This is a genomic window from Jiangella asiatica, assembly GCF_004349065.1.
Taxonomy (GTDB): domain Bacteria; phylum Actinomycetota; class Actinomycetes; order Jiangellales; family Jiangellaceae; genus Jiangella; species Jiangella asiatica.
The window spans coordinates 57672-114306 of sequence record NZ_SMKZ01000007.1; the positions used below are offsets into that span (position 1 = coordinate 57672).

The window sequence follows — 56635 nt, forward strand, 5'->3', positions numbered from 1 at the left end:
CCTCCACATGCTGTGGACGACGGTGTGGACAAAGAAAACCGGGGGTGGCCAGCCGGGTGCCGCCAGTTTGGAGTGCACTGTGGCAGACGAGGCGGGCAACGACTTCGCGACCGCATGGGCGAAAGCACTGACCGATCTCGAGTCCATCGAGATCGGGCCTCAGCAGCGTGCCTTTCTCTCCCAGGCCAGGCCGGTGACCCTGGTCGAGGGCACGGCTGTCATCGCCGTACCCAGCGACTTCGCGCGCGCCCAGATCGAGCAGCGGCTGCGCACGCACATCGTCGACGCGCTGTCCGCCGCGGTGGGCCGGCCGGTCGGGCTGGCGGTCAGCGTCAGCCCGCCTCCCGAGCCGGGCCCGGGCGACGTGCCACCGCCGCCGCCGTCGCCCGCCACCTCGGCCGGCGACTACGCCGAGCCCGCCACGTCGTCGACGGTGGACACCGAGGAGATCCCGCGCATCACCGCGGCGTCCGAGGCATCGTTCGTCCCGCAGCGCAATTCCGCCGACACCGCGGCGCCGCGACGACCCGATGTCGAACCACATCTCAATCCCCGCTATACGTTCGACACCTTCGTCATCGGTTCGAGCAACCGGTTCGCGCACGCCGCCACGGTCGCCGTCGCCGAGGCGCCCGGCAAGGCCTACAACCCGCTGCACGTCTACGGGGAGTCTGGTCTGGGCAAGACCCATCTCCTGCACGCCATCGGGCACTACACGCGGACGATGTACCCCGGCACCCGGGTGCGGTACGTGAGCTCGGAGGAGTTCACCAACGACTTCATCAACTCCATCCGCGACGACAAGGCGTCGGCCTTCCAGCGCCGCTACCGCGACGTCGACGTCCTGCTCATCGACGACATCCAGTTCCTCGAGGGCAAGATCCAGACGCAGGAGGAGTTCTTCCACACGTTTAACACGCTCCACAACGCGAACAAGCAGATCGTCATCACGTCCGATCGACCGCCCAAGCAGCTGTCGGCGCTGGAGGATCGACTGCGCAACCGATTCGAGTGGGGCCTGACCTGCGACGTGCAGCCGCCCGACCTCGAGACGCGCATCGCGATCCTGTCCAAGAAGGCCACTCAGGACCACCTCAACGTCTCCCCGGACGTGCTGGAGTACATCGCGAGCCGGATCGCCACGAACATCCGTGAGCTGGAGGGCGCGCTCATCCGTGTCACGGCGTTCGCGAGCCTCAACCGCCAGCCGGTCGACCTCTCCCTGGCCGAGATCGTGCTGCGCGATCTCGTGCCCACCGACTCCGGGCCCGAGATCACCGCGGCGACGATCATGGCCCAGACGTCCGCATACTTCGGCCTGACCATCGAGGACCTGCAGGGCACCAGCCGCAGCCGCGTGCTCGTCACGGCCCGCCAGATCGCCATGTACCTGTGTCGTGAGCTCACCGAGCTGTCGCTGCCGAAGATCGGCCAGCACTTCGGCGGCCGTGACCACACCACTGTCATGCATGCCGAGCGGAAGATCCGCACGCTCATGGCGGAGCGGCGCAGCGTCTTCAACCAGGTGACCGAGCTGACCAACCGCATCAAGCAGCAGGCTCGGCAGTCATGACTCACACGACGCACGGCGTGATCGACTTCTCACAGGGTGTGGACAACTCTGTGGACATCTGGGGTCGCGCGGTGGACCGGACTGCGGAAACCACCACGGCCCGGTGGACAACCACCGGCCATCCACGGTGGCATCAGCCTGCACCCACAAGCTCCGTGGACGACGATAGTGCCTCCGAGCTGCGACGTTCATGGTTTTCCACACTTTCCACCAACGCTATTCACCCGACCAGTCCAGACATGGGTTCCGGAGCACCGCACAAGCTTGGCGGCCGGCTTTCTGTGGATGGCGGGCCGAGAGCGCGTCGATTGACGCCTCTGGACCCACCTGTCGGCGCCGCGTGGAAGGATGACGTCGAACCACAACGGCCCGGGCGGACGCCCGAGGGGAGGACGGTGGACCGGTGAAGTTCCGGCTCGATCGCGATGTATTGGCTGATGCCGTCGCATGGACGGCTCGCACCCTGCCCAACCGGCCCACCGTGCCGGTGCTGGCGGGTCTGCGCATCGACGCGTCCGACTCCCAGGTGACGTTCTCGTCGTTCGACTACGAGGTCTCCGGCAGGGTGTCGGTCGACGCCGACATCGCCGACGGTGGCACGGTCCTGGTGTCCGGCCGGTTGCTGGCCGACATCGCCCGGTCACTGCCCGCCAAGCCAGTCGACCTCAACGCCGACGGTGCCAAGGTCACCATCACCTGTGGCAGCGCCCGCTTCACCTTGCAGACGCTGCCGGTCGAGGAGTATCCCGACCTGCCGTCCATGCCCGAGGCATCCGGCACCGTCGACGGCGCGGTCCTCGCCGAGGCGGTGAGCCAGGTGGCCGTCGCCGCCGGCCGCGACGACATGCTGCCCACGCTCACCGGCATCCGGATCGAGATCGAGGGCGAGACCGTCACGCTCGGGGCCACCGACCGGTATCGGCTGGCCGTGCGCGAGTTCACCTGGAACCCCGGCCGTCCCGACACCTCCGTGGTGGCACTGGTGCCGGCGCGCACGCTCGTCGACGCGGCGAAGACGCTCGCGCCGGCCGGCGAGGTCACGCTCGCGCTGGGCACCGGCTCGCAGGACAGCCTCCTCGGCCTGGCCGCCGGGGGCCGCAACACCACCAGCCGGCTGATCGACGGCGAATGGGTTCCCAACTACCGCCGGCTGTTCCCGGCCGACACCGCTACGGTCGCGCGGGTCGAGATCTCGTCGCTGGTCGAGTCGGTCAAGCGGGTCGCCTTGGTGGCTGAGCGCAACACGCCGGTGCGGCTGGCCTTCGACGACGGTCAGGTGGTTCTCGAGGCCGGCAGCGGCGAGGACGCCCAGGCGTCGGAGGCACTGCCCGCCGACGTGCAGGGCCCGGCCATCGCCACCGGCTTCAACCCCACCTATCTCCTCGACGGCTTGCAGGCGCTGGGCACCCAGTTCGTGCATCTGTCCTTCACCGACACCCCGCTGAAGCCGGTGGTCATCCAGGGCGTGCCCAGCCTCGAAGCGGATCCCGACGGCGGCTACCGCTATCTGGCGATGCCCATCAGGCTCTCCGGCTGACGCCCCTCAAGCGGTGGGAGGGTGGGCCGACGGGCGCCCGCCGCGGTCCACGCGCGAGGATGGAGACATCCACGCGCGACGTAGCTCGCCCACCGACACGGGAGGAACTCTGGTGGCCACAGAAGGGAACGTCATGGAGCTGGGCCTGGTGGGCCTGGGCCGCATGGGTGGCAACATGCGCGAGCGCGTCCGTCGCGCCGGCCACAGCGTCGTCGGCTACGACCGCAACCCCGACGTCAGCGACGCCGCCAGCCTGAAGGAGCTGGTGGAGCGCCTGGCCGCGCCGCGCGCGGTGTGGGTCATGGTGCCCGCCGGCGACGCGACCCGTGGCACCGTCGAAGAGCTGGCCGACCTCCTCGACGAGGGCGATCTCGTCGTCGACGGCGGCAACTCCCGCTTCACCGACGACGTCCGCAACGCGGAGGTCCTCGCCGCGCAGGGTGTCGGGTACCTCGACTGCGGCGTCTCCGGCGGCATCTGGGGCCTCGACGTCGGTTACGGGCTCATGGTCGGCGGCGACGCGGCGAACGTGCAGCGGATGCTCCCGATCTTCGACGCACTGCGCCCGGAAGGACCACGGGACGAGGGCTTCGTGCACGCCGGCGGCGTCGGTGCCGGGCACTACGCGAAGATGGTCCACAACGGCATCGAGTACGGGCTCATGCAGGCCTACGGCGAGGGCTACGAGCTGATGGCCCGGTCCGGCATCGTCGAGGACGTCCATGGCACCATGAAGGCCTGGTCACGGGGCACGGTCGTGCGCTCCTGGCTGCTCGACCTGCTGGTCCGGGCGCTGGAGAACGACCCCAAGCTCGCCGAGATCGAAGGCTTCGTCGAGGACTCCGGCGAGGGACGGTGGACGGTCGAGGAGGCCATCCGCAACTCCGTGCCCATGCCGGCCATCACCGCGGCGCTGTTCGCCCGGTTCGAGTCGCGGCAGGACGACTCTCCCGCCATGAAGGCGGTCGCCGCTCTGCGCAACCAGTTCGGTGGCCACGCGGTGAAATCGGCCGGGCCAACGTCCGGTGCCGGCGACGTACGCACCTGACCGGCGCGAGGCATCGCGAGCATGCACGTCGCGCACCTGTCACTGGTCGACTTCCGGTCCTATGCCGGGATGGAGCTGCCGCTCGATCCCGGCGTGACAGCGTTCATCGGGCCCAACGGGCAGGGCAAGACCAATCTGGTCGAGGCGGTCAACTACCTGGCGACGCTGGGCAGCCACCGGGTCGCGCAGGACGCACCGCTGGTCCGTATCGGCGCCGAGCGCGCGGTGGTGCGCGGCAGCATCGTCGACTCCGCCTCGTCCGAGGGGCGCAGCACGCTGCTGGAGGTCGAGATCACCCCCGGGAAGGCCAACCGCGCCCGAATCAACCGATCGCCGGTGCCGCGGGCGCGCGAGATCCTCGGCGTGCTGAACACCGTTCTGTTCGCGCCCGAGGACTTGGCGCTGGTCAAGGGCGATCCCGCGGAGCGTCGGCGCTTCCTCGACGAGCTCCTGGTCTCCCGGACGCCGCGATTCGCCGGCGTCCGCTCCGACTACGAGCGCGTGCTCAAACAGCGCAACGCCCTGCTCAAGTCCGCCGGCGCGGCCGTGCGGGCGGCCCGTGGCGGATCCGGCGGACCCGACCTGCGCACGCTCGACGTGTGGGACACTCACCTCGCCCAGCACGGTGCGGAGCTGCTGGCCGCCCGGCTCGAGCTGGTCGAGGCGCTGCGGCCGCTGGTGGCCAAGGCGTACGACGCGGTCGCGGGTGGTGACGGCGGCGAAGGTGGACGCGAAACGCAGCTGGCGTACAAGTGCTCGCTGGGCCAGCAGGCCGAACTGGTGCCCGATCGCGAGCGGCTGGCGGCGGCCCTGCTCGGCGCCGTCGGCGAGCGGCGACGCGACGAGCTGGACCGCGGCATCTCACTGGTCGGCCCGCACCGCGACGACCTCGTGCTCAACCTGGGCCCGATGCCGGCGAAGGGCTACGCGAGCCACGGCGAGTCGTGGTCGTTCGCGCTCGCGCTGCGGCTCGCGTCTTACGAGCTGTTGCGTTCCACGGGAAGTGACCCTGTACTGGTGCTGGACGACGTCTTCGCCGAGCTCGACTCCGGTCGCCGTGACCGGCTGGCCGAGCTGACCGCAGGCGCAGAGCAAGTGCTGGTCACGGCAGCCGTACCAGGTGACGTGCCGGCCGGGCTCAGCGGCGTGCGCGTCGACGTCCTGGGCGGAGAGGTACGACGCGTCGGGTGACCGGCCGGGGAGGTGACCGCGACCGATGACGACGAACGACGGCGGCCCGCCCGACGGGTTGCCTCCAGGCTCTGAGGGCGCGCCGGCCGCCGACGACACCGCCGGCGGCGACGGTTTCACGTGGAACCCCGACGGCGACGAGCTCGCGAAGGCGCTGGTGGCCAGGGCCAAGGCGGCAGGTCGTCCGGGTGGCGCGGCTCGCACGCAGCGGGCACCCCGCAAACCTGGCGGTCGCGACGGCTGGCGTTCGCGGCGGGCGCCGGGTTCGGGTTGGAGCGGTCCGGGCACCGACGACCGCGACCCGCAGTCGGTCAGCGCCGCCCTCGACCGCCTCGTCGGCGAGCACGGCTGGTCCGAGGACCTCGCGGTGCACGGCGCCGTCGCCCGCTGGGACGACGTCGTCGGGCCCGAGGTCGCCGCCCACGTCCAGCCGGAGCACTACGACGGCGGCGTGCTGACGGTGCGTGCGGACTCCACCGCATGGGCCACACAGGTCCGCCTCTTCGCGGCCGAGCTGGTCCGCAAGCTCAACCATGAGATCGGCGACGGCACGGTCACCCGGGTCGAGGTCCTGGGTCCGCAGGGGCCGAGCTGGCGCAAAGGGCCGCGCAGCGTGCCCGGCCGCGGGCCACGCGACACCTACGGCTGATCGGTCCCCGGTGCGTTTACGAGAGGCGCCACCACCCTCGATCCGCTCCGCGGCGCCAGATGGCCCTCAGCGTCCCCGAGCCTCCCGGTGCGGGTATGGGGACACACGACTGTCGATCCATGCGGCTGCGAGCGCCATTCCGGGCCGCAGAACGCGCATTCTGGGGTCGGCTCAGGGTAGACTGGACCAGTCCATCCAGGCCGCTCGGTCTCCTGGGGCGCTCAGCGGCCTGCAGGGTGCGGCGCGGCCTGACCCTTGGCAGGAGGTCCCCCGCTCGTGACGGACACTACGTCCTACGACGCCAGCGCCATCACCGTACTCGAAGGTCTCGAGGCCGTACGCAAACGGCCCGGCATGTACATCGGCTCCACCGGCGAGCGAGGTCTGCATCACCTGGTCTACGAGGTCGTCGACAACTCCGTCGACGAAGCCCTGGCCGGTGTGTGCGACCTGATCGAGGTCGTGCTGCTACCGGGCGGCGGCGTCCGTGTCGTCGACAACGGCCGCGGCATCCCGGTCGACCTGCACCCGGTCGAGAAGAAGCCCGCGGTCGAGGTCGTGATGACCGTGCTGCACGCCGGTGGCAAGTTCGGCGGCGGAGGGTACAAGGTCTCCGGTGGTCTGCACGGCGTCGGTGTCTCGGTGGTCAACGCGCTGTCTACCAAGATCGACCTCGAGATCCACCGTGACGGCTACCGGTGGACGCAGTCCTACTCGCTCGGTGTTCCCGACGCCCCGCTCCAGCGGCACGAGACATCCGACCGTACCGGTACCTCGACGACGTTCTGGGCCAGCCAAGACATCTTCGAGACCACCGAGTACGACTTCGAGACGCTCTCCACCCGGTTGCGTGAGATGGCCTTCCTCAACAAAGGGCTGACCATCGTGCTGCGTGACGAAAGGCCGCAGGCGGTCGATCCCGGTGCTGGCGAGGACGTCGCGACCGACGAGCCGGTCGGCCCGCGCGAGGTCCTGTACCGCTACGACAACGGCCTGGTCGACTACGTCAACCACCTCAACAGCGCGAAGACGTCGATCCACCCCACCGTCATCTCGTTCGAGGCCGAGTCCATCAACGGTGAGAGCCAGGCCATGAGCCTGGAGATGGCGCTGCAGTGGAACGACCAGTTCACCGAGTCGGTGCACACGTTCGCCAACACCATCAACACCCACGAGGGCGGCACCCACGAGGAAGGCTTCCGGGCGGCGCTGACGTCGCTGGTCAACCGGTTCGCTCGCGACTGGGGCGTGCTCAAGGAGAAGGACGCCAACCTCACCGGCGACGACGTTCGCGAGGGCCTGACCGCGATCATCAGCATCAAGATCGCGGAGCCGCAGTTCGAGGGCCAGACGAAGACGAAGCTGGGCAACACCGAGGCCAAGGGATTCGTCCAACGCATCGTCAACGAGCAGCTCGGCGCCTGGTTCGAGCAGAACCCCACCGAGGGCAAGCAGATCGCGCGCAAGGCGCAGAGCGCGGCCATCGCCCGGGTCGCGGCGCGCAAGGCACGCGACGCCGCGCGCAGCCGCAAGGGCCTGATGGGCGGTGGCGGCCTGCCGGGCAAGCTCGCCGACTGCCAGTCGACCGACCCGGAGGAGTGCGAGCTCTTCATCGTCGAAGGCGACTCCGCCGGTGGCCCGGCCAAGCAGGGCCGGGATCCGAAGGTGCAGGCCATCCTCCCGATCCGGGGCAAGATCCTGAACGTCGAGAAGGCCCGCATCGACAAGATCCTGCAGAACCAGGAGGTCCAGGCGATCATCAGCGCGATGGGCACTGGCGTGCACGAGGAGTTCGACCTCAACCGGCTGCGCTATCACAAGATCGTGCTGATGGCCGACGCCGATGTCGACGGCAAACACATCCAGACCCTTCTGCTCACGCTGCTGTTCCGGTTCATGAAACCGGTCGTCGAACACGGCCATGTGTTCCTTGCCCAGCCGCCGCTGTACAAGATCAAGTGGGTCGGCCGGGACGTCGTGCCGGAGTACGCGTACTCCGACCGTGAGCGCGATGCCCTGATCCGGGCCGGCCAGGAGGCCGGGAAACGGCTGCCGAAGGACGAGGGAATCCAGCGCTACAAGGGTCTCGGCGAGATGAACGACGACGAGCTGTGGGAGACCACCATGGACCCGGAGCAGCGGCTGCTGCTGCAGGTCACGCTCGACGACGCCGCCCAGGCCGACGAGGTCTTCAGCACACTGATGGGCGAGGACGTCGAGAGCAGGCGCAAGTTCATCCAGCGCAACGCCCGTGACGTCCGCTTCCTGGACATCTGAGCTCGTCGCGGGACGACGCGCCCTGGGCGCGACATGAAACACGACGGGGACGAAGACAACCGTGGGCCTGTCTCGCGCGTCATACATGACGTGTGGCCGGCAGGTCGCACCTGGAGGAACCACTCGTGACCAACGACACCACCACGGCCGGCGACGCGTTCGGACCCGGGGGACGGATCGAGCCGGTCGACCTGCAGGTCGAGATGCAGCGCAGCTATCTCGACTATGCGATGACCGTCATCGTCTCGCGGGCGCTGCCGGACGTCCGGGACGGGCTCAAGCCGGTCCACCGGCGGGTGCTCTACGCCATGTTCGACGGCGGCTACCGGCCCGACCGTGGCTTCTCCAAGTGCTCGCGCGTGGTCGGCGACGTCATGGGCAACTACCACCCGCACGGCGACACCGCCATCTACGACACCCTGGTCCGGCTGGGCCAGTGGTGGTCCATGCGCTATCCGCTGGTGCAGGGGCAGGGCAACTTCGGTTCGCGTGGCGACGACCGTCAAGCGGCCATGCGGTACACCGAGTGCCGGATGGCGCCGCTGGCCATGGAGATGGTCCGCGACATCGAAGAAGAGACCGTCGACTTCTCCCCCAACTACGACAGCCGTGGCGCAGAGCCCGACGTGCTGCCGGCGCGGTTCCCCAACCTGCTGGTCAACGGATCCGGCGGCATCGCCGTCGGCATGGCCACGAACATCCCGCCGCACAACCTGCGTGAAGTGGCCGCTGGCGTCGACTGGTACCTCGAGAACCCCGAGGCCGACAGCGAGCAGCTGCTGACAGCGCTGCTGGAACGGATCAAGGGCCCCGACTTCCCCACCAGCGCGCTGATCGTCGGCACCACCGGCATCGAGCAGGCCTACCGCACCGGCCGCGGCTCGGTCATCATGCGGGCCGTCGTCGAGGTAGAGGAGGACAGCCGGGGTCGCACCTGCCTGGTGATCACCGAGCTGCCGTACCAGGTCAACCCGGACGCGCTGATCCGCAAGATCGCCGAGCTCGCCGATTCCGGCCGGGTGCCCGGCATCGCGGACCTCAAGGACGACTCGTCGTCGCGCACCGGCATGCGCATCGTCGTCGTTCTCAAGCGCGACGCCGTCGCCACCGTGGTCCGCAACAACCTGTACAAGCACACCCAGCTGCAGGACACCTTCGGCTGCAACATGGTGGCGCTGGTCGACGGGGTGCCGCGGACGCTGTCGCTGGACGCGTTCGTGCGCCACTGGGTGATTCACCAGATGGAGGTCATCCGCCGGCGTACCGAGTTCCGGCTGCGCAAGAAGCGCGAGCGGCTGCACATCGTCCTGGGCCTGCTCAAGGCCATCGACGCCATCGACGAGGTCATCGCCCTGATCCGGCGCTCGCAGGACGTCGAGGAGGCCCGCAACGGCCTCATGCAGCTGCTGGACATCGACGACATCCAGGCCACGGCCATCCTCGACATGCAGCTGCGTCGGCTCACCGCGCTGTCCCGCGACGAGTTGCAGAACGAGCACGACACCCTGGTGGCCGACATCGCCGAGCTGCAGGCGATCCTCGAGTCCGACGACCGCAAGCGGACCATCATCCGGGAGGAGCTGGCCGAGATCGTCGACAAGTACGGCGACGACCGGCGCAGCCGTATCATCCCGGCTGAGGGCGACATGACCGCCGAGGACCTCATCCCCGAGGAGCCGGTGGTGGTCACCATCACCCGCGGCGGCTACGCCAAGCGCACCAGGGCCGAGCTCTACCGCTCGCAGAAGCGCGGCGGCAAGGGCGTGCGCGGCGCGCAACTGCGCGAGGACGACGTCGTCGACCAGTTCTTCGTCACCACGACGCACCACTGGGTCCTGTTCTTCACCAACCGCGGCCGGGTCTACCGCGCCAAGGCCTACGAGCTGCCCGAGCTGGCCCGTGACGCCAAGGGCCAGCACGTCGCCAACCTGCTGGCCTTCCAGCCCGACGAGAAGATCGCCCGGGTGCTCACCCTGCGCGACTACGAGCAGGCGCCGTACCTGGTGCTGGCGACGAAGCACGGCATGGTCAAGAAGACCCGCCTGTCCGAGTACGACTCCAACCGCAGCGGCGGCGTCATCGCAGTCCTGTTCCGGGAGGAGGACGACGAGCTGATCGGCGCGGAGCTGGTGACCGCCGACGACGACATCCTGCTGGTGTCACGCAAGGCCCAGGCCATCCGGTTCACGGCCACCGACGAGCAGCTGCGCCCCATGGGACGGGCCACCGGCGGCGTGGTCGGCATGAAGTTCCGCGGCGGGGACGAATTGCTCTCGATGTCTGTTGTGAGGGATGGAACCGACTCGTACGTCTTTACCGTCACAGATGGTGGATTCGCCAAACGAACCGTGGTCGAGGAATATCGTGTTCAGGGACGCGGCGGTTTGGGTATCAAGGCGATGAAGATCAATGAAGATCGCGGCTCCCTCGTCGGTGCGCTCGTCGTTGGTGACGGCGACGAAGTGCTGGCCATCCGGGCATCCGGAGGGGTGACGCGCAGTCCCGTGAGGGACGTTCCGGCCAAGGGACGTGACACCATGGGTGTGAAGTACGTTGCGCTCGGCAGCGACGACGCGGTCGTCGCGATCGCGCGCAACGCCGAGGAGGACGCGGCGGAGGACGACGACGCCGAGGTCTCCGAGAACGACGCGGAAGGTGATGGCTCGTGACGAGCAGCGGCGCGACCGGGCGTCCGGCGACCGACCAGGACGCGCGCCAGCAGGGTGCGCCCCCACCCGACCGGGGACAGTCCCAGCAGTCCAATGGCAAGCCGCCGAGCGCCCAGAGCTCCAACGGCGTACCGGCCGGCGGGAGTGACGATCAGCCCAACTCCCCCGATCCGGCCGTGAACACCCGCCGGCAGCAGGCCGGCGCCGAGCCGCCGCGCGGCGCCGCCGCGGCCCGCGTCGCCACCAGGGCCAACCGCACTCGCCAGGACTCCACGCCGCGCAGCGGTCAGGACTCCACGCCCAACCCGTGGTCCCGGCAGGGCAACCAGGGCCCGCAAGGCAACCGTGCCGCGGCCGCACCCACGGCGCCCAGCCCGGCGTCCGCGCCGGCGGCCGGGCAGAACGGCCCCGGCAACGCCGGTGGCCAGGGTCGCTCCGGGCCGCAGGACGCACCGCCGCAGCCGCGGCCCGATCAGCGTCCCGGTCCGGTTCCGCCGCCGTCCCTCGTCGCCAAGCAGCGCCGCGACGCCGCCGCGGGTGGCGCCGGTGGTGTCGCCGCCGGCGGTCTGGCGGCTGGTTCCGCTTCCGCCGCGCCGAGCGTCTTCCCGGCCCCGCCCGCTCCCGTTCCCGCGGCTCCGGCCCCGGAGCCGCAGCCCACCGTCGACACCCAGGCCAGCATGGAGGCAGTGCCGGCCACGGTCACCAAGCCGGCTCCGTCGAAGTCCACCCCTACTCGCCCCGCGTCGTCTCGGCGGCCGGGCCGGGTCCGCAAGGCCCGGCTGCGGCTGATGCGGGTCGACCCGTGGTCGGTCATGAAGACCGCCTTCCTGCTGTCGGTGGCGCTGGGTATCACACTCTTCGTCGCCGTGGCGGTGCTCTGGTCGGTCCTCGACGCCGCCGGCGTGTTCGAGTCGATCGACGAGGTCATCACCGACATGACGGCGTCTGACACCGCCTCGGGCATCGACATCAACCAGTACATCGAGTTGTCCCGGGTGCTCGGCTTCACCACGCTCATCGCGGTGGTCGACGTCGTGCTCCTGACGGCGCTCGCCACCCTGGGTGCGTTCCTCTACAACCTCTCCGCCAGCCTGCTCGGCGGCCTGGAGCTCACCCTCGCCGAGGACGACTGACCCTCCCCGTCGCGGGCGGCCGGCGGGTTTGGGTTGGCCGCCGCGGGTGAGGTAGTCTGCTGCGGCGCACGCAGTGCGATTCCGGGCCTATAGCTCAGACGGTTAGAGCGCTTCCCTGATAAGGAAGAGGTCACAGGTTCAAGTCCTGTTAGGCCCACCAACCTCGCCCACTCTCATGATCATCAACCGTTGGCTACGTCATAGGGTCGCCACCAGTTGATGATCATGGATAAGCTCTGTGACCGTGAGGATCGGGACGCGGCTGCTGGTGGTGGCCGCGCTCGTTCTGGGCATCGTGATGATGCACCACGTGGCTCGTTCCGGGCACGAGGCGGTGCAGGGCGCCGAGCGCACGTCGTCGCCGTCCTCGATGGTCGTCACGGCAGGACACGACGAGGCGGGTTCGCCGGGAGCGTCGTCCACGGACCACGGTGAACCCGACCACTCCTCGTCCGCTCACGGGCTGCTGCACCTGTGCGTGGCCGTGCTGACGGCCGCGGTTCTGCTCGTGCTCGGACGGCTGGCGCATGCCGGGCGGCTGCTGCCGGCGTTCCTGTCCGCCACCGCTGCCGTCGTGCGGCGGGTGTTCCGTCCGCCGCCTCCCCGGCCGGCCGGCTGGGAACTGTTGACCTCCCTGTGCGTGATGCGGACGTGATCAGTCAGAGCGATTCTTGACCAGCACGTTCGTACGTTCATGTCACTGAGAGGGACCACACGATGTACCGCAAGCGCTTCACCCTGCCCATCGTCGGCGCCGTAGCGGCCGGCGTCCTGCTCGCCGGATGCGGCGCCGACGGCGACGAGCCTGCGGCCGGCGCCAGCACTGGCACCAGCGTGAACCAGAGCGGTGTCGACCAGGCCGACGTCGACTTCGCCCAGCAGATGATCGCGCACCACGTCCAGGCCGTTCAGATGGCCCAGCTGGTGCCCGACCAGGGCGTCGGCCCGGGACTGATCCAGGTGGCCGACGCCGTCGAGGCTGCGCAGCAGCCGGAGATCGAACAGCTGACGGCCATGCTCGAACGGTGGGGCGAGGATCCCGCATCCACCGACGACCCGCACGCCGGTCACCACGGCGGCGGCATGGAGGGCATGATGACGCCGGAGGATCTGTCGGCTCTCGAGGCCGCCACCGGCGTGGAGTTCGAGCGGATGTGGCTGACCATGATGATCGAGCACCACCGTGGCGCGATCGCGATGTCCGAGACTCAGCTCGCCGACGGCACGGACGCGGAGGCACGGGCGCTGGCCCAGGCGATCATCGATGCGCAGAGTGCCGAGATCGAACAGCTGGAGCAGTTGCTGGCCGCCATCCCCTCCTGACCGACGCGAACGTTGGTGCCGGGCCGTGGTCGTCGGCCCGACCCCGGCGACCGGCGACCGGCGAGCTCGTCGTGCCCACCGAGACAGGGCGCGACCAGATGGTGCGCTCGGACGCCATCCTCGCCGAGCTGGACCGCGGCCGCGCCGCCGCCGTCGGTGAGGCATCGTACGAGGCGTTCAGGCAGGTGTTCCGGGAGGTGGCCGAACACCAGGTCGACCGGCGGCGGAGCCGGTCGCCCGCCGGTTCGGACGTCGCCCTGATGCCTCGCGGCCGGCTGCGTTAACCTCACACGAGATGTCGAGACCGTCTGGAGGCGGAGCATCGTGTTCAACAAGAAGATCCTGTTCGGCGTGGTTCTGGCGGTCCTGGGGTACCTCGGTTACCGCCGCTACCAGTCCGGGCAGGCCGAGCAGGACCTGTGGGCCGAGGCGACGGACCCGATCCCGCCGGCCGACCCGCGCTGATCATCTCCGCGGCCACGTGAGCCTCCGTTCCGACGGGGCTCGCGTGGCCGTTCTGTGTTCTCCGAGTGACGGCCGTCGTCTTTCGACTTGAAGTTGACGCTACGTCAACGCATACCGTCGTAGACGGATCGGAGAGTCCGGTCCGGTGAACCCCACGGGACGGTTCGGCGATGAGCTGGTCGATCAACGAGGTGGCGCGCGAGTCGGGCGTGACGTCGCGCACGCTGCGCCACTACCACGCGATCGGGTTGCTCGAGCCGGCCTGGACGGCCGAGGGCGGCCGCCGCTACTACGAGCAGGAGCAGTTGCTGCGCCTGCAGCGGATCCTCCTGCTCCGCGAGCTCGGCCTCGGTCTCGACGCGATCGGCGAGATCCTGGGCGCTCAGGACGGTGACGGCGCCGTCGACGTCCTCCGCCGGCACCGGGCATGGCTGCTGGCCGAGCGCGAGCGGCTCGACCGTCTCGTCAGCACCGTGGAGAACACCATGACCACCCTGGAAAAGGGAGGAACCATGACGGCACACACCATGTTCGAGGGCTTCGAACGCAACCCGTACGAGGCCGAGGCCCGCGAGCGCTGGGGCGACCAGGCCATCGACGACGCCACCGTACGCATGCGCGGCTGGCCCAAGGACCAGGCCGAGCAGGCCCGCACCGGCTTCGATGCCACGCGGACTCGCATCGTCGAGTTCGTCGGCGCCGGAACCCCGGTCGACGACCAGCGGGTCCAGGACGTGATCCACGGCCACTACCAGTGGATCTGCCTGTTCTGGACACCCAGCCGCGAGGCCTACAAGGGTCTTGCCGACCTCTACGTCGACGACGACCGCTTCCGCCAGAACATCGGCGCCGGCGACGACGCCCTGGTCGAGTACCTGCGCGACGCCATGAAGGTCTACGCCGACGCCCGCCTCAGCTAGGCCGCCCGGCGGGGCCCGGGAGAGCTGCAGATCTCCCGTCCCTTCCGGTGAGAATTCGCTGTACAACGGGACCACGCGCTATCGTTGACGGCGCGGTCCGGCGCCTGCGCATGTCGCCAGTCGCCGCTCCGCACCACCCGGGGACGTAGCTCAATTGGCAGAGCACTGCCTTTGCAAGGCAGGGGTTAGGGGTTCGATTCCCCTCGTCTCCACCAGCACGAACACCGCCAGCCCGACCATCGTCACTCCTCTTCGTGCCCGTCACGTGCCCGCACGGTTGTCGTCGGCCACCTGGGCACCGGGGAGCATGATGCCCTTTAGGTGCCCGTTGAGCGAGTCGGCGATCTGCCGATCACGTCCGTTTGCGGCGTGCAGGTAGATGACGGCGGCGCGGGTGCTTGCGTGGCCCATCCGCTCCATCAGCTCACGCAGGTTCGCACCGCTCGCAGCGGCCAGGGTGTTCCCGGTGTGCCGCAGATCGTGAAAGTGCACGTCGGTCAGGCCCACCGCCTTGAGGGCCTTGATCCAGAGGCGGCGGAAGTTCTGGCGCCGGATGTAGCCACCCTTTGGCCCGATGAACAGGCGGCCATCCGGGCCTGGTTCGGCGAACGTCTCCACATGCCACCTCAGCGACCGGAGCAGGTCAGAGGGGATGCCGACCCGCCGCTTCCCAGCCTCGGATTTGGGGTCTTTGACCAGCAGCTCACCCGTGCTCAGCTCTACCTGCCCTCGGCGAACGTGCACCCATCCGTCAATGAGGTCGACGTCACGACGGCGCAGCGCGGCCAGCTCGCCAAGCCGCAACGTAGTGAACGCCGCCAGGAGCACCATCGCCTGATACCGCTTGTCGATCTTCGCCATGACGGCGGCGACCTCGTCCACTGTTAGAGTCGGCCGTTCCGGACTCCGGTCAGCTCCGGCGCCCTTGATACGACACGGGTTGCGGCGAATCCGGCCGTCGTCCACGGCGGTGTTGAACATCACGCGAAGCGTCCGGTACGCCTTCGCAGCAGAGGGCCACTCAACGCCGTTGGTGAGCAGGCCAGCGTGCCAGGTCCGGATGACCTCGGGAGTGATCTCGGTCAATGCCTTGCCACCCAGCTCCGGACAGACGTGCAGCCGGAATGCAGATTCGTACCGCTCGTGTGTCGTGCGAGCGAGGTCGACGCGTTGGGCCAGCCATGCCTTTCCGAATTCGTGGAGAGTGATCTTGCCCGCGTCAGGGTCGAGCCAGTCACCGCGCCGCAGCTCGGCTTGCTTGTCGACCAGCCAGTTCACGGCATCGGTCTTGTGCTCGAAGGTGTGCGCTGCAGGGCGATCGATCCCATCCGGACCGGGGTACCGGACCTGGTAGTTGCCCGACGGCAGCCGCCGAATGCGTCCGAACTGACGACGTCTCTTCGCGGCCATGTCACGACCTCCGCGGTTCGACGGTGCCCCGCTCGATCAGCTCACTGAGAGCTGAAGCCGGGATGCGCACGTGACGGCCGACCCTGACGAAGCGGATGCGCCGTTCGGCGATCAGCCGCCGGGGAAACCGGGACGTGGTGCCGAGCTGCTCGGCGGCCTCATCGACGGTCAACAGCCGATCCATGATGATGGTTCCTTTCTGCTCACACCGCCGGGGCGGCGGTTGATCGTGCGGTTGCCGAAAGATCGGGCGTGGTGGGTCCGGCGCGGGTCTTGGCGGTCTCGTACTGGTTGCGCCAGCGCTGCCGTTGGTTGATGGCGTGGGCGATGAGGCGGGCGTAGGAGGGTCCGTCGAGGTCGCCGGGGTGGGTGGTGGTCCAGACGAACCGCGGTGTGCCGTCTGGGGTGGTGGTGGTTGCCGAAAGCTCGTCGTGGTCGTCCATGTCGATTCCGGCTTCGGTGAGGACGGCGCGGATGACGGCGGCGCGGTCGGCGCGGTGTTGGTCGAGGCTCTTGCCGGTCCAGCGCCTGCTGACGAGGACGCGGCGGCCGCCGAGGCCGAGGTGGTCGCGGTCGTGGGCCTTGGAGGTGCAGCGGCCGGGTTCGAGGCCGGGGCGGGGGTTCTTGGGTTGGATGCCGTGGCGGAGCCAGTTCGCGCAGGTGGGTGAGCAGGGCAGCCACCGGACCTCGTCGGCGAGCCGGTCGATATGCGCCCTGCATGCTGCCGAGATCGGGGCTTCGCCGTCGTGGTCGTTGTGGAGGGGGTCGGTGATGGACTTCGTGAGGTACTTCGTCAGGTAGCCGATGACCCGGTCCGCCAGCGGCGTGCCGGCGATGACGCCCTGAATGTCGACCTGCGACCCGGCCCGGATCACGTGCGCCGGCATCGCGGCCGGGTCGTCGTTGATCTCGTCCAACGCCGCGTCCCAGGACGGGAGCAGCGCGCCCGTCTGTGGGTCGGCGTATGCGTGCGCCAGCTCGTCCCACACCGGCATGGCGGCGGGGTCGGTGTGGACGGGTTCGTCGAGGTTGGGCCACCAGACCTGGTGGTAGGTCGCGGCGACCACTTGGCGGATGAGTTTGCGGGGGATGGCTCCGCGGATGGCGGCGTGCAGGTGCGGGGCGAGGCGGCGTTGGGGTTCGACGGTGGCGAAGTACTGCACGTTGTAGCCGGTGGCGCGGCGGAGGTTCTGCCAGAACCGGTCCACCAGCTTCGGGAAGTGCATCGCATCCAGCGCGGCGCGGCGGTAGTCGTAGGTGGCCGGGTCGGCCGGGGCACCTTCGCTGGTGACGCGTCCGTAGGAGGGCAGGGTGAGGGTGAGGAACATGGAGGGCCGGTAGGTCTTGCCGTCCGGGGCCTCGAAGATGCGGCCGGTGGTGCGGTCGGACACCTCCAGCCTCGGGATGTTCGGCGCGTCCTGGCGCCGGCGGGTCGACCTGACCCGCCGACCCGTGTCCTCGTACTCGTCGGCTTGGCCGTCGTTCTCGGGCTCGTCGTCCTGGTTGTCGGGTTCGGGTCGGGGTGGGTCGTGGTCGAGGTGCCAGCCTTCGCGGCATTGCTGGATCCGCAGCCGGCGGGCGGTGTCGGCGCAGGAGGGGCAGACCTTGGCGCGGGTGGCCCCGCACGCGATCACCACCGTGCGGGTGGTGCCGGTGAGGGTGTCGGTGACGTGTTGCAGGATCGGCCGCACACACACGCCCTGCCGTGCTGCGAGCTCGCGCAGGGTCGCGTCGTCGGGCAGCCCGGCCGACAACGGGGTGGTCACGTGCGCACCCCCGCAGCCTCACCCTCGGTCTCGCCCTGGTCCGCGCCGTCGCCCTGTTCGGAGTCCTCCGTGTCGGTGTCGGGTGCGGGTGTGCCGAGGTCGGTGAGGTCGCGGCGTAGGGCGGTGGTGCGGGTGGCGATGGCCTGGGCGGTGTGTTCGTCGACGAGGGGGAAGCGGACCCGTTCGAGCCGGCCAGTGTCGGTGGCGACGACGGCGACGCCGCGGTGGGCTTCGCCGATGTCAACCGGGGACACGTCGGCGTCGTTGACGACCGGTCCGAGGATGGCTTCGGCGGATTCGCGGGACATGACCCGCCACGCCGTCCTGACGGAGGCGTTGTCGCGGATGCCGGTGGGGATCGCATCGGCCGTGGGTTTCTGGGTGAGTAGGCGGGTGATGATGCCGGCGGAGCGGCCCTTCTTCACCAGCGCCGACAACCGAGCGGTGATGCGCTGCGCGGTGGCTTTGGTGTCGGGGTCCATGCCTTTGGTGTCGGTGAAGGTCTGCACCTCGTCCACGACCAGGAACACCACCGGATGCTGCGCCTCGAGGGGCAGGTTCCAGAAGTTCGCCTCACCCCGCAGGGTCTTCTGCGTCTTGAGCCGGTGCCGCATCAACCCGTGCACCTGCTCCACCACCTGCAGGACGGTGTCCAGGTGCTCGTCTTCAGCGGAGTACGCGGCGGCGCGGGGGACGATCCAGGACCAGTCCTCCCCACCCTTCCCATCGATGACGACGTATTGGACGGCGGGGTTCTGGATCAGCCCACACGCCAGCGACGTTTCACCGGCGGTCTTCCCCGACCCGGGGACGCCACCGCCGACCTCAGCGGACACGTTCGCGTAGTTCCGGGTCCGCCATTCCCCGTCTTCCCCGATGGCGAACCGCACCACGCGCAGGTCCGTCACGGCGGGGACGTCGTCAAGGACGACCGGTTCGGCCAGCACGTTTCGCTCGACCAGGGTCAGCTCCACTCGCCCGGGCGCGGAGGACGCGACGCGGACTTCCGGGACGCCGAGCGCGTGGGCCAGGTCGTCGGCCTGCCGGGCGTAGTCCGCCGGCGCCTGACCGGGCAGGAGGCGCACGTGCAGCATGTCACCGACCGGGGCCAGGCTCACCTTGTCGAGCGAGGGGGTGAGGGTGTCGCCGGTGGGGGTGGTCTTGTGCAGCTCGCACGCCCGGATCACTGCCGCCCACCGGGGCCGGTGCACATGCCGGAGCCGATGCCGGGCCACCATCCGGCCCACGAACCATCCGTGCGACCGGGGGTGCACGGCCCGCCAGGTCAGCGACAACAGCGGCAGCGCCACCACGAGCATCACGACGCCGAGCCAACCGAACGCCGAGTAGGCATACAGGCCGGCGCAGACGACGGCGACGGGTGCCTTGAACCGCCACAGCAGCCGGATCAGCCACCACCCGGTCAGCACCGACACCGCGCCGCCTACGACCGGGCGGGGCAGCACCAGCACGGCTCGTAGGAACCGCAACGCGTTCACCATGGGCGGTCACCGCCCGCCGAGGTGGTCGTCGGCGAGGGTGGCGGCGACGGCGGCGCGGGCTCGGGCCTCGAACCGTTCGGTCCGGGTGGTGACCCAGCAGTCCGGGCACAATGTGCCGGCGCCGTGCAGCACCATCCCCGCCCCGTTCAGCCGGCCGGTGCAGCGGTTGCAGTTCCGGGTGTGCAGGCGTGGTCGTTTCACAGGTGTTCACTCCTCAGGGCGGTCAGCCGGGCGTACCGGGACCGATCGACTTCGTGGCAGTCGGTGCAGGTGGCGTCGCCGGTGCCGGGGTGGAACCACACCTCCACGGCATCCACGCCACGGCCGCATCTGGAGCAGGCGGTCAGGACGGCCACGACAACCCACCGCCTCGCCAGTCCTGCGGGACGGGCAGACAGGCCGGACAGCGGGCGTTCCCGAGGATGTCGCCGTCTGCGAACACGAACCAGGCACCCGCCTCGCCGGTATCGGCCGTGGCGGCGCCGCACACGTCGCACGACAGAACGACGCGGGGGTTCATCGCTTCCCACCACCCCGACTGGCTCGCCGGCGGACCGGTTTCACGACGGGGGCGCAGTCCCGGCACGGCTGGTCGGGTGTGGTGGCGCGGACTTTGTCGCAGACCGGGCAGTGAAACGCGTACGCCGTCTGGGTCGTGTCGTGTGGGAGCAGCCCGAACAGGACCGGGTCGCCGTTCACGGTCGATCACCACCGCAACGGGTGATCTGCGTCGTGTCGACGGCGCGGGACCGCTCCGCTTCGGCGTCGACGGTCGCGGCCGCGATCTGCGCAGCGGTCAGCACGAGGACGGCGAGGATGGTTAGTAGGGCGAGCGGGAGTCGCCAGAACGTAAGCTTGGGCACACCAATCCCCTCCCTACGGGGGTGGTTGGGGCCACCGGGGACGGGGACGGTTTCCTAGGCCTTGCACCCGTCCCCGGTGGGGTCTCATCGCGAGATCGCGGTCACCGGGCCGTTCGTCGCGTCGCTCACCGCCGCCAACCGCGCCACCAACGCGTCATCACTGGCGGGCGGGTAGAGCCAGGCCGGGAGCTGGGCGTGCACGATCGCCAACCAGTCGGCCAGGACGGCGGCGCCGCGCTGATCGAACGACACATCGGTCAAGGACCACGCTGTGCGCCCGGCCAGCGTCGCCACGAGCCGGATCAGGTTCTTCTCCCCGCTGGACATGACACCGAACGCGTGCGCCTCCGGCGTCGACGTCGGGCCGTTGGCCTCCCACCGCGCATACGCGGCATCGTCCTCCGGTGCCCGACGCCGACGCTCATACTCCGCCCAGGCGGCCTGGTTGGCCTCGCAGTCGCGGACAGCTTGGGCGATGGTGTCGGGCCAGTTGACGTCATGGTCCAGCGGGCCGGCGATCCGCTCGGCCAGCTGGCGCACCCACGCATGCCGAGCGGCCAGCCAGTCCGCCGCCAGATACGGCGACGGCGGTACCTCGAAAGTCTCGGGCATCATCAGTTCGCCTTCGCCTCAGCCGCGGCCTTGCCCTCACCGCTCGGCTTGCCGTCGCCGCGGCCAGCAGCAGGACGGGCAGCAGCCGGGGTGCCGGGTGTCTTGACGCCGGTGGCGCGGTACTCATACCCCAGGTACTTGAACTCGCCCTGACCCATCACCTTCGGCGACGCCGTCACCCCGACCAGCTCCACCGGCCGCATCCCTGGCAACACCTCATCCGGCAACGGAGCCGGCTGCACCTCCGCGGTGAAGATCACCTCGAAGCTGGCGCGCTTCGCCTTCGCCTCATCCGGGTCCGTCACCGTGGCCTTCCACTGCCGCAAACCGGTGACCTCGTCCACCCGCTGCCGCTGCTCACGACCACGAGCCCGGTCATCCTGCGACTGATACTCCAGATCCGGCTCGATCTCACCGACCATCACCAGACCACGCGGGAACGCCTCACCGAACTCCACCGGGAACCGATGCCCCTTGATCAACGCCATGACCTAACCTCCATCTGTATAGGGGACTACACAACAAGGTAGGTGGTCCTCACGACCCTGTCCACCCCCCTATACATTGAATCTTTGCCGAACCTGTCCATCCCCCTAGACTCAGCGCCACGACACGTACCGGGGAGCACCGTGACTGACCAGGTAGAGCGCATCGCAGCCATCGACGACCGATTCGAGCTGCTGCGCGAGGCAAGCGAGCGCATCAATGTCGCCCAACGCGAAGTCACCGAGCTCGCCCGACTGCGACGCCGAGTGATCCAAGAGCTACGAGACCAAGGCCTGTCCTACGCCGATATCGCTGCCGCCGCCGGCGTCACTCGTGGCCGGATCTTTCAGCTTCGTCAGGTTGGACCGGCTCCAGAGGCCGCACTGCTCGGAAGCGGACAGGTCGAGGTCCTGACTCCACTCAAGCGCGAGGCTGGCAACGCGCGGCCCGTTGTGGCTGCCGAAGACTTCACCGCTGCTCAGCGCCTGGGCGAACTGGCCCGATCCCTGCGCTTGGACGTGGAGTACGAGCAGATCCCCACCACCGGCAAGGTCAACCTGAATCGGGACAACCTCATCGTCATCTGCGGACCAAGGCTCTCCGAGCCGGTAGCGAACGTGCTCAGCCGCGACCCGGTCATCCAGTTCGAACGAGCACCCGACGGACCTTGGACCCTGCACGACACCCGGACCAGCGCGACCTACCGGTCAGGACCGGACAGCACGCCAGAAGTAGCATTCGACGTCGCCTACCTCGGCCGGCTCCCACGACCGGACCGTGAGGGCACCATTCTCGTGCTCACGGGCATCCATCCGCCCGGATCACTAGGTGTCGTACACCTGCTCACCAGCGACTTGGCCGCGCTCTACGAGCAAGCCGGCACCGAGCCGTTCTCCACAGTCGTCGGCGTCGACTACGACTCTGATACGCACGAGCCCGTGGCCGTTCGCCTGCTCACGCCGATCTACCGCCACGAGGACCACTGATGCGCGCACAGCTCGCGTCAATCCCCGCGAAGCCGGGTCAGGAAAATGAGGATTTCGCCGCCGTCACTACGAATGCCGCGGTTGTGATCGACGGCGCCGGAACACCGGCCGGCTCCACCTCCGGATGCCGGCACGGAGTCGCCTGGTACAGCCGAATGCTCGGCTCCGCCCTCACACATCAACTCGCCGATCAGCACCAGCCGATCAGCACTTGCCTAGCCGCAGCCATCAGCAACGTCACACGACTGCACAGAGACACCTGCGACCTCGACCACCCTGGCACACCTTCGGCAACCGTCACGGCAATCCGCGAACAAGGCGGAACGTTTGAGTACATCGTCCTCGCCGACTCGCCTCTCGTCCTCGACCTTGCCACCGGCCCGATGGTGATCTGCGACGACCGGGAAGCAAGGATCGGCGCTCGCTACCGCTCAGCCATGGACGCAGCTCCCAATGGCACCGCCGCCCACACAACCGCCCTACGCGAGTACGTCGAGACCATGCGGAATCACCGCAACCGGGTCGGTGGCTTCTGGGTCGCCAGCACAGATCCCACAGCCGCCGAGCACGCCGTCACAGGATCGCTGGCGATAAGCGACGTCCGTGCTGCTGCGCTTCTCAGCGACGGCGCCAGCAGGCCGGTAGACCGCTTCCAGCTCATCGACTGGCAGACCCTACTCCAGCTCATCGACAGACATGGGCCCGAACACCTCCTACGGCTTGTGCGAGAGGCCGAGACGTCGGACCCCGACGGCAAGAGGTGGCCGCGCGGCAAGGCCACCGATGATGCGACAGCTGTCTACTCAGAGCCGAGCTTGCCAGGCAATGCCAGCTCGTAGCCCAACGCAGGGCACTGGCCCTCTACTCAGCCCCCTGCGAGGGCTCCAGCGCGTGTCGCCCACGCTCGCAACCCTGCGGCGACGAGCCATCGAGCAAATGTTCGAAGACTAGTTCCCCGTTCGACGGCATGGCCTGCTTGCGCCGAGCCTCGGTCACGATAGATTCACCATGGCGAGCCCGTCGGCGACGGCGAGAGGGGTGGGCAAACGTGGGTTCCGGCACCGTTGTCGGGTTGTTTGCTGGCATTGGCGGCCTGGAACTCGGTCTCCACGCGCACGGCTGGTCCACCTCGCTGTTCTGCGAGATCGACCCCGCCGCCAAGGCTGTCTTGAGTGCGCGGTTTCCCACCATCGAGACTGCCGACGACGTAACGAAGCTTCGTGCTCTCCCGCAAGGCACCGACCTAGTTGCGGCCGGCTTCCCGTGCCAGGACCTGAGTCAGGCGGGGTTGACGAAGGGTATCCGCGGCGCACGCTCTGGGCTCGTTGACCACGTCTTCAGGTTGGTGGCCAGGAAGCGGGGGGGACCTCAGTGGTTGCTGCTTGAGAACGTGCCGTTCATGCTCCAGCTCGACCGAGGCCAAGCGATGCGCTACTTGACCAGCCGCCTCGAAGACCTTGGGTATGCATGGGCGTACCGCGTCGTCGATGCCAGAGCCTTCGGCAGGCCACAACGGCGCCTGCGCGTCCTGATGCTTGCCTCCCGTACCCACGACCCACGCGAAGTTCTATTCAGCCAGGAAGCGGGCCCACGGCCAGACGATGACCCTCAGCTTCGTGCCTGCGGCTTCTACTGGACCGAAGGAACTCGAGGCCTCGGGTGGGCAGTCGACGCCATTCCGACCCTCAAGGGTGGCTCGACGATCGGCATTGCCAGCCCACCAGCCATCCGCCTAACCCGCGGCCGTGGGATCGTCACACCCGGTATCACGGACGCCGAGAGGCTCCAGGGTTTCGACCCTGACTGGACCCTTCCCGCAATCGACGTCCCCGGCGTCCGTGCGGGAAACAGGTGGAAGCTGGTCGGCAACGCCGTCAGCACGCTGATGTCCAGATGGATCGGCGAACGACTTTCCGACCCACGCCCTTACGACGCCATCCTCGATCAACCGCTCCCGGACGGCGCCCCGTGGCCCACCGCCGCTTGGGGTTCCAACGGCCAGGCATTTCGAGTCGAGTTGAGCCAATGGCCAGTTCAGCGAGCGTATCATCATCTCGAACAATTCATCTTGGAGCCTAAGGCTCTCTCGCTCAGGGCAACTTCCGGATTCCTTCGTCGAGCCAAGTCTGGAAATCTCCGGTTCGCGCCCGGATTTCTCGATTCCGTGGAACAGCACCTCGCCCTCATGGGCGGCGATCCCTTGCGGGCAGCATGAGGGGCCCCGAGATAATTGCCCGAACCTTGTCAGTTCCGGCAGTCGTCGACAGGTACGGACAAAAGTGGCAATACCACTCTCGTTCAGACCGCCATTCAAAGGTTTCCTGCTGGGCAATACTTTTCGACCTCCTTCAATCCAGCAGTCTGCTGAGGAGGCACGTGCGCGAAGGAAAAGTGACCTTCGGCATCAACCGGCAGCTAAACGACTGGGAGACCGGGAAGAAGAAGGACCTCGACCTCGTCGTCGCTAGGGCTCCCGGTCCCAGCACTCAGGCTGTCGGAGAAGCGCTCGACCTGACCACCCTGGCGGCCAGGTACGAGGTCGTGCTGACGGCAGACGAGCGGCAAATTCTGGACGAGCTTCCGAAGGGTCGGAGCGGGACCTCGGGCGCAACCGTCCTCGTCGCGCTCGAAGCCAAGGCGTGCATGACAGCTCACGTCCGAGCATTGCCCCGACTCTATGACGAACTCACGTCCAGCCATGCGACAGTGCACGGTGACAACACGAACGCGCTCGCGATCGGCTTCGTAATGGTCAACTTGGCGGAGAGCTTTATCAGCCCAGACCTCCATCGACGACTCATTACACCAGAGGCACCAGCTCAGCCTAGTGAGCACCGTCAGCCGCATGCGACGGAGCGAACCATCAGCAAGATACGTGAAATACGCCGACGACCAGGTCCCGGCAGCGGGCGGGCAGGGTTTGACGGTATCGGTATCATGGTGATCAATATGCGGAACGATGGAACGCCAGTACAACTTGTCACCACCGCACCCGCACCAGCCACAAACAACGAGTTTTACTATGGGCAGATGATCGGCCGTGCCGCCCACCTCTACGACTCCGCCTTTGGGAACGTCTAAGAACGTCCCACCCGCCGCAACTGACGCTGCGACGTTGCGGCGCATGAAGAATACTCGACAACGTGACACCACGGCTGAGGTAGCTTTACGCCGCGAGCTATTTCGTCGCAGACTGCGCTATAGGATCGATCAGTCTCCCATCCCGGGCACAAGGCGTCGGGCGGACATCGTGTTTCGGAAGGCAAAGCTCGCCGTATTCGTGGACGGTTGCTTCTGGCACTGCTGCCCTGAGCACGGAACAAAGCCAAAAGCAAATGCCGAGTGGTGGGCTACCAAACTTGCTGCCAATGTTCAGCGCGACAGGGCCGTTGACGCCGAGCTGCGCGCGGCCGGATGGGCAGTGATCAGAGTCTGGGAGCATGAGGACGTCCTAGCTGCGGCCGACCTTGTGGCTGCGAATGTGAAGGCGAGACTCGGTCGCGGTGGCGCGGCCAACGGATGAGATCGAACGCTGGCCACGGCACGAAACGCTGACACTCCATCTTGCCTAGACGCAGGTGATGCTTGACAAATCTGTTGCAGCTGATCCTCGACACTCACGGCGGGTGTGGGGGTCGCGTTGGCACCCAGGTGTGATTCTCGATTGCTCGGTTGTGCGACTGTCCGTACTTTGGCGGCGTGACCACACAGGTGCCCTATCGACCAATCCCGGTCGATCAGTCGGACATTCGGTACGATCACGGCCCTGACTCCGTCCTCGGGCCGGGCGTACCCGCCGGCGAGACGATCGAGTTGGACTGGAACGACAGTTGGGCCTACCCGGGCACCTCAAGAAAGCTCTGGGTTCACGTCCCGGCGGCGTACGACCCCTCGGAAGCGGCCGCGCTCATGGTGTTCCAAGACGGCTGGTGGTACCTCGACCCTGATGGAGAAGTACGCGGCGGGATCGTTCTGGACAATCTCATCCATCGCGGGGACATCCCGGTCACCATCGGCGTTTTCGTCGATCCCGGCGTCTTCGAGGACGTCACGGATGCCGATGGCCGGAAGAACCGCAACGCTGAGTACGACGCGTTCGATGACCGCTACGTCACCTTCTTGCTGCGTGAGATCCTGCCTCAGGTCACCGACCGCTACTCGCTCATCAAGGACCCCGACCGATGGGGGATCTGCGGCGGTAGCAGCGGCGGCAACTGCGCCTTCACCGCAGCATGGCTGCGGCCGGACAGGTTCCGCCGGGTCATCGGCTTCCTGTCCAGCTTCGTGCAGATGCCGCAAGGCAACCCATACCTGGACCTGATTCCCACCGTTCCTCGCAAGCCACTGCGCGTCTTTCTGCAGGCGGGTCACCGCGACCTGCGCTGGAACGAGCCAGAGCGGAACTGGCTTGCGGACAACCTGCGAGTTGCTGCCGCACTCGCAGAAGGCGGCTACGACTTCCGCCTGGTCCTCGGCGATGGCGGCCACAGCCCCAACCACGGAGGCGTTCTGTTACCCGACGCCCTCCGCTGGCTGTGGCGATAGCCGCCGCTGTAGCCACCGTCGCAGCGTCAAGAATCAGCCGACACACAACTGTCAACCATCACCCGCGACGGAACACTTGCCTTGACTCACCTGATGCTTGACGGATCTGTATCATCTGACCCTTGACACTGTGGCCGACCTCGTCGATCGCTGTGGTGGTGCTTCCGGGGGCGGTTGGACGTTGTCGTCGCTCGACAGTTCGCACGCCGCTTGGCCTGGATCAGCAGAACAGGTCCAGGAGACGGCGACACTTCGGCGGATCCGACGTGAGGCCGTGGGGAATCCCCCACAACAGGTAGGACATCGAACGCAGGACCACCCAGCAGCGAGCTCGTTGGGCCGGTACCTGCGCGGCATCGACAAACGCGTCGAACGCGGCAATGATCTCCGAGTCCTTGGACAGCTCGTCCAGTCGGTCCCACAACACTCTTGCGAAGTCGTACTCGCGGTCACCACGCAGGAGCACGGGGTCGACGATTAGCCATGGCGCACGCTTCGCGGCCAGAACCTGCGCGCAGTGAAGATCACCGTCCACCGCGAGATCTGACGTCGGTGCTTCGGATCGTTCCTCCGCCAACTGAATCGCCGTAGTGAGCTGGCTTCGTGGCGTCGGTCCCTCGACGGCCAACCAATCCCGCTCGAATGTCTCGACATGGCCAGCCGCGATCGTGGCGGTTGACAGCACGTCGGCAGGGGCTGGGACTGCCAGCACACCTACCAGGTGGGCGAGTATCGGGACCGCGATCGTGAGCGGCTGCGATTGGAGGCTTCGGGAACTGTCGAGACGTTCCAACAGCATGGCGCGTGATCCTCTGTCCACATCGAACAACCGGACCGTTCCTCGACCGGCCCAGAAGTGGAGGGCAGCCGCCTCTTGGTCAATGTTGTCTCCTGGTGGCGACAGTCTTAGAACGTACGGTTCGCGACGCCGGCGAACTGGGACGATCAGCGCGTTTGATCCGTGCATCGGCTCACCATCGATGCGCAGGTCCCAGCGACGGCATTGAGCCGAAACCAGCGACGGTAACGTGCCGAGCCACTGACGCCCGGGGCGATCGTGCCACCAGCGGGGCATCTCTCGAAACGACTCAGGGACGGTAATCACAGGTGGGGGCTGAGCGTCGTTGGCACAGTCTGAGTCAAACGACTCGGGGGAGCCCGACGCAAGCGGGTTTGCGGCCAGGCTCTGAAGTCCGCCTGAACTGGCCGCATCCTTGGCATGCCCGCAAGCCGCTCCACGACCGGTCAGGGCTTCTGGCTGTATCGTCCGCCGCGCGTCACATGCCCAGGCTGCCGACCCGGCCGGTGTCAAGCATCAACCGACACACGAGTGTCAAGCATCAACCGCGACAGGACAGCTGACACTCCATCTGGACTGCCGGACAGACCTCTTAAGGATCAAGGCGGCGCGCAGGCGCGCCGCAGCCGCGCGGCCTTGCGCCGGGCATGCGGCCTGGCGGCCGTTCCGGGCGCGTCGGCCGGCGGGCACACGAGTGCCTGCAACCAGCTCACCTAGCCGAGCGAGCACAGTCACCGTGGGGGAGGCGTCGCCCTCATCGCAGCCATTCTTTGGCCTCCACTCCACGCGTCAAGGGCGGCAAGATCTTTCGCAGGTCATGGATCGGTACAGGCTGGCACGTAGGGGCGAAACATCTTGCCGTCGCTGCGCGATGGCTACGCCACCCTTGACCCGCTCCGCTCCAGCCAACGACCGGCCGCTACGAGGACGACGCCTCAAAGTGGCAACTGGCCAGCCCCGGGTCTACGCTCCGGACATGGATCAGGGCTTGGCTGCGCTGCTGGGGGCCGGGATTGGCGTAGTCGGCACGTTGGCCGCAACTCGGATCGCAATGTCAATGCAAGCTCGACAGGCTGAAGCTCAGCGCCGGGCTGAAGTCGCCGTTCACGTCTCTGACCTGCTTGAACGGGCGAAAAAATTTCTTGACGAAGCAGACGAAGCTGATCCGATGACAGCCCGATACAAAGTTCACGATCTCTCAAATGAGATAGATCGTTTCGTCGGTCGCCATTTGTACGGGCGCATGGAGAGCCGCATAGCAACGCCACTAGCGGACGGGGTTCAGATTGCCCAGTCGATCGTTAGGCGACTAAACGACGATGACGCCGGCGATGAGTGGTCGGATGAAGACGATTGGCTCTTGGGTGAACTTGCCACTGCGGTTTCGGAAACGCGCGTAGCCCTCGGCGACTATCGTTGGCCACCTACGGCCCGGCAACGGATTTGGTCTGCATGCACCAACCTGCTGTTGACATTTCGCGTGGCTCGCATACGCCGGCAATCACCACGCGGGTGATGATGCCGACCTTGGACACTAGCGAACGTCACAAGCTTGCCTCTGTTAGCACGTGAACGTTTGAGAAGGTCATACGGTGTGCAGACGGAGCGGTCTGTTGAGGGCGTCGGCCAAGCCTGCGAGGTCGCCGGGGTCGCTGGTGACGACGAGGTCTCCGCGCGACAGGGCGGAAATGACGACGGTGGCGTCGACGACGTCGCTTGTTCTCGCGGCTGCGCATGCGGCGCCGGCCTCGCGGGCGAGCTGTTCGGTCATCGGCTCGATCTTGCAGCCACGGAGCAGGCGCGAGAGCTGATGCTGTGGGCCGCCGCGCCAAGCCTGCGCCAGAACTGCAGCGGGGACGACGGGGCGGATCTCGTGGCGCAGCGCGTCACGATGAAGGGCCCAGATGTCGACGCGGTTGGCTTCCGCCGCGACCAACGCGCCGGTGTCGTAAGTGATGCCCATCAGTCAGTGATGACGCCCTCGCGGACCAGCACGTCGTGCGCCTTGCGTGCCTCGTCGGCGGGGATCGGTCCGTGCTCGGCCTCGAACTCCTCAACGGCAAGCAGGCCATCGAGGACGGCGGCGCGTTCCGCCGGCATGATGGCGGCCAGGCGCTCCCCGTGGTCGGTCAGGTAGATGACCTCCCCGGTGGACGTGGCTCGGCTGATCACCTCGCTGAGGTGATCCTTCGCGTCCTGCACCGGCATCTCGGACATAGTCCCAGCGTACGGCAGAAGCTCAGCAGACACAGCAGTCCTCACTTCCTGTCGAGGCGAAACGCCGGCCCGTAGGCTCGATCGTCGTCGCCGGATATCACCCTCGGAACGGCCGGCCCGTCGCATCGAGAGACAATGACACGACGTGCCGGCCGACGCTATGCAGATGGTTTAGATGCCGCGACCGATCAGCCGGTGCACGCGTTTGACGGCGTCGTTCATCGCGGCGGCAAGTTGTTGAGCCTCACGGGTGGTCAAGTGCACCATCACCGGTGTGCCTCGGCGCGCCATCGCGGTCAGCTCGACCGCTGTTGCCTCGGCGCCCGGGCGGGCGATCGTGACCCCCAACGACCAACGGCCCGCGACAACCGGGATCGACGCCAGGTAGAGCCGATGTGTCCAGTGCTCGCCGGCTTCCTCACACCACCGCACCCCACACTCAGCCCGGTCCACGGCCCCAGTCACGACGCGTCCTGCGTGTCGGTGCGGTAGACCTTGCGCAGATCACCGACCACAGACTCCAGCTCGCCCAGCGACACCCCAGCCGCCGACAAAACGCCCGCGACCCGGTCGACCACCTCGCGATGCGCCTCGGTCGTCAGCGTGAAGCCGTCCTGCGGATGCAGCACCCCCGGCTTCAGCAGCTCCAGACCGCCGTCACGTTCGACCAGCCGGTTCAGCCGCTCAACGATCTCGACATCGGTCGCGCCGGGCAGATACCGCTCCCGCACGTGCGCGAGCAGCTTCGGTGTCCACATCGCCCGCTGCACCACATCAGCGATACGGACCAGCTCGGCAGCGAGGCGGCGGGCCTCCTTCGGCAGCAGATCGAACTGTGCGTACATGTCGGACTCGAACGGCTTGATCACCACATCGATGTGGGCCTCACCGCGTTGCAGGTGCGCGACCATCTCGCCGACCATCTCGTCGACGAACGATGCACGGGCGATGATCTCTCTCGTATCGGGTTCGGGTAGCTTGACCACGGGTCTCTCCCTGGTTGGTTCAGGTTGGGATCAAGTCCCCGGCCCGGTGCTCACAACACCGGCCGGGGGCGACTAATCGATGAGGCCAATCGCGGGCGGGGCGGACCGCGTGCCCGCTGCGTGCCCGTACGGATGGGCGAGAGCGGCCACGTCCGGTCAACAACGAGAACCCGGCGGCACGTGAGGCCACGGTCATAACTGCCGAGGTCAGTGCGGCCGAAGCCAGCTCGCCTTTGCAAGGCAGGGGTTAGGGGTTCGATTCCCCTCGTCTCCACCAGCACGAACACCGCCAGCCCGGCCACCGGGGACGTCGGAGTCGTTGACGATCGGCCCGAGGATCGCTTCGGCGGACTCGCGGGACATGGCCCGCCACGCCGTGCGCACGGATGCGTTGTCGCGGATCGCGGTCGGGGTCGCGTCACTGGGCCGAGCCCTGCGAGCCGCGCCGCCAACCGTCGGCAACTGAGACGCTTCTCGGACCGGGCTGGCGATCATTGGACATGAGTTCGATGATTGTGGGATGAGCTTGGGTCCGAGCATGGATGTGAACCGTCTGCGTGACCATCCGTACGCGCAGGGATGGCAGCGGGTTCTCAACGAACACTGGCCCGCTCAGCCCGGTGACTTCGAAGACCGCTCGCCCGGCATCCCCGTCCGCGCCCGGGTCGTCTGGGAGACGGATGGCGAGGAGTACCTGTCCGGCCTGGCCGTCCGCTGGGACCGCGACCACGTCTACGTGCGGCTCCACCAGCATGGCGGCCGGCTCAGCGCCGCCGGCGTCTGGCTCAAGCCGGCCGACATCTACCGCAACTCGTCCTGAGCTTGCGCGGTCGACACGCCGGCGGGCACGGCATCATCGGTCGAGCTGGGACGTCTCGCAAACGCGTCTAGCTCAGCCGATGACCTGATAGATCAGGCGAGCTCGTTTTCGTAAGCGAACGCGGCCGCCGCGGTGCGTGACCTCACGTCGAGCTTCGCGAAGATGTTGGACAGATGTCGCGCCACCGTCTTCTCCGAGAGCACCAACTCGGCGGCGATCTCGGGATTGCTCTGCCCCGCAGCAACGAGCCTTAGCACCTCCAGCTCACGGGGGCTGAGCCCTGCCGGTCCCGAAATGTCGCCCTGTAGTTCGGCGACCTCACGCTCCGCCGGCCCTGCCCGAAGGTCGGCGAACGCGCGGCGGGCCATGGTCAGCTCGTCGGCAGCCGACTTCTCATCGCCGAGCAGGCGTAGAGTCCTGCCCGCCAGCACCCGGCATCGCGCGACCTCGTAGGGCGCCTCGAGTGCGGCCCATTCCTTCGCGCCCCGGCGTGCAGCCGTCAGGGCGGTCTCGGACTCGCCGCGCGCGAGCGCGACCAGCGCGGTTGCGTGGTGCCCGGTTGCCATCAGCGCACTGGAGTCGAACGCTGTGCCGAACTCGCAGAGTTGGTCAGCCAGCGCCGCGGCGTCTTCAAGCTCGCCCGAGGCGACCAGCACTTCAACCGCCGCGGGCAGCACCTGTGAGCGATGAACCGGGTCCTGTCGCTCGGCCAGCAGCCGCCGAACGATGGGCACCGCTGTGTTGACGCGTTGTCGGCTGAGCCACAGCAGCGCTCGGCCGGGCTGTCCGGGGTGGCCGTACTCTTCAGCGCGGTCGTAGGCAGCCTGAGCGCCGGCATACTCACCGAGCAGCCGCAGGACCTCGGCCCGCTCGTAGTGTGCCTGGCCCACAGCCGGGTTACCGCCGGCTGCGGCATACCGCTGCGCGGCGCGTTCCAGCTCGGCCAGAGCATCTTGGTAGGCACCATGGAGCCTCATCAGCTGGCCCCGGTGCACGGCGCACTGTCCGGTGAATGCGACGAGTCCGGGCTGGGTGTCGCACCATGTGGTCAACGCGTGGGTCCACTCGGCTGCCCGCCCCAGATCGGAGATCTCTTGGCAGGCCTCGATCGACGAGCAATAGATCACGCCCGAGAAGATCGCCGAGACCTCACCGGCAAGAACTGCGACCATCGCTTCGTCCAGCAAGCGCAACCCGTCGGCGACATGGCCCGAGAAGATCATCAGCCGCCCCTCCGTGTGCACTCCCAAGGCCGTCAACTCTGCATCTGCGAACCGCCGGCCGTACTCGGTGACCTTCGGTGCGGTGGCGACCGCCTCGCCGAACTCGCCCCGCATGATGTGCCGCATGGTCGCCCGCTCGAGGAGGTATCCGCGCTCCACCACATCCTCGCCGTGCTCGTCGAGCAGCCGTTCGGCTCGGGCCAGCCAGCCGCTGCCGATGGCGACCTCGCCGTCCTGCCACAGCGTGGCGACCAGGAAGTAGGCCGTGCGGACGGCGCCGAGAACGACCCCCTGTTCGAGATAGTCGCGGTAGGCCCGCTGCAACGCCTGAACGGTGTCGTTGCGACGACCGAGCAGGAACGCAGTTGTGGCGAGTGCGGTGAAGTCATCCCCGGACAGATCGGACTCGTCCTGGTCCGACAGCACTCGATAGGCCTGCACCCAGTCGCGGCGCTCATAAGCCTCGCGAGCCCGATGCAGATCGTCAATGACGCTCATGGCGCATCTTCCCCCTACGGCACGAGGGTAGTCGCTCCAGTAGACCGGGCGGCCACCCTTCGCCCTCGCGTCAGGCCGCGGCGACGCGCGCGGACCGCGCTGCCCGGGCAGCGACCTCCGCGGCAATCGGGAGAAGCGCGAGCAGAGCCGCAGCCGGCTGCACATAGAACTGCACCACGCCGATCGGCACCAGCCGCGAGAGCCCGAAGAGGACGAGGGAACCGGCGATCACCAGCCCTTCGGTCCGGCCGAGGCTGGCCGAGCGCACCACCGCGACCGCGAACAGCGTCGTACCGATCGCGAACAGCAGCGAACCGCCGATGAGGACCGGCACGAACCACGACTCCAGCGCGTCCTGGGTAGCCGCGAGGTCAGCGCCGGTATTGTGGGCAGCCAGGACCGAGAACTCCATCCCGGGCAGTACGGCGTAGAGCGTGCTGCCCATCACCACGAACCCGAGGCCGACCGCACTCAGCGAGCGGTCGCCGCGGTCACGTAGGTGGCCGCGGACCGCGACGAAGGCGAGCACGATCATCGCCGATGCGATCGCCAGCGCGAGGTGGGACAGTCCCCACCGCGTGGTGTCCGCAGCCGCGGCGTCGGCGACCGCGTTGCTGTCCGGCAGGCGGCCGGGGAGTGGCGGGTGCCACAGCAGGGCACCCAAGAGCAGGAGCGGACCGATCGCGACGATGGCTGCGCTCTCCCGCGCTGAGGCGTCGTGTGTCGTCTCACCGGTGTCGGTGTACATGACTTATCCCTTCGTCCGTCCATCTCATGCCGTAGCGGGTGCCGGCGCCGGAGTGCGGGCGGCGATGCGGCGCGCGAGGTACTCCGCGTCGCGGCTGACCCCGTTGACCTCTCCCGAGGCGAAGCAGTACTGGAACGCCAGGCCGCAGAAGTAGAGACCGGGGATCGCGTCGACGACGCCGCGGTACTCAACCGGCCAGCCGTCCTCGACCGGAAGCGGCAGCTCGATCCAGTCGTAGCTCTGCCGGAAGCCGGTTGCCCAGACAATGCTCGCCACGTCGAAGTTCCGTCCGTTCGCGAGGCACGGCCGACCGTCGACCACATCAGTGATGTGCTCGGTGATCCACTCCACGTCGCGGTCGGCGAGGTGGTGGCGCTTGATCCGCAATTGGGGAGCTCCGTGATGCCGGATCTTCGCCATGACCTTGCGCCCCATCGGGGTGCGTCGCGTCAGTACGTGGTTGAAGACGAACTCGATGACAGGAAATGCCCTCTCCAAGCGACGGGTTCCCCACTCGAGCGGGATGTTGCCACGTTCCGGTCCGACCAGCGTGGTGGGACGGGTCGCGGCAATCTCGTGGGCGATGTCGAGGCCGCTGTGTGATGCGCCGACGACCAGCACGGGGCCGTCGGGAAGGTCGTCGGGGCGCTGGTATTCGCTGGAGTGGAGCTGCCGGATGCCTGGGTCGATCTTGCTGGCGAGCGTCGGGATCTGTGCCGAACGACCGAAGGTGCCGGTCGCGACGACGACGTAGTCGCAGGTGACCTCGTCATCCCCGAGCGTCGCGGTGAATCCGCCGCCCTCGCGGCCGGTGAGTCGCTCGACCCGGGTCTGCATACGGACCGGTAGGTCGTTCGCTACGGCGTACAGCTCGAGGTACTCGGCGAACTCGTCCTTGGTCGGGAAGTGCCACTGATCGCCAGGGAAGGGTATGCCGTCCAGGCTGTTCGCACGCGCCGGCGTGAAAAGCGTCAGGCTGTCGTAGTGGCAGCGCCAGTTGTCGCCGATGCGAGCCATGCCGTCGACAATCAGGAAATCGCGACCGAGCCGCCTGAGTTGGTAGCCGGTTGCCAGACCGGCCTGGCCGGCCCCGATGATCAAGGTCTCGATGTGTTGAGTGTTCATGCCGTCGACGCTAGGGACGGCGTACCGCACCCCACATCGGCCAGCAGACCCATCTGTCCCCCCGCAGGCGATGGGTATATCCACCCATCGGCCCGCAGGTCACGCGACCCGGCGATGAGATATTACTCATGATCGCGAGGTACAACGCCGGCGTCCGTGATGTACCAACCATCCACGAAGAAGTCCACCGTGTCAGCGATGCCGACCGGTCGGCGCGGCCTCGATGGCGCGGCGCGAACAAGCTGCCCGCTGCGAGATCTTGGCCAGAGAGCGCCGCTCGCCTTACGCGGTAAGCGGGAGGGTGAGCCGGGCCTGCAGCCCTCCGGCCTCGAGCGCGGTGAGCCGCAGTTCGGCATGGTGGTGCTCGGCCACGGCTCGGACGATTGTCAGCCCGAGGCCGGTGCCTCGTGCGGACGAGGTCCGGTCGCCGGTGCCGCGCCGGAAGGGCAGTGTGAGGTCGTTGACGGTGGCGGCGTCGAGTACCGGTCCGCTGTTGGCTACCTCGATGATCGCGCTGCCCACGGTAGCCAGGACCCGCACCCGGACCCACCCGTCGGGCGCGTTGTGGAAGACGGCGTTCTGAAGCAGGTTGCCGACCGCCCGGGCGAGCAGCTCGGCATCGCCAGGCGCGGTCGCCGGGTCGAGCGAGACCTCCCACGACAAGCCGAGGAGTTCGCCCTGGTCGCGGGCGGCCTCAACCGCGGCCCGCGTGACCTGGTCGAGCGCGACCGGATCGAGCCGCGGCGAGTCCACCCCCGCCTGCACCCGGGCCAGTGTCAGCAGCGCGTCGACCGTGCGTTGCGCGCGCCCGGTCTGGCCCAGCGCGACCTCGCCCGCCTGCCGCAGCGTGTCGGCGTCGGCCGACGGGTCGGCGAGTGCGACGTCGAGGGCCGCCCGCTGGTTGGCCAGCGGGGTACGTAGCTCGTGCGACATCGTCGCCACTAGGCGTCGTTCGGACTCGAACGCGCTCTGGATCCGGTCCAACAGGGAGTCGAAGGTTTCGGCCATCTCGCGTAGCTCGTCATGCGGGCCCTGGATCCGGAGTCGCTCGTCGAGGGAGGCGGCGGAGATCTGCCGCGCCCGGCTGGTGATCGTGTGCACCGGCCGCAGGGCGCGTCCGGCGAACGCCCAGCCCACCGCCACCGAGACCCCCGTCATCAGCAGCAGGCCCAGCCCCGAGAACAGCCGTAGATCGTCGAGCGTCTCTTCGACTGCCGCGGAGGCCGAGTCCCTGATCGCTTCTTCCTCTGGGTTCGGCAGTTCTGGGTAGACCGGCGGGTCGGGTCCCGAGCCGGGCTCGGACACGAACGCCACATGTTCGGTGCTCACCAGCGAATACACCCCGATGAGCAGAACGGCGGCCGTGGCCACGGCCGCCGTGGTGTAGGTCAGGGTGAGCCGCCACCGCACACTCAGGCCACGCCTGGCGCGCTTGCTGCTCACGACACCACCCGGTAGCCGGCGCCCCGCAGCGTCTCGACCGGGACCGGCTCTCCGAGCTTGCGACGCAGCCCCACCATCGTTACGCGTACCGCGTTGGTGAACGGGTCGGCGTTCTCATCCCACACCCGGGCCAGTAGCTCCTCGGCCGACACCACCGCGCCGTCGGCCCGCACCAGTTCCACGAGTACGCCGTACTCCTTCAACGTCAGCGGCACCGGTTGCCCGGCCCGCCGCACCTCCCGGCGGCCGGTGTCGATCTCGAGATCGGCGAAGCGGAGCACCGGCGGGGCAGCTCGCGTGGTGCGCCGGCAGAGCGCGTCGACCCGGGCCAGCAGCTCGGCGAACGCGAACGGCTTGGCCAGGTAGTCATCGGCGCCGAGGTGGAGCCCCTCGACCCGGTCGTCGAGCGCACCCGCGGCGGTCAGCATCAGGATCCGGGCCCGGTTGCCGGCATCGACCAGCCGGCGACACACCTCGTCGCCGTGCAGCACGGGCAGGTCACGATCGAGCAGCACCACGTCGTACGGGTTGAGATCGGTGAGTGTAAGCGCCTCCTCGCCATCGACAGCGACGTCGGCGGCGTAGCCCGCCCGCCGCAGCCCGAGCGCCACGGCCTCGGCCATCACGTCCTCGTCCTCCACCACCAGGACCCGCATCCCAACAGCATGGCACGGGAAATGTTCAGCCCCGATAAGCGAACGGTCAGAGATCGCCGTGAATGCCAACGGTGGCTGAATGCGCCCTCCGCTGGAGTGTTACCGGAGCACACAGTTCCTCACCGAGTCGATACTGCTGGCCCTGATCGGCATGATCGTTGGCCTCCACCCCGCCGCCCGCGCGGCTCAAGTGCCGCCGACACAGGCTCTGCGCTCGGCCTGAAGCCGGCGACAACCCCCGGCCGGAATAGCCGATGGCCCATACGCCGCCCAGCCACCCGACGAGAAAAAGGATACCCACCATGGACGAGACACCCGACGAGCCGCGTCGTCCCGATAAGGACCGGCGCGCCCAGCAGAACAACCCGACAGCCAGCGACCGGCTCAGCCCTCCACCGCCCCGGCCCCAGGAGCAGGACAAATACGAGGACGAGAACCTGGCGCCCACCCGGCGTGGGATCCTGAACAGACGACGCCTCGCCGCCGCCGGGGTGGCCGTCGTGCTGCTGGGCGGGGCTACTGCCCTCATGCTCAATGGCAGAGACGACGGCGCCGCCTCGCCCTCTGACGACAATCGATCCTCGCAAAAGGACGGCGCGCCTGAGCGATCGGGTACCAAGGGCGAGTCGGATTGGCAGAAGATCGTGCCGGGTGGCGACTGTCAATGCGCCGATGGCAGCGAGTTCGCCTTCTGGGAGCGCCACGCAGACCCGACCAAGGTCGTGCTCTACCTCGACGGCGGAGGTGCCTGTGTCGACGCGACGTCCTGCGCCTTCACCGGTGAGGCCGGCGAGAACCCCAGCTACAACTGGAGCCTCGCAGGCGAGAACCCGGACTTCCCGGGAGGCGGAATCCTCGACTTCGACCGGCCTGACAACCCATTCGCCAACTACTCGTTCCTGTACATGGCCTCGTGCACCGGTGACCTGGACCTCGGCAACATCACCCGGGACTACTCAGTCGAGCTAACCGTCGAGCACAACGGGTTCGTCAACGGCACGGCGGTGCTCGACTACCTCGCCGAGCACTACCCGCACGCCCGCCAGGTCGTCGTCGTCGGCAAGACCGGCGGATCGGTCGCCGCGCCCGTCTACGGCGGCCTCGTCGCCGACCGGCTCCCCGACGCCCAGCTCACCGTGTTCGGCGCCCAGTCAGGTGCCTTCCCCGACCTCCCCGACTTCAACGAGGCGATCCTCGGCGACCTGTGGGGAACCTACGGCAACATGCCCGACTGGAAGGTCAACAAAGGGCTCACCGCCCGGGACTGGGGCATCCCGCGATTCTGGATCCAGGCCGGGCTGCATGACCCTGACATCGTCATGGCCCGCTTCGACTACGCCTACGATCCCCACGCTGCGAGGGGTGTCGAACGGATGGGTGGCGACGCGACGGACCTCCTCGCCCTCATCGACGCCAACGAGGCGACGATCGAGGCTGCCGGGGTGGTCCAGCACAGCTACACCGCACCGGGTGCGGAGCACCAGATCCTCGACATCGACAAGTTCTACGAGATGGAGGTCAACGGCGTCCGGTTGGTCGACTGGGTCGAATCGCTGCTTGCTGGTGAACCGGTCGACGACGTCCATTGCGAGCAATGCGGAGGATGATGTCCTCGACGGGGCTCGAGGCGTGACCCCGGTGACGCCATCTGCTTCCCGGGGCGATTCCTACGCGGCAACCGACGCGATGCACGGACCGGAGGGTCGAATCGGGCCTTGCTGCGGAGGTACCGGGTCGGCTACCGGACCGTGGCGCGGGCACTGAAGTCGGCCTGGCCTGATGCGCGCAAGCCGCATCCGAAGCGGGCATCGCGGGCCTGGAGCGTTCGGGGGTGGGTCGAGCCAGGCTTCGGCAGCTTCCGCAGCAGCGCCTCCAGCTCACTGACCTGTGTTTTTGTGTCGTAGTAGGCTCCCCCAAGGTCCCACCAGCAGCACAGGATCGCTGGACGTGCCACGAACGTGCCACACGAAGCCGGTGCCGCGTTCGCGAGTCGTCGGAGAGAAGGACGGCGAGGAGTACCTGTCCGGCCGGGTTCGTGCGCTGGGACCGCGACCACGTCCACGTGCGGCTCCACTAGCATCGCCGCCGCCTCAGCGCGGCGAGCGTCTGGCTCAAACCGGCCGACATCTACCGCGACTCGTCCTGAGCTTGCGGGTCGACACTCCGCCGGGCACGGCATCATCGGTCGAGCTGGGACGTCCTCGCAAACGCGTCCAACTCAGCCGATGACCTGATAACCGTAGGGTCCTTCGTCCGCTCGTTGACGTGGATCATGCAAGCTGGCGGGGACAGTGGGAGCCAGCCCCGTACTCTCACGACATGAACGACCCCCCGGTGAACAACGATCGTGGGAGAGCCCGATACGACGGCATTGCAGCGTGGTACGACGGGATCGCCCAAGGCTCCATGGTCGAGAGCGAGCAGGCGTTGACCGACCTACTCGGGCCAGGGACCGGACTATGCCTCGATCTCGGTTGTGGCACTGGCTTGTATTTCGACACAATCCGGCGCACTGGCCGGACGCCCATAGGCGTGGATGTGTCGAGTGACCAGCTCGGGTTGGCCAGGCAGCGAAGCGCCTTCGTCGTGCAGGGCGACGCGTCACGACTACCGTTCGCAAACGACACATTCCAGACCGCGGCCGCCATCTGGATATCCACCGATGTCGACGACTTCGGCGCGGTCGGCCGTGAGGTTGCGCGGACACTCCAGCCGGGCGGCTTGTTCGTCCTCTTTGGCGTCCACCCTTGCTTCAACGGCCCCTGCGTGGAATCCCGCGAGGACGGCGCACGCGTCGTCCATCCCACCTATCGGGTCTCAGCTCGGCACCACATCGCACGATGGTGGGGCCGTGGCGGCATTCGCGAACGTGTCGGCGGCATGTGGCACATCCCGCTCGGCGAGCTGCTCAACGCGATCATCGATGCTGGTTTGCGGATTGCGTACGTGGCCGAACCGCGCGAGGATCCGATACCCGCCGTCTTGGCGTTGCGCGCCTACAAGGACACCACGTGCCACCAAGGCTCTGGGCCACGTCAACGGTAGGCCGGCCATTCAAAGTCAGTAGTCACATGGACTTGACCCAAGCGACCTTGGCGAGCACCTCTTGGGCGACCTCGTTGGCGGGGCGTTCGTTGACGACGGAGTCCTCCACACCAGCGGCCTCGTGTTCAGCCTCGTGCTGTGCCAGCCTCGTGAAGTGCCGTTCGAGCCGGTCCCCATCATCGCGACCCCGAAGACGCTCGCGGACGATCTCTGCCGGCGCCACTAATCGGCACAACTGAACCTCGCAGTCGCGAACCAGTGAACCAACAGCGAGCGGTACGGCGCCACGACACGACCGGGCGCCTAGGGCACTCATGACCGGAGCCCTCGCCAACTCTGACGCCGTGATCCGCAGCTGAATGCCGTGTGCCATCCGGGGATGCTCAACACGCGGAGGGCCCATTCGTACTGCGGGCCGCGGAGGGTGGTCAGTTCAGTGCGGCTGGAAGGGCCGAGGTGGGCGAGGTCGCGGAGGAACGTCAGAGGCGTGCGGAGTACCGCGTACGGCAGCGCTGTGCGTTCGGCCGGGCTGAGCGGAGTGGTGAGGGTGGCGTCGTAGCGGTCGACCAGCTCGCGGAGCGCGGCGATGCGGCTGGGTGAGGTGTCATTGCGGCCCAGATGCTCGTTGATGAAGAACAGGGTGAGGGCCAGGTCGTCGATCCGTGGGCGTTCGCCGAGGAAGTCGAGATCGAGAAGCAGGGTGAGCTGGTCGCCGGCGAGGTAGACGTTGGTGGCCCAGAAGTCGCCGTGGACGAGTTGGCGGGGAAGGTCCACAGCGGGCGATTCCTGTCCGAGGCGAGAGGCCAACGCCTCGGCCGCCGCGACGTACGTCGTCTCCTCCGCGGAGAGGTTCCAGGTGCGGATCTTCGCGATCGTGGGGTCGAGCACGGCATCGGCTTCGACGTGGTTCGCCATCGGAGGATGGGTGGCTGCCGGTGAGGCCGGTGCGGCGCGGAGATCATCGTGGAGGCGGGCGAACCACTGGATGCCGGCGCTGATCGCGGGCCAGGTGGTCATGCTGGTGCCGCGTGGTTCGACGTAGTGCTCGACCTCCACGAGGCACCCGTGCAGTCGAGCCCAGCTTCGAGACGATCGAGTGCGCATCGTCTCGGGAATCGGCCAGGTTCGGCCACGGAGGTACTCTCGCACCGCTTGGACCGCGGCCAGTCGGTCCGCCTCGACCCACTCTGGAGAGACCCGGACGACCATGGCGCCTTGGTCCGTGGCGACCTGCAGGTTCAGGTTGAAGTTCCCGCCGAGGTCGCGGACGAGGGTGACCTCGTTGAGCGGGTACTCCCGGCGGACGAGCTCCAGCAACTCCGCCGTCGCCGCCGCTCGTCCTGCGCCCACGGGGCCATCTTCAGGAATGGCGCCGGCGCCAGGCAACCCCATTTCCAGGGCTGACGGACAGGGTAACGTGACCGACCGGCGGACGCCGTTCGAAAGGATCCTGATGTTCGAGGATGACCGGTTCCACGAGATCGTGGCGCATCATCGGGCCAGCCACAGCGGCGCCACCGTGCTCGCGAACGCGTTGTGCATGGCTGAGGAGATGGGCGAGGCCATCCAGCAGATACGCCGTCACCTCGGCCTCGCGCGGTCGGCGGCGACGCTCGAGCAGGTGGGCGAAGAGATGGCCGACGTCGTGATCTCGACGGCGGTGACGGCTCGGCTCATGGGGCTCGACCTCGCCGCGCACATCGATGCCAAGCTCGACGTCGCGGTGGAACGGACGAGGCAGGGCACGGCCTGACGACGTCACCAGGCGCCGGCGACCTGCCGGGTGGCGACGTTGAGCCGGTTGTACACATTGGTGGTCGCGATCACGAGCAGCAGCGCGGACAGCTGCTCCTCGTCGTAGTGGGCGGCGGCGTGCGCCCAGACGTCGTCCGGAACGGGGTCGGAGCGGTCGGCGAGACGGGTGACGGCCTCGGTGAGTGCCAGGGCGGCACGTTCGGCGTTGCTGAAGAGGGGCGTGTTGCGCCAGGCGGCCACGGCGAACAGGCGCTCGGTGCTCTCGCCCGCCTTCTGTGCGTGCCGAGCGCCGGAGTCGACGCACACGCTGCAGCCGTTGATCTGGCTCGCCCGCAGGTGTATCAGGTCGAGCGTCTCGCGTGGGAGGCTGCCGTTCTTGGCGGCGCGGTCGAGGTCCTTGATCGCCCGCATCGCGGCAGGAAGGACCGTGGTGGGATTCTTCATCCGAGCCTCCATGGCGGCCTCCTGTCACATCGGGCGGTTCCGGTCCGTCAACGCAATGACGAACCGAAGCGGGAGAATGTGACGTGATGAACAACGACGACTGGCTGGCGCGGCGCTTCGAGGAGAACCGACCGCACCTGCGCGCGGTGGCATACCGGATGCTCGGCTCGGCCAGTGAGGCCGACGACGCGGTCCAGGAGTCCTGGTTCCGCCTCAGCCGCACCGACACCAGCGACGTGCAGAACCTGCGGGGCTGGCTGACCACGGTGGTGTCGCGCGTGTCGCTCGACATGCTGCGCTCGCGCACGTCCCGCCGTGAGGAGCCGCTCGACACCGACTCGGTCGAGCCGGCGGCCGGCGGCCCCGACCCCGAGCGTGAGGCCATCCTGGCCGACTCGGTCGGGCCCGCGCTGCTCGTGGTGCTCGACTCGCTGGCTCCGGCCGAGCGGCTGGCCTTCGTCCTGCACGACATGTTCGCGGTCCCGTTCGATGAGATCGCCGCGATCCTCGGCCGCTCACCTGCGGCGACGCGGCAGCTGGCCAGCCGGGCCCGGCGGCGGGTCCAGGGCGCGGAGGTGCCGAACGCCGACGCCGCCCGGCAGCGGCAGATCGTCGACGCCTTCCTGGCCGCATCCCGCAACGGCGAGTTCGAGGCGCTGCTGTCGCTGCTCGATCCGGACGTCGTTCTCACGGCCGACGAGGCAGCCATCGAGACCGCGTCGAAAGCACCGACCGGGCCGTGGCTGGCCCCGGTCGTCCGTGGCGCCGGTGCGGTCGCGGAGATGTTCTCCGGCCGGGCACGCGCCGCGCAGGCGGCCATCATCGACGGTGTGCCCGGTATGGCCTGGGCACCGGGTGGCCGCACGAGGGCCGTGCTCAAGCTCACCTTCACCGCCGACGGCGCCATCTCCGCCATCGAGATCCTCAGGGACCCGGAGACGGTCGCCGGCCTGGAGGTCACGCTGCTGGACGCCTGAGCAGCCCGACGCGCTAGGATCACGAATGCCCGGGCTCCGGCTCGGGTGCTACGAGTGTCTGCGAAGTCCGGTTCCATCCCGGCGCTGTCCCGCAACTGTGAAGCCGCCCGCCTCTCGCGGACGGACGAGCCAGGTCGCCAGCCTCGTGGCCCGGATTCGTCCTCGGTAGAAGGGCGGTTCGCAGACGACCCCCGTCGTCCGCGCCCTTTCACCGTCGTGAAGGAGGCGCTGCGTTGAAGACGTCCATGACCGTGTCGCGGCTTGCCCTGTTGGCCGCGCTCCCCCTCGCCCTGGTCGCCTGTGGCGACGGCGGCGATGACACCGCAGGCGACGCCGGGGGTGACACGCCCGCGGCGACGACCGGCGCGGACGGCGACACCGACGAGGCGACGTTCCCTGTCACCGTCGGGTCCGGCGACACCGCGGTCGAGTTGACCGCGGAGCCGGAGAACATCGTGTCGCTGTCGGCGACGGCGACCGAGATGCTGTTCGCCGTCGGCGCCGGCGACAAGGTCGTCGCGGCCGACTCGTTCTCGAACTACCCCGAGGACGCGCCCACCACCGACCTGTCCGGCTTCGAGCCCAACATCGAGGCGATCGTCGGCTACGCACCGGATCTGGTGGTGGCGTCGAACGACCCGGGCGAGCTCGTGAGCAGCCTGGAGGAGGTCGGCGTGCCGACCCTGATCCTGGCCCCGGCGGTGACGCTGGACGACTCGTACGCCCAGATCGAGCAGCTGGGCGTCGCGACCGGGCAGGTCGCCGAGGCCGCCGAGGTGGTCGGCCAGATGCAGGGCGACATCGACGAGCTGGTGTCGCAGGTGCCGGCCGATGCTCCGCCGGTCACCTACTTCCACGAGCTCGACCCGAACCTGTACACGGTGACCAGCAACACGTTCATCGGTGAGCTCTACAGCCTGGCCGGCATGGCCAGCATCGCCGACGACGCGGGCGCGGCCGGCGGCGACTACCCGCAACTGTCGCCGGAGTACATCCTCACCGCCGACCCCGACATCATCTTCTTCGCCGACGGCGGCGTGGGTGGCGTCGTCGCCGAGGACATCGCCGCGCGGCCGGGCTGGGACCAGCTGACCGCGGTGCAGGACGACCACGTCGTCGAGGTCGATCCCGACATCGCCAGCCGGTGGGGCCCGCGTGTCGTCGACTACCTTCGGGTCGTGATCGAGGAGAGGTCGGCGCTCGCGCCGGCGCAGTGACATCGTGAGCGAGGCGGCCGGCCGGGACCGCGCGACCGCGACGGCGACACCGTCGCCGTTGCGGCCGGTCCGCCTGCCCCGCCGCTGGCTGGTCGTCGCGCTTGCCGGGCTGGTCGTCGCGGTCCTGTTCGGCATGACGGTCGGCCCGGCCGGACTGCCGCTGCGCGGCGTCGTGCTCGAAATCGTCAACCACGTGCCCGGCGTCGAGCTCGACGGCGGCCTGGACGATCGCGAGGCAGCCGTGCTGTGGCAGCTCCGCGCGCCGCGGGTGGTGCTCGGACTGCTGGTCGGTGCGATGCTCGCCATTGCCGGCGCCGGCTACCAGGGCGTGTTCCGCAACCCGCTGGCCGACCCGTACCTGCTGGGGGTGGCCGCCGGTGCCGGGCTGGGCGCGACGTTCGCCATCGTCTCCGGCGGCAACCGCGCGCTGGTGCCGCTCGCGGCGTTCGTCGGTGGCGTCGCGGGCGTGGCGGCCACCTACGCGCTGGGCCGCGGTGTCGGCGGGCGCAGCACCAACTCGCTCATTCTGGCCGGGGTGGCGGTCGCGGCGTTCCTCACGTCGGTGCAGACGTACGTGAACCAGCGCAACGCGGATTCGCTGCGTGAGGTGTACGGCTGGATCCTCGGTCGGCTGTTGACGGCCGGCTGGAGCGAGGTGGTGATCGTGCTGCCGTACGTGCTGGTCGCCGGCGCCGTGATCTTCGCGCACCGCCGCCTGCTGGACGTTCTCAGCGTCGGGCCGGACGAGGCCGGCACGCTGGGGGTTCCCGCGGCCCGGGTTCGGTTGGTCGTGGTGCTGGCGGCGACCCTCGGGACGGCGGCCGCGGTGTCGGTGAGCGGGCTCATCGGGTTCGTCGGCATCGTGGTGCCGCACATAGTGCGCATGCTGGCCGGATCCTCCTACCGTGTCGTGCTGCCGCTGTCCGCGCTGGTGGGCGGCACGTTCCTGGTGGTGTCCGACCTGGCCGCGCGGACGCTGGTCTCACCCGGCGAGCTGCCGGTCGGTGTGGTGACCGCGTTCGTCGGCGCCCCGTTCTTCACGCTGGTGCTGCGCAGCTCCCGGAGGGCCTGGTGAGCACCCTGCGAGTCGACCGGGTCAGCGTGACGCTGCTGGAGCGCACGGTGGTCCGCGACGTCAGCCTCAGCGTCCCGGCGGGCAGCTGGGTCACGCTGGTCGGGCCCAACGGCGCCGGGAAGTCGACGCTGCTGCGCGCGATCGCCGGCACGGTCGAGCATTCCGGGCGGGTCGAGATCGACGGCACCGCGCCGGCCGGTCTGCGCTCCCGCGGGCGGGCCCGGCTGGTCGCCGTCGTCCCGCAGGAGCCGACCCGTCCCGACGGCATGACCGTCCTCGACTACGTCCTGCTCGGCCGCACGCCGTACGTCCCCTATCTCGGCACCGAGTCCGCCGAGGATCTCGCGGTGGCTGGTGAGCTGCTGGACACCCTGGAGCTGCGTGACATCGCCACCCGGGCGGTCACCTCACTGTCCGGCGGTGAGTTCCAGCGCGCCGTGCTGGCCCGCGCGTTGGCGCAGCAGGCCCCGGTGCTGCTGCTCGACGAGCCGACCAGCTCCCTGGACCTCGGCCATGCGCAGCAGGTGCTCGAGTTGGTCGACCGGCTGCGCGCGGACCGGGGCCTCACCGTCGTCAGTGCGCTGCACGACCTGACCACCGCCGGCCAGTTCGCCGACCACCTGATGCTGTTGGTCGACGGCGAGGTGGCGGCGCAGGGACCGGCCGCGGAGGTGCTGACCGAGAAGCTGATCTCCACGCACTACGGCGCTCGGGTGCGGGTGCTGACCGACCAGGACGGCGGCGTGGTCGTGGTCCCGCTCCGCACCCGCGGCTGCGCGCCGGCTGATGCGACCCCCCTCCCTCTGGACGTGCGGCGTGGGTGAGTCCCCGGGCTTGGTGCGTGCGGGTGCCGTCGCGGTCGCCCTCGTGCTCGATCACACGCTGCGCGAGCCGCCGCCGGCGGTACACCCCGTGCGGTTGGCCGGCCGGTACCTCTCCACCGCCGGACGGCGGGTGCCCGCGGCGCCGCGCGGACCTGCGGTGACCGCCGGTGCCGTCGCGTGGGCAGCCGGCGCGACGACGGCGCTCGTGGCCGGACGGCTCGTGGAGCGGGCGCTTCGGGGGGCAGCGCCGTGGCGTCGCGCCGTCGTGCTGGGCGTCGTGCTGTGGCCGCTCTTCGCGCACCGGATGCTGCTGGACGAGGTCGCCGCCGTCGAACGGGCGCTGATTGACGACGGCGTCGGTGCGGGGCGGGCGGCCGTGGCGCGAATCGTCAGCCGCGACGTCTCGGCATTGACGCCGGCGCAGGTCCGGCAGGCCGCCATCGAGTCGCTGGGCGAGAACCTGTCTGACTCGGTCGTGGCGCCGCTGCTGTGGTTCGCCGCCGCCGGTCTGCCGGCCGCCGCGCTGTACCGGTTCGCGAACACCGCCGATGCCGTCTGGGGCTACCGGACCGAGCGCTGGCAGCACGCCGGCACCGTCGCCGCCCGCGCCGACGACCTGCTCAACCTGCTGCCGGCCCGCCTCACCGGCCTGCTCCTCGCCGGCGGTGTGGTCCCACTCGCCGACCTGCGGCGGGAGGCCGCGCGCACGCCGTCGCCCAATGCCGGCTGGCCGATGGCCGCGCTCGCGCTGCGGCTGGGCGTGCGGCTGGAGAAGCCGGCCGCCTACGTCCTCGGCGCGGCCGGCCGCGAGCCGACGGCCGACGACACCGCTGCGGCGCTGCGCCTGGCCGGCCGCGAGTTCTGGCGCGCAGGGCGGCGCCGATGACCGCCGTCATGGTCCAGGGCTGTACCAGCTGGGCGGGGAAGAGCTTGCTCACCACGGCCCTGTGCCGGTGGTACGCCCGTCAGGGCCTGCGGGTCGCACCGTTCAAGGCGCAGAACATGTCGAACAATGCGCGCGTCGTGGCCGGCGGGGAGATTGGCGTCGCACAGTGGCTGCAGGCCGGGGCGGCGGGCGTCGAGCCGGACGTGCGCATGAACCCCGTCCTGCTCAAGCCCGAGCACGGCGGCAGCCAGGTGGTCGTGCTGGGCCGGGTCGACCACGAGCTGTCGCGCCGGCCGTGGCGCGAGCGCAGCGAGCACCTCTGGCCGACCGTCGAGCGGGCGTTGACGGAGTTGCTCGACACCTACGACCTGGTGGTCATCGAGGGCGCCGGCAGCCCAGCCGAGATCAACCTAGCCGCGAACGACATCGTGAACATGCGGGTCGCGGAGGCCGCCGGCGCACCGGTGCTCCTCGCCGCCGACATCGATCGCGGCGGGGCGTTCGCCCACCTCTTCGGCACCTGGGCACTGCTCCCGCCGAGGCACCGTGAGCGCATCCGCGGCTTCGTCCTCAACCGGTTCCGCGGCGACGCGAGCCTGCTGCCGCCTGGGCCGGAGCAGCTGGAACGGCTGACCGGCGTGCGCACCGTCGGGGTGGTGCCGATGATCCGGCACGACCTCCCGGACGAGGACGGCGCGGCGCTGCGCGCGCCACTGCGCGGCGGGCTGCCGCCGGTCGCCGTCGTGCGGTACCCGGCAGCGTCCAACCTCGACGAGTTCGCATCCCTGGAGCAGGTTGCCGACGTGCGCTGGGCCACGCAGCCGTGGCACGTGGACGGCGCGGCGACGGTGATCCTGCCCGGCTCCAAGCACGTCTCGGCCGACCTCGCCTGGCTGCGTTCCACCGGTCTGGACGATGCGGTCCGCGACGCGGCGGCGCGCCCGGGTGTCCGACTCGTCGGTGTGTGCGGCGGGCTGCAGCTCCTCGGCCGGCGCCTGGAGGATCCCGACGGCGTCGACGGCGCCGGCGACGCGCTCGGCCTGCTGCCGCTGACCACCACGTTCGCGCCGGACAAGCTGGTGCGGCGGCGTTCGCTGAACCTGCCGGCGCTGGACGGACCGTGGCGGGGACTGACCGGGATCGAGATCGACGGCTACGAGATCCGCCAGGGCCGGTCCGTGGTCGACGGACGGCTCGACGTCGCCGCCGAACAGGCGTTGGTGGTCGCCCGCGGCAACGTGCTGGGTTGCTACGTGCACGGGCTGTTCGAACATCCCGCGGTCCTGGAGGCGCTGTTCGGCGCCCGGCCGGACCGCACGCTCGCCGACACGTTCGAGCTGCTGGCCGACGCGGTCGAGAAGCATGTCGACGGCCGGGTGCTGCGCGACCTGGCGGTGTTGTCGTGATCGGCGGCATGCGGGCAGCGCTCGGCTTCCTGACCCGCATCCCGGTCGGCCCGCACGACCGCGGCCTCGATCGGGCCGCGCCGTACTTCCCGCTGGTCGGCGTGGTCGTCGGAGGCATCGCCGTGGCGACCTGGTGGGTTGCCGACGCCGCGCTCGGCGGCTTCGCGGCCGCGGTGGTCGCGGTGTTGACGACGGTGATCGTGACGGGCGCGCTGCACGAGGACGGCCTCGCCGACACCGCCGATGGGCTGTGGGGCGGTTCCACCTCGCAGCGGCGGCTGGAGATCATGCGCGACAGCCGGCTCGGCACGTACGGTGCGCTGGCGCTGGGCGGCGACCTGCTGCTGCGGGTGGCACTGCTGACGCCGCTCGGCCTGGCCGACGCGGCCCGGGTGCTGCTGGCGGGGCATGTGATCGGGCGGGCGGCGCCGCTGGTGCTGGCCGCGTGGTCGCCGCGAGCGCGCTCGGACGGCCAGGGCGCCCGGCTGGGCCGGCTGCGTGCCGGCGGCGCGACGGTGGCCGGGGCGACAGTCGTGCCGGTCGCGGTGCTGGCGACGGGGTGGTGGGCACCCGTGCTGGTGGCAGCGGCGATGCTGCCAGTGCTGGCGTTGCGGCGGGCGGCGCACCGTCGGATCGGCGGGGTGACCGGCGACGTGCTGGGCGCCGGTGTCGCGCTGTCGAACCTCGCGGTCGCGGCGGCGATCGCGATCCTCGCCGGAAGGGATCTGCTGTGACCAACTCCTCCGCGGAGCCTCCCGTTGATCATGGAGAAGATCATCCTTCCGGTCGCCGGGAAGGGGGTCATCGTCATGATCAACAGGGGTGGGCGGAGCGGACCGGCCGGCTGACCGTCGTGCTCGGCGGGCAGAAGTCGGGCAAGTCGGGGCTGGCGGCCCGGCGAGCGACGGCGAGTGGTCGCCCGGTGGTCGTGGTCGCGCCGGCCGTGGTGCGCGACGACGAGTTCCGCACCCGGGTCGAGCGGCACCGGGCCGACCGGCCGGCGCATTGGCGCACGCTCGAGACGTTCGACCTCGCCGCCGCGGTGGCCGAGGCCGGTCCCGGGGCGTTCGTGCTGGTGGACGCGCTGGACACGTGGCTGGCCGAGAGGCTGGAGTCGTCCGGCCTGTTCATCGGCGACGATGTGCCCGATCCGCGGGCGCGGATGGCGGCCGAGGACCGCCTCGTCGCCGAGCTGACCACGTTCGCCGCGGCGGTGGCACGCTCGGACGCGGACGTGCTGGTCATCGCCGGGCAGCCGGGGCTGGGCGTACACGCCGGCGGTCCCGGCGCGCGGTTCTACGTCGACCTGCACGGGCGGTGCGTCCAGACACTCTGCGCCGCCGCCGACGAAGCGCTGCTGGTGGTGGGTGGGCGACAGGTCCGGCTGGAGCACGACCGGCCGCCGGCGACGAGCACCGCACGGCCGGGCGCCGTCGACGCCGGCGGGCTGCGCGCACACGGCGACACGCAGGTGCCACCGGGTGCGGTCGACCTGGCCGTCAACGTCGAGCCGGGTCCGCCGTCCTGGCTGGTCGAGCGGCTGGCGGCGGACCTCGCCGGCCTCGCCGCCTATCCCGACGACCGGCGAGCACGGGCGGCGGCCGCCGCCCGGCACCGCCGCCCGGCGCAGGAGTGCGTGGTCGTCGACGGTGCCGCAGAGGCGTTCTGGCTGATCGCACGGGTGTTGCGGCCACGGCTGGCGGCGTGCGTGCACCCGTCGTTCACCGAGCCCGAGGCGGCGCTGCGGGCCGCGGACGTGCCCGTCGTCCGGGTCCTCCGCGACCGCGAACGGAGCTGGCTGCTGGACCCGTCGTCGGTACCGGTGGACGCCGACCTGGTCGTCCTCGGCCGGCCGGACAACCCGACCGGGGTGCTCGACCCGGTCGCGACGGTGGAGGCGATGGCCCGGCCCGGCCGGACGGTCGTGGTGGACGAGGCGTTCGCGGAGTTCCTCGACGACGCCGACGGCGTGGCCGGGCGGCGCGACCTGCCCGGCGTCGTGTCGGTGCGAAGCCTGACGAAGCTGTGGGGACTGGCCGGGCTGCGGGTGGGATACGTCGTCGGGCCGGCGCCGTTGATGGCCCGGCTGGCGGCGGACCGGCAGCCGTGGAGCTGCAACAGCCTCGCGCTCACCGCGCTGGAGGCACTGGCGGGCTCCGAGGACGAAAGGCGCGATCGAGCCGCTGACGTCGCCGGTCGCCGGTCCGAGCTGGTCGACGCGTTGCGCGGCGTCGACGGCCTCAGGGTGTGGGACGCCGCGGCCAACTTCGTCCTGATCCAGGCGCCGATGCCGAGCCTGCGTGAGCGGCTGCTGGCTCATGGCCTCGCGGCCCGCCGCGCGGACACGTTTCCTGGCCTGGACGACCACGCCGTGCGTGTCGCCGTCCGGGACAGGGACACCAACCACCGGCTGGTCCGGGCGTTGCAGGCGATCGTGAATGGGGACTCGGCATGACACCTACCGTGGAGGATCTCATCGAGGCGGTCGTCGCGGTCGACGCCGGTGCGGCCGACACCGCCCGGAAACGGCACGCCATCCTGGCCAAGCCGCCGGGCAGCCTCGGGCGGTTGGAGGACCTCGGGGTCCAGCTGGCGGCCATCGCCGGCGCCTGCCCGCCGCCGGTGCCGTCGGCACCGGTGGTCGTGGTGGCCGCCGCGGACCACGGCGTGCACGCGCAGGGGGTCTCGGACTGGCCGCAGGCGGTCACCACCGCCATGGTCTCGGCCATCGCCGCCGGCCGGGCGGCCGTCAACGCGATCGCCGGCGCGGTCGGCGCCCGGGTCGTCGCTGTCGACGTAGGCACGCTCACCACCAGCGCCCTGCCCGACGGCGTCCGCGACGAGCGGGTGCGGGCGGGCAGCGCGGACCTGGCCGTCGAACCGGCGATGAGCCTCGACGAGTGCCGGGCCGCCGTCGCCGCAGGCGCGCGGGTGGCCGCAGCACTGGTGGACGGGGGTGCGGACCTGCTGGTGACCGGCGAGGTCGGCATCGCGAACACGACGGCGTCGGCGTGCCTGCTGGCTGCCTTCACCGGCGCCGACCCGGCCGGCGTGACCGGAAAGGGTGCCAACCTCGACCACAGCCGGACCGCGCACAAGGTCGACGTCGTGCGCACCGGGCTGGCCCGGCACGGAGCTGACCGCGACCCGCTCGGCACGCTGGCGTCACTGGGTGGACTTGAGCACGCGGCTCTGGTCGGCGTGATGCTGGCCGGTGCGGCCGCGCGCGTCCCCGTCGTCGTCGACGGAGTAGTGACTTGCGCCGCGGCGCTCGCTGCGGTCGCGCTGTGCCCCGAGCTGGCCGGCTACCTGATCCCGGGGCACGAATCGGCCGAGCCGGGCGGGCGAACACTGCCCGACCGGCTCAATGAGATGGCCCTGCTGGACCTGCGGCTGCGGCTCGGCGAAGGAACCGGTGCGCTGCTTGCGGTGCCTCTGGTGCGGGCCGCGGCCAGGGTCCTCGGTGAGATGGCGACGTTGGACGAGGTGACCGGTTAGGTCAGCTCTGTCCTCCGTCCAGCGTGCCCTGGCTGGACGCGCCCGCGGCGGCCTTCTTCGCCGGTGCCTTCTTGGCAGCGGACTTCTTGGCCGGAGTTTTCTTCGCCGGTGTCTTCTTGGCGGGTCCGGCGTCGGCCGTCTCGTCCGTGGCCTCATTGTCGGCGGCCTGCTCGGACTCCTTGTCCGCCTGCTCCGCATCCGGAGCCGGTGCCGGTGCCCACGGGCCGGTGGACGGGTCGTAGGTGGTCCACTGGTCGGACTGGCTCTTCCGCCGGACGACCGCGGCCAAGGCCGCGCCGGCCGCGGCGAACGCGCCGAGCACCGTCACCGCCCTGCGGCGCCGCTTCTTCTTGCGCTCCTTCTCGGCCTTCTCGGCCAGCGCGGCGGTCCGGTCCGACAGCTCGTGGGCGCGCTCGGAGAACTTGTCGGCGGCCGTCGCCAGCGAGTCGGCGAACCGGGGCACGACGTCGTGCATCAGGGTCTCGCGTGCCTGCGAGGCGGCGGGGCCGACCTTCTCCTTCGCCGCCTGGACCTTCGGACCCATCCGGTCGACCGCGGTGTCGACCACCGGGGTGATGCGTTCGCGGGCGGAGTCAACCACGGGCGCCGCGGCATCGCGCGCGCGCCGGCCGGCGTCGCGAGCGGCCTTCCGGGCCTGCTCGGCAGCCTCCTGCGTGCGCACCTTGGCGTCGCCGGTTCGGCTCTTCCGCCGGTTGAATAGCCTGCTCACGTTGGGCCTCCCTTATCGGATCGCTGCAGGGCCCTTACCCCGTTGTGTTCTCTCCGATCTTGCCTTGTACCGACCGTATGCCCGCTCACGCCACGGCGTGGGAGGATGGAACAAAATCGAGAACAACAACGTGAAGGGCATACCCGTGGCCGACGAGCTTCATGCCACCCTGCACACCAACCAGGGCGACATCACCCTGGTCCTGCTTCCCCATCATGCTCCCAAGACGGTGCGGAACTTCGTCGAGCTGGCCAAGGGCGAGCGCGAATGGGTCAACCCCGAGACCGGCGAGAAGAGCACCGACAAGCTGTACGACGGCACCGTCTTCCACCGCATCATCTCCGGCTTCATGATCCAGGGCGGCGACCCGCTGGGCGACGGACGCGGCGGCCCTGGCTACGACTTCGCCGACGAGTTCCACCCCGAGCTCGCCTTCAACAAGCCGTACCTGCTGGCCATGGCCAACGCCGGGCCCAACACCAACGGCTCGCAGTTCTTCATCACCGTCGGCCCGCAGCCGCACCTCAACCGCCGCCACACCATCTTCGGTGAGGTGGCCGACGAGGGCAGCCGCAAGGTCGTCGACGCGATCGCCAACCTGCCCACCGACCGCACTGACCGGCCGCTGGAGCCCGTCGTCGTCGAGTCGGTCAGCATCAGCGGCAGCTGACCGGATCACCGCATGACCGGATCCGCCGACAGCACCGGCGGGCCGCCACCCGGCGGCTCCGCCGTGCCGACCTGTTATCGGCACCCCGACCGCGAGACCTACATCCGCTGCTCGCGGTGTGAGCGGCCCATCTGCCCTGACTGCATGACAGCCGCCCCGGTGGGGTTCCAGTGCCCGCAGTGCGTGGCCGAGGGCAACAAGGGCGTCCGGCAGGCGCGAACCGTGCTGGGCGGCACGATTCGAGAGACCAACGCCAACACCATCACGCTGTCGCTCCTCGTCATCAACGTGGGCGTGTGGCTGCTGGGCATGGTCATGGGCACTTCCGGCACCCTGTACGGCATGTTCGCCCGGGAGTGGAACACCAACGAGCTCGGTGTCCAGCTCGGGCTGGTGCTCGGCAACCCCGACGACGGCTTCGACCTCGGCGTGGTCGACGGCCAGTGGTACCGCCTGATCACCGCGGCGTTCATGCACGAGAACGCCCTGCACATCGGCATGAACATGCTCGCGCTCTGGGTGCTGGGCAGCTCGCTGGAGCCGGTGCTGGGACGCTGGCGGTTCATCACGCTGTACCTGCTGTCCGCCCTGGGCGGCACCGCGGCGTCGCTGCTGGCCACGTCGGAGTACACGCTGTCCTACGGTGCCTCAGGCGCCGTGTTCGGTCTCATGGGCGCACTGTTCGTGATCATGCGCCGGCTGGGCCGTGAGACGGGGGCCGTCGTCGGCATCCTCGCCTTCAACCTCGTGCTCGGCTTCACGATCCAGGGCATCGACTGGCGCGCCCACCTGGGCGGCCTCGTCATCGGCACCGGCCTGGCGGCCGTGTTCGCCTACGCACCGCGGCAGCAACGCCTCGCGTGGTCCATCACCGGGTGTGCTCTCGCGGTGATGATCATCGCGACCGTCATCCTGGTCCGCGTGGGCTGAGCCGACGCCGTCGGTCATTCGGGCCCATCACCGCGGGTGTGCTTCACCAGGCGTGCATCCACGGTGAAGCACGGGAACCCCCGGTGATGGGCCTGGCCACTTTATCCACAGGGGTTATCCCCACTGTTGAAAATTACACGCGTGTAATCACAGGTGTGCAATAAGCTGTGGACAACGGTGTTTCTGCAGGTCAGTTGGCTACTTCCACCGAGTGGCGGTCATGAAGCCACCGGTGATCAAGCCCATGCCGATCAACAGGTTCCATCCACCGAGGTCCTGGATCACCGGGATCTCGTCACCTACGAGGTAGTAGACGACGATCCACACGAGCCCGACAACGAGCAGGGTGACCATGGTGGGGACGACCCACGGACCGGAGACTGTCGGGTCCTTGACCTCGCGCCGCTCCGGCGGGGTGTAGTCGTCGTCCTTGCGACGGCGGCGAGATATGGGCACGGGGCTGTCCTCTCCGTCTTGGCTGGTTACGGTGGTGCTCGGCTAGCGTAGTCGTCAGCAGGCGAGTCGCCCACATGTGTGGTGCCCGTCGTACCGAGTTCGCGGAGGTGAACCATCAGCCAGCCACCAGGGAACACCCGGGCGTGGAAGATCCTCGCCCCGGTGGTGCTGGCGTTCTGCGGCCTTCTCCTCGTCATCAGCGCCAGGGCCGCCGACGGCGACGACCTGCGCGGCAGCGACATCCTGGAGCTGTCCGACCTGGTCCGCGCCGAGGAGCGGCGAGTCCAGGAGCTGGAGGCGCAGGTGGCCGATCTCACCAAAGAGATCGAGGACTACGCCGCCGACAACAGTGACAGCCAGACCGACGAGGTCAACCGGCAGATCGAGGAGATGATGCCGGAGGCGGGCCTGACCCCCGTCGAAGGCCCGGCCCTCTCCGTCACGCTGGACGATGCCCCGCTGCCGGCCAACCTCGACGAGGAGTCCGACGACTACAACGTCGAGGACTACCTGGTCCACCAGCAGGACCTCCAGGGCGTGGTCAACGCGCTGTGGGCCGGCGGCGCCGAGGCGATGACCGTCATGGACCAGCGCATCGTCTCCACCAGCACGATCCGATGCGTCGGGTCCGTGCTGCTGCTGCACGGCCGCACGTTCTACCCGCCGTACACCATCACCGCGATCGGTGACGCCGACGCCATGCGCGACGCGCTCGGGTCCTCCCCGGCGGTGCGCGAGTACCGCAGCTGGGCCGACCTGGTCGGACTGCGCTACGACGTCGCCGACGAGGGCACCGTCACGATGCCGGCCTACACCGGCACCATCGGAGGAGGATCGACGTCGTGAGCCCACGCATCCTCGTGGTCGACAACTACGACAGCTTCGTCTTCAACCTGGTCCAGTACCTCGCCCAGCTCGGCGCCGACTGCGACGTCCGGCGCAACGACGAGATCGGCGACACCTCCGGGTACGACGGCGTCCTGCTCTCCCCCGGCCCGGGGACGCCGGAGAAGGCCGGCGGCTGCGTCGAGCTCGTCCACGCCCTGGGCGGCAGCGTCCCCGTCTTCGGTGTCTGCCTCGGCCTGCAGGCCATCGGCGTCGCCTACGGCGCAACCGTCGGCCGGGCGCCGGAGCTCCTGCACGGCAAGACCAGCCAGGTGCATCACGACGGCGCCGGCGTGCTGGCCGGCCTGCCCCGCCCGTTCACGGCCACCCGCTACCACTCCCTGGCCGTCGAGCCGGCCACCGTCCC

59 protein-coding genes and 2 tRNA genes (1 of these 61 running past the window's edge) are annotated in these 56635 nt (G+C 69.1%); 39 read left to right on the top strand and 22 right to left on the bottom strand.

The genetic code is table 11. The features are described from left to right. Positions 1-79 precede the first annotated feature (79 nt). The 15 genes from dnaA (at position 80) to E1269_RS07230 (ending at position 15000) form a co-directional block, all read left to right on the top strand. A complete protein-coding gene (gene dnaA / locus E1269_RS07165) occupies positions 80-1573 on the top strand; it encodes a chromosomal replication initiator protein DnaA (RefSeq protein WP_275264071.1) in 1494 nt (497 codons plus the stop codon). Between the two features lie 403 nt (positions 1574-1976). Further along, complete coding sequence (gene dnaN / locus E1269_RS07170) at positions 1977-3110, top strand: DNA polymerase III subunit beta (protein ID WP_131892851.1); 1134 nt, start codon at positions 1977-1979, stop codon at positions 3108-3110. 112 nt (positions 3111-3222) lie between these two features. Then, on the top strand, positions 3223-4158 hold the full coding sequence (gene gnd / locus E1269_RS07175) for a phosphogluconate dehydrogenase (NAD(+)-dependent, decarboxylating) (RefSeq protein ID WP_239000813.1): 936 nt from the start codon (positions 3223-3225) through the stop codon (positions 4156-4158). A 21-nt stretch (positions 4159-4179) separates the two neighbouring features. Beyond that, entirely contained in the window at positions 4180-5349 is a 1170-nt protein-coding gene (recF, locus tag E1269_RS07180) for a DNA replication/repair protein RecF (RefSeq protein WP_131892853.1), read from the top strand. A 25-nt stretch (positions 5350-5374) separates the two neighbouring features. Next, complete coding sequence (locus E1269_RS07185; RefSeq protein WP_131892855.1) at positions 5375-5998, top strand: DciA family protein; 624 nt, start codon at positions 5375-5377, stop codon at positions 5996-5998. Between the two features lie 255 nt (positions 5999-6253). Further along, positions 6254-8275, top strand: coding sequence for a DNA topoisomerase (ATP-hydrolyzing) subunit B (gyrB, locus tag E1269_RS07190; RefSeq protein WP_131892857.1), 2022 nt, complete (start codon positions 6254-6256; stop codon positions 8273-8275). Positions 8276-8478: 203 nt separating this feature from the next. Then, on the top strand, positions 8479-10944 hold the full coding sequence (gene gyrA / locus E1269_RS07195; protein WP_131893015.1) for a DNA gyrase subunit A: 2466 nt from the start codon (positions 8479-8481) through the stop codon (positions 10942-10944). Next, positions 10941-12077 carry a DUF3566 domain-containing protein gene (locus tag E1269_RS33300; protein WP_239000815.1) on the top strand — a complete coding sequence of 379 codons (1137 nt, stop codon included), beginning with the start codon at positions 10941-10943 and terminating at the stop codon, positions 12075-12077. The genes gyrA and E1269_RS33300 overlap by 4 nt, the downstream gene beginning before the upstream one ends. Positions 12078-12160: 83 nt before the next feature. After that, positions 12161-12237 (top strand) — tRNA-Ile (locus E1269_RS07205). 84 nt (positions 12238-12321) lie between these two features. After that, entirely contained in the window at positions 12322-12732 is a 411-nt protein-coding gene (locus tag E1269_RS07210) for a hypothetical protein (RefSeq protein ID WP_131892859.1), read from the top strand. A 62-nt stretch (positions 12733-12794) separates the two neighbouring features. Beyond that, entirely contained in the window at positions 12795-13400 is a 606-nt protein-coding gene (locus tag E1269_RS07215) for a DUF305 domain-containing protein (protein WP_131892861.1), read from the top strand. A 71-nt stretch (positions 13401-13471) separates the two neighbouring features. Beyond that, complete coding sequence (locus tag E1269_RS07220; RefSeq protein ID WP_131892863.1) at positions 13472-13684, top strand: hypothetical protein; 213 nt, start codon at positions 13472-13474, stop codon at positions 13682-13684. 40 nt (positions 13685-13724) lie between these two features. After that, positions 13725-13865: a DLW-39 family protein gene (locus tag E1269_RS32770; protein WP_203433077.1), complete on the top strand. Its 141-nt coding sequence runs from the start codon at positions 13725-13727 to the stop codon at positions 13863-13865. 170 nt (positions 13866-14035) lie between these two features. Further along, on the top strand, positions 14036-14785 hold the full coding sequence (locus tag E1269_RS07225; RefSeq protein ID WP_131892865.1) for a MerR family transcriptional regulator: 750 nt from the start codon (positions 14036-14038) through the stop codon (positions 14783-14785). Between the two features lie 139 nt (positions 14786-14924). Next, positions 14925-15000, top strand: a tRNA-Ala gene (locus E1269_RS07230). A gap of 46 nt (positions 15001-15046) precedes the next feature. Here E1269_RS07230 and E1269_RS07235 read toward each other — a convergent pair. The 8 genes from E1269_RS07235 to E1269_RS07265 all read right to left on the bottom strand — a co-directional run bounded on the left by E1269_RS07235 (position 15047) and on the right by E1269_RS07265 (position 21426). Beyond that, a complete protein-coding gene (locus E1269_RS07235; RefSeq protein ID WP_131892867.1) occupies positions 15047-16195 on the bottom strand; it encodes a tyrosine-type recombinase/integrase in 1149 nt (382 codons plus the stop codon). A 1-nt stretch (position 16196) separates the two neighbouring features. Continuing rightward, positions 16197-16382, bottom strand: coding sequence for a helix-turn-helix domain-containing protein (locus tag E1269_RS07240; RefSeq protein ID WP_131892869.1), 186 nt, complete (start codon positions 16380-16382; stop codon positions 16197-16199). Positions 16383-16398: 16 nt separating this feature from the next. Beyond that, positions 16399-17961 carry a replication initiator gene (locus E1269_RS07245; RefSeq protein WP_203433081.1) on the bottom strand — a complete coding sequence of 521 codons (1563 nt, stop codon included), beginning with the start codon at positions 17959-17961 and terminating at the stop codon, positions 16399-16401. Further along, positions 17958-19463, bottom strand: a complete 1506-nt coding sequence (locus E1269_RS07250) for a hypothetical protein (RefSeq protein ID WP_131892871.1) — start codon at positions 19461-19463, stop codon at positions 17958-17960. Before E1269_RS07250 ends, E1269_RS07245 begins: the two co-directional genes overlap by 4 nt. 6 nt (positions 19464-19469) lie before the next feature. After that, entirely contained in the window at positions 19470-19664 is a 195-nt protein-coding gene (locus E1269_RS07255; RefSeq protein WP_131892873.1) for a hypothetical protein, read from the bottom strand. Between the two features lie 494 nt (positions 19665-20158). Next, the gene (locus tag E1269_RS32130) at positions 20159-20326 is read right to left on the bottom strand and encodes a hypothetical protein (RefSeq protein WP_162606265.1); all 168 of its coding nucleotides are present in this window, start codon (positions 20324-20326) and stop codon (positions 20159-20161) included. Between the two features lie 84 nt (positions 20327-20410). Continuing rightward, complete coding sequence (locus E1269_RS07260) at positions 20411-20941, bottom strand: hypothetical protein (protein WP_131892875.1); 531 nt, start codon at positions 20939-20941, stop codon at positions 20411-20413. Continuing rightward, complete coding sequence (locus E1269_RS07265) at positions 20941-21426, bottom strand: hypothetical protein (protein ID WP_131892877.1); 486 nt, start codon at positions 21424-21426, stop codon at positions 20941-20943. Before E1269_RS07265 ends, E1269_RS07260 begins: the two co-directional genes overlap by 1 nt. Before the next feature lie 42 nt (positions 21427-21468). Here E1269_RS07265 and E1269_RS07270 point away from each other — a divergent pair, with 42 nt between their 5' ends. From E1269_RS07270 to E1269_RS07295, 6 genes are all read left to right on the top strand, one after another. Continuing rightward, positions 21469-22410: a sigma-70 RNA polymerase sigma factor region 4 domain-containing protein gene (locus tag E1269_RS07270; RefSeq protein WP_203433083.1), complete on the top strand. Its 942-nt coding sequence runs from the start codon at positions 21469-21471 to the stop codon at positions 22408-22410. Continuing rightward, positions 22410-23249 (top strand): protein phosphatase 2C domain-containing protein, encoded by an 840-nt coding sequence (locus E1269_RS07275; protein WP_131892879.1) that lies wholly within the window; start codon positions 22410-22412, stop codon positions 23247-23249. The genes E1269_RS07270 and E1269_RS07275 overlap by 1 nt, the downstream gene beginning before the upstream one ends. A 209-nt stretch (positions 23250-23458) precedes the next feature. Beyond that, positions 23459-24625, top strand: coding sequence for a DNA cytosine methyltransferase (locus tag E1269_RS07280; protein WP_203433085.1), 1167 nt, complete (start codon positions 23459-23461; stop codon positions 24623-24625). 176 nt (positions 24626-24801) lie between these two features. Continuing rightward, the gene (locus tag E1269_RS07285) at positions 24802-25491 is read left to right on the top strand and encodes a hypothetical protein (RefSeq protein ID WP_203433087.1); all 690 of its coding nucleotides are present in this window, start codon (positions 24802-24804) and stop codon (positions 25489-25491) included. Beyond that, the gene (gene vsr, locus E1269_RS07290) at positions 25478-25933 is read left to right on the top strand and encodes a DNA mismatch endonuclease Vsr (protein ID WP_420810603.1); all 456 of its coding nucleotides are present in this window, start codon (positions 25478-25480) and stop codon (positions 25931-25933) included. Before E1269_RS07285 ends, vsr begins: the two co-directional genes overlap by 14 nt. A gap of 176 nt (positions 25934-26109) precedes the next feature. After that, positions 26110-26955 (top strand): alpha/beta hydrolase, encoded by an 846-nt coding sequence (locus tag E1269_RS07295; protein ID WP_131892887.1) that lies wholly within the window; start codon positions 26110-26112, stop codon positions 26953-26955. 220 nt (positions 26956-27175) lie between these two features. Here E1269_RS07295 and E1269_RS07300 read toward each other — a convergent pair whose 3' ends face one another. Further along, entirely contained in the window at positions 27176-28030 is an 855-nt protein-coding gene (locus tag E1269_RS07300) for an aminoglycoside phosphotransferase family protein (protein ID WP_131893023.1), read from the bottom strand. Between the two features lie 700 nt (positions 28031-28730). Here E1269_RS07300 and E1269_RS07305 point away from each other — a divergent pair. After that, entirely contained in the window at positions 28731-29270 is a 540-nt protein-coding gene (locus E1269_RS07305) for a hypothetical protein (protein ID WP_131892889.1), read from the top strand. Between the two features lie 69 nt (positions 29271-29339). On the opposite strand, the gene E1269_RS07310 is transcribed toward E1269_RS07305, so the two are convergent. The 4 genes from E1269_RS07310 to E1269_RS07325 form a co-directional block, all read right to left on the bottom strand. After that, entirely contained in the window at positions 29340-29717 is a 378-nt protein-coding gene (locus tag E1269_RS07310; protein WP_203433091.1) for a hypothetical protein, read from the bottom strand. Further along, positions 29717-29971, bottom strand: coding sequence for a type II toxin-antitoxin system Phd/YefM family antitoxin (locus E1269_RS07315; RefSeq protein ID WP_051425603.1), 255 nt, complete (start codon positions 29969-29971; stop codon positions 29717-29719). The genes E1269_RS07310 and E1269_RS07315 overlap by 1 nt, the downstream gene beginning before the upstream one ends. Positions 29972-30142: 171 nt before the next feature. Then, positions 30143-30436 (bottom strand): hypothetical protein, encoded by a 294-nt coding sequence (locus E1269_RS07320; RefSeq protein WP_131892895.1) that lies wholly within the window; start codon positions 30434-30436, stop codon positions 30143-30145. Further along, a complete protein-coding gene (locus tag E1269_RS07325) occupies positions 30433-30957 on the bottom strand; it encodes a hypothetical protein (protein ID WP_131892897.1) in 525 nt (174 codons plus the stop codon). Before E1269_RS07325 ends, E1269_RS07320 begins: the two co-directional genes overlap by 4 nt. Before the next feature lie 538 nt (positions 30958-31495). Here E1269_RS07325 and E1269_RS07330 point away from each other — a divergent pair. Next, the gene (locus E1269_RS07330) at positions 31496-31777 is read left to right on the top strand and encodes a hypothetical protein (RefSeq protein WP_131892899.1); all 282 of its coding nucleotides are present in this window, start codon (positions 31496-31498) and stop codon (positions 31775-31777) included. A 92-nt stretch (positions 31778-31869) separates the two neighbouring features. On the opposite strand, the gene E1269_RS33750 is transcribed toward E1269_RS07330, so the two are convergent. The 5 genes from E1269_RS33750 to E1269_RS07355 all read right to left on the bottom strand — a co-directional run bounded on the left by E1269_RS33750 (position 31870) and on the right by E1269_RS07355 (position 37470). Further along, positions 31870-33498, bottom strand: a complete 1629-nt coding sequence (locus tag E1269_RS33750) for a LuxR family transcriptional regulator (RefSeq protein ID WP_131892901.1) — start codon at positions 33496-33498, stop codon at positions 31870-31872. Positions 33499-33568: 70 nt separating this feature from the next. Then, positions 33569-34246: a hypothetical protein gene (locus E1269_RS07340; RefSeq protein WP_131892903.1), complete on the bottom strand. Its 678-nt coding sequence runs from the start codon at positions 34244-34246 to the stop codon at positions 33569-33571. Positions 34247-34270: 24 nt separating this feature from the next. Continuing rightward, positions 34271-35371, bottom strand: coding sequence for a flavin-containing monooxygenase (locus E1269_RS07345; protein WP_131892905.1), 1101 nt, complete (start codon positions 35369-35371; stop codon positions 34271-34273). A gap of 282 nt (positions 35372-35653) precedes the next feature. After that, on the bottom strand, positions 35654-36814 hold the full coding sequence (locus tag E1269_RS07350) for a sensor histidine kinase (protein WP_131892907.1): 1161 nt from the start codon (positions 36812-36814) through the stop codon (positions 35654-35656). Further along, positions 36811-37470: a response regulator transcription factor gene (locus E1269_RS07355; RefSeq protein WP_131892909.1), complete on the bottom strand. Its 660-nt coding sequence runs from the start codon at positions 37468-37470 to the stop codon at positions 36811-36813. Before E1269_RS07355 ends, E1269_RS07350 begins: the two co-directional genes overlap by 4 nt. A 302-nt stretch (positions 37471-37772) precedes the next feature. Between E1269_RS07355 and E1269_RS07360 the strand changes: the two genes are divergently transcribed. Beyond that, the gene (locus E1269_RS07360) at positions 37773-39077 is read left to right on the top strand and encodes a pectin acetylesterase-family hydrolase (protein ID WP_203433093.1); all 1305 of its coding nucleotides are present in this window, start codon (positions 37773-37775) and stop codon (positions 39075-39077) included. Positions 39078-39789: 712 nt separating this feature from the next. Beyond that, the gene (locus E1269_RS07370) at positions 39790-40515 is read left to right on the top strand and encodes a class I SAM-dependent methyltransferase (RefSeq protein ID WP_131892911.1); all 726 of its coding nucleotides are present in this window, start codon (positions 39790-39792) and stop codon (positions 40513-40515) included. Between the two features lie 312 nt (positions 40516-40827). Here E1269_RS07370 and E1269_RS07375 read toward each other — a convergent pair whose 3' ends face one another. Then, positions 40828-41865 carry a phosphotransferase gene (locus E1269_RS07375; protein WP_162606266.1) on the bottom strand — a complete coding sequence of 346 codons (1038 nt, stop codon included), beginning with the start codon at positions 41863-41865 and terminating at the stop codon, positions 40828-40830. A 16-nt stretch (positions 41866-41881) separates the two neighbouring features. Between E1269_RS07375 and E1269_RS07380 the strand changes: the two genes are divergently transcribed. Then, positions 41882-42268 carry a MazG-like family protein gene (locus E1269_RS07380; protein ID WP_131892915.1) on the top strand — a complete coding sequence of 129 codons (387 nt, stop codon included), beginning with the start codon at positions 41882-41884 and terminating at the stop codon, positions 42266-42268. A 5-nt stretch (positions 42269-42273) separates the two neighbouring features. Here E1269_RS07380 and E1269_RS07385 read toward each other — a convergent pair whose 3' ends face one another. Next, a complete protein-coding gene (locus tag E1269_RS07385) occupies positions 42274-42726 on the bottom strand; it encodes a carboxymuconolactone decarboxylase family protein (protein ID WP_131892917.1) in 453 nt (150 codons plus the stop codon). Positions 42727-42800: 74 nt separating this feature from the next. Between E1269_RS07385 and E1269_RS07390 the strand changes: the two genes are divergently transcribed. From E1269_RS07390 to cobT, 9 genes are all read left to right on the top strand, one after another. Then, positions 42801-43691, top strand: coding sequence for a sigma-70 family RNA polymerase sigma factor (locus tag E1269_RS07390; RefSeq protein WP_131892919.1), 891 nt, complete (start codon positions 42801-42803; stop codon positions 43689-43691). Between the two features lie 245 nt (positions 43692-43936). Then, a complete protein-coding gene (locus tag E1269_RS07395; protein WP_131893027.1) occupies positions 43937-44908 on the top strand; it encodes an ABC transporter substrate-binding protein in 972 nt (323 codons plus the stop codon). A 1-nt stretch (position 44909) separates the two neighbouring features. Beyond that, positions 44910-45983 carry a FecCD family ABC transporter permease gene (locus tag E1269_RS07400; protein ID WP_131892921.1) on the top strand — a complete coding sequence of 358 codons (1074 nt, stop codon included), beginning with the start codon at positions 44910-44912 and terminating at the stop codon, positions 45981-45983. Then, positions 45980-46807: an ABC transporter ATP-binding protein gene (locus E1269_RS07405; RefSeq protein WP_131892923.1), complete on the top strand. Its 828-nt coding sequence runs from the start codon at positions 45980-45982 to the stop codon at positions 46805-46807. The genes E1269_RS07400 and E1269_RS07405 overlap by 4 nt, the downstream gene beginning before the upstream one ends. Beyond that, complete coding sequence (locus E1269_RS07410) at positions 46800-47693, top strand: CobD/CbiB family cobalamin biosynthesis protein (RefSeq protein WP_203433100.1); 894 nt, start codon at positions 46800-46802, stop codon at positions 47691-47693. The genes E1269_RS07405 and E1269_RS07410 overlap by 8 nt, the downstream gene beginning before the upstream one ends. Further along, entirely contained in the window at positions 47690-49099 is a 1410-nt protein-coding gene (locus E1269_RS07415; protein WP_131892927.1) for a cobyric acid synthase, read from the top strand. The genes E1269_RS07410 and E1269_RS07415 overlap by 4 nt, the downstream gene beginning before the upstream one ends. Beyond that, positions 49096-49833 (top strand): adenosylcobinamide-GDP ribazoletransferase, encoded by a 738-nt coding sequence (gene cobS, locus E1269_RS07420; RefSeq protein WP_203433102.1) that lies wholly within the window; start codon positions 49096-49098, stop codon positions 49831-49833. The genes E1269_RS07415 and cobS overlap by 4 nt, the downstream gene beginning before the upstream one ends. Positions 49834-49952: 119 nt before the next feature. Beyond that, a complete protein-coding gene (cobC, locus tag E1269_RS07425) occupies positions 49953-51554 on the top strand; it encodes an Rv2231c family histidinol phosphate aminotransferase CobC (RefSeq protein WP_162606267.1) in 1602 nt (533 codons plus the stop codon). Further along, complete coding sequence (gene cobT / locus E1269_RS07430; protein ID WP_131892930.1) at positions 51551-52597, top strand: nicotinate-nucleotide--dimethylbenzimidazole phosphoribosyltransferase; 1047 nt, start codon at positions 51551-51553, stop codon at positions 52595-52597. Before cobC ends, cobT begins: the two co-directional genes overlap by 4 nt. Position 52598: 1 nt before the next feature. On the opposite strand, the gene E1269_RS07435 is transcribed toward cobT, so the two are convergent. After that, positions 52599-53327 (bottom strand): hypothetical protein, encoded by a 729-nt coding sequence (locus E1269_RS07435; RefSeq protein ID WP_131892932.1) that lies wholly within the window; start codon positions 53325-53327, stop codon positions 52599-52601. Positions 53328-53472: 145 nt separating this feature from the next. Here E1269_RS07435 and E1269_RS33310 point away from each other — a divergent pair, with 145 nt between their 5' ends. After that, a complete protein-coding gene (locus tag E1269_RS33310; protein WP_131893031.1) occupies positions 53473-53997 on the top strand; it encodes a peptidylprolyl isomerase in 525 nt (174 codons plus the stop codon). A 12-nt stretch (positions 53998-54009) separates the two neighbouring features. Then, a complete protein-coding gene (locus E1269_RS07445) occupies positions 54010-54927 on the top strand; it encodes a rhomboid family intramembrane serine protease (RefSeq protein ID WP_131892934.1) in 918 nt (305 codons plus the stop codon). A 198-nt stretch (positions 54928-55125) separates the two neighbouring features. Here the strand turns inward: E1269_RS07445 and E1269_RS07450 are convergent, their stop codons facing one another. Then, positions 55126-55383, bottom strand: coding sequence for a cell division protein CrgA (locus tag E1269_RS07450; protein ID WP_131892936.1), 258 nt, complete (start codon positions 55381-55383; stop codon positions 55126-55128). A gap of 162 nt (positions 55384-55545) precedes the next feature. On the opposite strand from E1269_RS07450, the gene E1269_RS07455 reads away from it, so the two are divergent. Then, a complete protein-coding gene (locus E1269_RS07455) occupies positions 55546-56229 on the top strand; it encodes a DUF881 domain-containing protein (protein WP_131892938.1) in 684 nt (227 codons plus the stop codon). Then, positions 56226-56635, top strand: the 5' portion of a protein-coding gene (locus E1269_RS07460; protein WP_131892940.1) for an aminodeoxychorismate/anthranilate synthase component II. The gene runs 232 nt beyond the window's last position; 410 of the gene's 642 nt are visible here — the first part of the coding sequence; its start codon is at positions 56226-56228; its stop codon lies off the right edge, out of view. The genes E1269_RS07455 and E1269_RS07460 overlap by 4 nt, the downstream gene beginning before the upstream one ends.

Bases quoted from the DNA above. Each gene is read 5' to 3' on its own strand.
- E1269_RS07330 (WP_131892899.1), top strand. From the start codon at position 31,496: ATGGATGTGAACCGTCTGCGTGACCATCCGTACGCGCAGGGATGGCAG.
- gyrA (WP_131893015.1), top strand. From the start codon at position 8,479: ATGCAGCGCAGCTATCTCGACTATGCGATGACCGTCATCGTCTCGCGG.
- E1269_RS07415 (WP_131892927.1), top strand. From the start codon at position 47,690: ATGACCGCCGTCATGGTCCAGGGCTGTACCAGCTGGGCGGGGAAGAGC.
- E1269_RS07225 (WP_131892865.1), top strand. From the start codon at position 14,036: ATGAGCTGGTCGATCAACGAGGTGGCGCGCGAGTCGGGCGTGACGTCG.
- E1269_RS07300 (WP_131893023.1), bottom strand. From the start codon at position 28,030: ATGCCCCGCTGGTGGCACGATCGCCCCGGGCGTCAGTGGCTCGGCACG.
- cobT (WP_131892930.1), top strand. From the start codon at position 51,551: ATGACACCTACCGTGGAGGATCTCATCGAGGCGGTCGTCGCGGTCGAC.
- E1269_RS07340 (WP_131892903.1), bottom strand. From the start codon at position 34,246: ATGTACACCGACACCGGTGAGACGACACACGACGCCTCAGCGCGGGAG.
- E1269_RS07310 (WP_203433091.1), bottom strand. From the start codon at position 29,717: ATGGGCATCACTTACGACACCGGCGCGTTGGTCGCGGCGGAAGCCAAC.
- E1269_RS07235 (WP_131892867.1), bottom strand. From the start codon at position 16,195: ATGGCCGCGAAGAGACGTCGTCAGTTCGGACGCATTCGGCGGCTGCCG.
- E1269_RS07275 (WP_131892879.1), top strand. From the start codon at position 22,410: ATGCGCGCACAGCTCGCGTCAATCCCCGCGAAGCCGGGTCAGGAAAAT.
- E1269_RS07355 (WP_131892909.1), bottom strand. From the start codon at position 37,470: ATGCGGGTCCTGGTGGTGGAGGACGAGGACGTGATGGCCGAGGCCGTG.
- E1269_RS07395 (WP_131893027.1), top strand. From the start codon at position 43,937: ATGACCGTGTCGCGGCTTGCCCTGTTGGCCGCGCTCCCCCTCGCCCTG.
- E1269_RS07370 (WP_131892911.1), top strand. From the start codon at position 39,790: ATGAACGACCCCCCGGTGAACAACGATCGTGGGAGAGCCCGATACGAC.
- E1269_RS07445 (WP_131892934.1), top strand. From the start codon at position 54,010: ATGACCGGATCCGCCGACAGCACCGGCGGGCCGCCACCCGGCGGCTCC.
- E1269_RS07360 (WP_203433093.1), top strand. From the start codon at position 37,773: ATGGACGAGACACCCGACGAGCCGCGTCGTCCCGATAAGGACCGGCGC.
- E1269_RS07260 (WP_131892875.1), bottom strand. From the start codon at position 20,941: ATGATGCCCGAGACTTTCGAGGTACCGCCGTCGCCGTATCTGGCGGCG.
- E1269_RS07315 (WP_051425603.1), bottom strand. From the start codon at position 29,971: ATGTCCGAGATGCCGGTGCAGGACGCGAAGGATCACCTCAGCGAGGTG.
- E1269_RS07185 (WP_131892855.1), top strand. From the start codon at position 5,375: ATGACGACGAACGACGGCGGCCCGCCCGACGGGTTGCCTCCAGGCTCT.
- E1269_RS07385 (WP_131892917.1), bottom strand. From the start codon at position 42,726: ATGGAGGCTCGGATGAAGAATCCCACCACGGTCCTTCCTGCCGCGATG.
- E1269_RS07265 (WP_131892877.1), bottom strand. From the start codon at position 21,426: ATGGCGTTGATCAAGGGGCATCGGTTCCCGGTGGAGTTCGGTGAGGCG.
- E1269_RS07390 (WP_131892919.1), top strand. From the start codon at position 42,801: ATGAACAACGACGACTGGCTGGCGCGGCGCTTCGAGGAGAACCGACCG.
- E1269_RS07250 (WP_131892871.1), bottom strand. From the start codon at position 19,463: ATGGTGAACGCGTTGCGGTTCCTACGAGCCGTGCTGGTGCTGCCCCGC.
- E1269_RS07215 (WP_131892861.1), top strand. From the start codon at position 12,795: ATGTACCGCAAGCGCTTCACCCTGCCCATCGTCGGCGCCGTAGCGGCC.
- E1269_RS07345 (WP_131892905.1), bottom strand. From the start codon at position 35,371: ATGAACACTCAACACATCGAGACCTTGATCATCGGGGCCGGCCAGGCC.
- E1269_RS07305 (WP_131892889.1), top strand. From the start codon at position 28,731: ATGGATCAGGGCTTGGCTGCGCTGCTGGGGGCCGGGATTGGCGTAGTC.
- E1269_RS07380 (WP_131892915.1), top strand. From the start codon at position 41,882: ATGGCGCCGGCGCCAGGCAACCCCATTTCCAGGGCTGACGGACAGGGT.
- recF (WP_131892853.1), top strand. From the start codon at position 4,180: ATGCACGTCGCGCACCTGTCACTGGTCGACTTCCGGTCCTATGCCGGG.
- E1269_RS33750 (WP_131892901.1), bottom strand. From the start codon at position 33,498: ATGAGCGTCATTGACGATCTGCATCGGGCTCGCGAGGCTTATGAGCGC.